The sequence below is a fragment of the Pseudoalteromonas lipolytica genome (assembly GCF_900116435.1).
Taxonomy (GTDB): domain Bacteria; phylum Pseudomonadota; class Gammaproteobacteria; order Enterobacterales; family Alteromonadaceae; genus Pseudoalteromonas; species Pseudoalteromonas lipolytica.
Window position 1 is genome coordinate 91,045 of the sequence record NZ_FPAZ01000010.1, and the last position, 57,671, is coordinate 148,715.

Sequence of the window (57,671 nt, forward strand, 5' to 3'; positions counted from 1 at the left end):
CCTGAATAGCAAGTGCTTCTTCGGGTGGAATCGAAAATAAAATACTGTTGGTATCTTCATAGCTAAATGCGACGATATCAATATGCCTAACCCCCTTCGCTTTTTGTTTGGCGTGAAGTATCGAGGTTTTGGCATCGGCGATAGCGTCGATGATGACCAGTATTTTTTTATCCATGTGATCTACTCTGTTGTGTGTCGTGCATCACTTTTTGGGCATTCACCAAGTAGTGAAATTTCACCGGTTGAAGATTCTTGCTCCAGTTTTACCTTAAACCCCCATAACCTGTAAAGGTGTTTCAGCACTTCATCTTTTGAGCCAGCTAACGGAATGTTTTTATGAGGTACATAGCGTAAGGTTAGAGAACGATCTCCTCTAATATCAACATTATAGATTTGTATATTGGGTTCATGATTACTTAAGTTATATTGTGCAGATAACGTTTCACGTACTTGTTGATAGCCCACTTCGTCATGTATCGCGCCGACATTAAGGGTTGGCTCTTTTTCATGATCAATAATAGTAAATAGCTTGAAGTCACGGATAATTTTAGGTGATAAAAACTGGCTAATAAAGCTCTCATCTTTAAAGTTTTGCATGGCAAAATGCAGGGTTTCTAGCCAATCGGCTCCAGCATATTCAGGGAACCACTTTTTATCTTCATCAGTGGGATTTTCACAAATTCGGCGAATATCAACCATCATATTAAAGCCCAATGCATAGGGATTAATACCAGAATAATAATTGCTGTTATAAGGCGGCTGATAAACCACATTGGTATGGCTTTGTAAAAACTCGAGCATAAAGGCATCGGTGAGTTTTCCCTCATCATACAAGTGGTTTAAAATCGTATAATGCCAAAACGTTGCCCAACCCTCATTCATCACCTGCGTTTGCTTTTGGGGGTAAAAGTATTGTGAAATTTTTCGCACAATACGGATTACTTCACGTTGCCATGATTCAAGTAGCGGGGCATTTTTCTCTATAAAATACAGAATATTTTCTTGTGGTTCCTCAGGAAATCGACGCTCGTGTTTTTTCGACTCTTGTTGAGATGTTGGAATAGTTCGCCATAATTCATTCACCTGCGATTGCAGATAATCTTCGCGTTCTTGTTGACGCTTTTGCTCTTCATACAGCGAAATTCTTTGCGGGCGCTTATACCGGTCAACCCCATAGTTCATTAAGGCATGACAAGAGTCGATAAGGTTTTCTACCTCATTAATACCGTACTTCTCTTCACAGCGCGCAATATAATTTTTCGCAAATAATAAGTAGTCGATAATAGAACCTGCATCGGTCCAGGTTTTAAATAAGTAATTACCTTTAAAAAATGAGTTGTGGCCATAGCACGCGTGCGCCATCACGAGAGCCTGCATTGGCAAGGTGTTTTCTTCCATTAGGTAAGCAATGCAGGGGTCTGAATTTATAACAATTTCGTACGCTAACCCCATTTGCCCGCGTTTATAATTTTGCTCTGTTTGAATAAACTTTTTACCGTATGACCAATGACTATAACCGATAGGCATGCCTACGCTTGAGTAAGCATCCATCATTTGTTCAGCAGTGATCACTTCTATTTGATTCGGGTAAGTATCGAGCTTATAGATCTTTGCGACTCGCTCAATTTCACTTTGGTACTGTGCTAATAAATCAAACGTCCAATCAGGTCCGTCACTAATACGTTTATCGGCCATATTTTACCTCACTCGCAAGGCTATGCGGCGCCTTGCTGCTGACGATTCTTTTTAAATAATTCACGGAAAATAGGGTAAATGTCCTCTACACCACGAATATGTTGCATGGCAAAGTTGTCGTGTGTTTGTGCTATAGATTGATACTCACGCCATAAACTTTGATGCGCACGCGCCGTAATTTCGATGTACGCATAGTAACGTACTGCTTTGAGTAATTTATTGCGGAGTATTTCACCGCAATGAGGAGAGTCATCGGCCCAGTTATCACCATCAGATGCTTGTGCAGCATAAATATTCCATTCATCTGCATGGTAACGTTCAGCGATAATTTCATTCATTAATTTCAGCGCGCTCGACACTATAGTGCCACCGGTTTCTTGTGAGTAAAAAAACTCTTGCTCATCAACTTCTTTAGCTTGTGTATGGTGGCGAATGTACACGACTTCGATATCTTTGTAGCTGCGAGTCAAAAACTGATACAGCAAAATATAAAACCGTTTTGCCATATCTTTTGTTGCTTGATCCATCGAACCTGACACATCCATAAGGCAAAACATCACGGCTTTACTCGTCGGGTGGGGACGTTTTTCGTAATTGCGAAAACGTAAGTCGTAATTATCAATAAACGGCACGGCTTTTATGCGACTTTCAAGCTCTTCAATTTGACGCTCAAGCAGGGCAATAGCGGCTTTGTCGGGCTCTTCCTCTGCTTTCAAAAGCGCTAATTGTCCTTGAAGTTCGCTCAGATGTCGTTTTTTGCCCGCTGTCATTGCAACACGGCGAGCGAGCGAGCCTTGTAATGAGCGCACTATATCAATATTACTGGGCATACCATCGCTACAAAAACCAGCGCGATGCGTTTTCATTTGCACGAGTTTATCAAGTTGATTTTGCTGTAAGTTTGGCAGCTCTAAATCTTCAAATAATAAATCTAAATACTCGTCTTTAGAGATAGAAAAAACAAACTCATCTTGGCCTTCGCCCGAATCACTTGCGTCACCTTCGCCACTGCCACCCCCTTGACCGCCTCCTTGCGGGCGTTTAATTTTATCGCCCGTTGAGAATTGGTCATTTCCTGGATGTATTTGCTCCCGATCGCCCCCACGTCCTTGATGAAATACAGGCTCACTAATATCGCGCTGCGGAATAGAAATACTCTCGCCACTGCTCGTATCGGTTACGCTGCGTTTATTAATGGCATCAGATACAGCTTCTTTAATCTGTTTTTTATAACGCCTGATGAAACGCTGACGGTTCAACGTACTTTTGTTTTTTCCATTCAGGCGTCGGTCTATAAAATGCGCCATAACAACCCCCTTGAAACAAACGTTTTTTACTGCGATTTTCTAACGCGTAAATACCATTCAGAAAGTAAACGTACTTGTTTTTGGGTATAGCCTTTTTCAACCATACGGTTGACAAAGTCTTCGTGTTTTTTCTGATCTTCGGCAGAAGTTTTCGCATTGAAAGAAATAACCGGAAGCAGATCTTCGGTGTTCGAGAACATTTTTTTCTCAATCACTGTGCGAAGTTTTTCGTAACTGGTCCAAAGCGGGTTTTTGCCTTGGTTGTGCGCACGTGCGCGCAGTACGAAATTGACAATCTCGTTACGGAAATCTTTCGGGTTCGAAATACCTGCTGGCTTTTCAATTTTTTCGAGCTCTGCATTTAATGCTGCTCGATCAAAAAGTTGGCCTGTATCTGGGTCGCGATATTCTTGATCTTGAATCCAAAAATCAGCATAGGTTACGTAGCGATCAAAAATATTTTGTCCGTATTCAGAATAAGACTCTAAATAGGCAGTTTGTAGTTCTTTGCCAATAAACTCGACATACTGCGGGATTAGATAGCCCTTTAAGTGACTTAGGTAGCGTTCTTCCACATCGGCTGAGAACTGTTCGCGCTCAATTTGCTGCTCTAAAACATAAAACAAGTGAACAGGGTTTGCTGCGACTTCTGTGGTATCAAAGTTGAACACTCGCGATAAAATTTTAAAGGCAAAACGTGTAGAGAGCCCAGTCATGCCTTCGTCAACACCTGCATAATCACGGTATTCTTGGTATGACTTCGCTTTCGGGTCGGTGTCTTTTAAGCTTTCACCGTCGTAGACACGCATTTTTGAATAGATGCTTGAATTTTCTGGCTCCTTAATACGTGAAAGAGTGGTAAATTGTGCCAATGTTTTTAATGTGCCTGGTGCGCATGGCGCATCGTGAAGTTCACTGTTTTCAAGAAGTTTGTTGTAGATTTTCACTTCTTCAGAAACGCGTAAGCAGTAAGGTACCTTAACAATATAAACACGGTCCAAAAATGCTTCGTTGTTTTTGTTATTTTTAAATGTTTGCCACTCAGATTCATTCGAGTGAGCTAAAATCATGCCGTTGAAGGGAAGGGCACTAATACCTTCGGTGCCATTATAGTTACCTTCTTGGGTGGCCGTTAGTAGCGGGTGGAGTACCTTAATAGGTGCTTTAAACATTTCCACAAATTCCATCAACCCTTGGTTCGCTAAACAAAGTGCACCTGAATACGCGTAAGCATCAGGGTCATTTTGTGCAAAATGCTCAAGCTGACGAATATCGACTTTACCGACTAATGCCGAAATATCTTGATTGTTTTCATCGCCCGGCTCCGTTTTGGCGATCGCAATTTGATTCAAAATAGAAGGGTAGCGTTTTACCACTCTAAATTGGCTTATATCACCATTGAACTCACTTAAGCGCTTGGCTGCCCACGGTGACATCACTGTTTTTAAATAGCGAGGCTTAATGCCGTATTCTTTCTCGAGTAGTTCAGCATCTTCGTTTGGATCAAACAAAGCGAGAGGGTGATCATTGACAGGGGACCCTTTTATTGAATAAATAGGCACTTGTTGCATCAGGTATTTTAGTTTTTCGGCAATAGATGATTTACCCCCGCCCACAGGGCCAAGTAAATACAATACCTGCTTACATTCTTCTAAACCTTGCGCAGCATGCTTTAAGTAAGAAACGATTTGTTCAATGGCATCTTCCATACCATAAAAATCGTGAAATGCTGGGTAGCGCGCAACGACACGATTGGAGAATAATCGGCTGAGCCGCGCATCGGTCGATGTGTCAATAATTTCAGGCTCACCAATGGCCATTAACAGGCGCTCAGGTGCGCTTGCGTAAGCTGATTTGTCCTTCTTACAGATCTCGAGAAATTCCTCAATACTGTATTCTTCTTCTTGCGCTGCTTCGTATCGTGATTGGTAATGCTCAAAAATACTCATAGAGACCTCCGAAAACCCGCTAAAATGACGTGTAATTAGATTAAGAAAAAAGCAAAGGTTAATTAAAGCTTAGTCACGATTTTGAATTTTTGCGCAAGAAAATTAAGAATTTAATTGAAAAAAGATCATCTTGGTACGCATTTATTATGGCGCTTGGGCTGCGGCTGAACAGTGATATAAAAAAGGCAATAAAAAAGACGCCGGAGCGTCTTTTTTTAATTACTGCAAGTTAAACAGAATTAAGCGAAGTTAGCGTTCGCGAAATCCCAGTTAACAAGTGCCCAGAAACCTTTTAGGTAATCAGGACGAACATTACGGTAATCGATGTAGTAAGCGTGTTCCCACAGATCCACAGTTAGGATTGGTGTAACACCTTCATCAGTTAATGGTGTAGCAGCATTTGATGTGTTAACGATATCAAGTGTGCCGTCAGCTAGTTTAACTAACCAAGTCCAGCTTGAACCAAAGTTGTTTACAGCTTTGTCGTTTAACGCGTCTTTGAATGCTTCGAAAGAACCCCATTTAGCGTTGATAGCGTCTGCAATAGCGCCAGTTGGTTCGCCACCACCGTTTGGAGATAGGCTGTTCCAGTAGAATGTGTGGTTCCAGATTTGCGCAGCATTGTTAAATACACCACCTTCTGAAGAACAAACGATTTCTTCTAGAGATTTGTTTTCGAATTCAGTGCCTGGGATCAGACCGTTTAATTTTACAACGTATGTGTTGTGGTGTTTACCGTGGTGAAACTCTAGAGTCTCTTTTGAAATATGTGGCTCTAATGCATCGATTGCGTATGGTAGTGACGGTAGTTCAAATGCCATTTTTTATCTCCATCTTCTTGGTTGATAGTCCACTCAGTTATAGGTAATAGCGAGGTAAACAGCGTACTCACCTATACCAAATGGTATTATAGTGTTACTATAATTGTTGAGTATTTTACTCAAGTTTTAGCAAACAGCAATGCTATTGCTAAAGACTCTTTAAAATTGTGACTGTGATAGTCCATTTTAAGTTATATATCTGAGGCCACAGTGAATATTTTTCAAGGCCAGTGTAGTAAGTCAATGTCTTTTGAGGTTGTAAATGGAAACCATCGATAAAATTAAACAGCAAATTTCTGAAAACCCAATCCTTTTATACATGAAAGGATCACCAAAATTACCTAACTGTGGTTTTTCTTCTCAAGCATCACAAGCTTTAATGGCGTGTGGTGAACCGTTTGCTTACGTTGACATTCTTCTTAATCCAGATATTCGTGCAGAGTTACCTGCTTACGCTAATTGGCCAACATTCCCACAACTTTGGGTTGAAGGTGAATTAATTGGTGGCTGTGACATTATCATCGAAATGTTTCAACGTGGTGAATTACAACCATTAATCACAGAAACAGCTGCAAAGTACAAAGAACAAGACGCTGAGTAATCTTACTTAGTTTGCCGAGAAAGCCGCATAAGCGGCTTTTTTATTGCGCTAAAATCACATGCACACTTAAGCCACCTTGCTCGCGGTTGTGAAGGCTAATTTGCCCGTGATGTGCTTCAACTATTTCTCGGCACAATGCTAGCCCTAAACCACTGCCTGTCGATTTAGTGGAGTAAAAGGGGATCAGTGCATTCGCCATTACAGTTTCGCTCATGCCTTTGCCTCTGTCGCTCACAGTAATGTGGGTGCTGGCCATTTCTTGTTGAATACTCAGACTGATGTCTTCAGGTTTAGTACCCGATTCGTACGCATTTTTTAATAAATTAATCAGCAGTTGCTCAAGCTGAGTATGATCGGCTTGTGTGTTTACGTTATCGCCAAGAGTAATATTGACTTGCCATTGGCTTTTTAATTGCTCGACGATTGATGGCCAGTTAATCGCTGATAACTGAGGAGTGGGTAATTTGGCAAATTTACCATAGCCTTGAACAAATTCGTTAAGGTGTTTGATACGGTCTTCAATGGTGGTGAATACGCGTTTTAAACGAGGCTCGTCGACTTCTTTTGTTAATAACTGTGCGCTGTGGAGCATTGATGACATTGGGCCCAGCGAATTATTGAGTTCGTGGCTGATGATACGGATTACTTTTTTCCATACTTCAACCTCTTGGCGGCTGAGTTCCCGTGTGAGCTGTTTGAACACATACAGTTGGTGGTATTGATTATTAAGTAATAAGCGGCCCGTTGCCATATGCCAAGTTTGTGATTCTTGTTCCGTTTTATCGAGGGTAAATAAGCCATCAATCCCTTTGTTGATAGCACGTGTCAGTTGTTCAGAGCAGGTACTAATCACATTTTCTAGTTTAAGTCCTTCGATAGCTGATTTTGCTTCAAACAAGCTACGAGCACTGTGATTACTGTAAACAATAAAACCTTGATCGTTAATAAGTAGCACCGCTTGCTCAGAGCTTTGCAGTACTTTGTCGAGCATTAATTCACGTTGGTATATCCATTGCTTTTCTTGGCGAAGTTGCTTTGCTGTTTGGTTATAAAGTCGGCATAAGTCACCCAGTTCATCTTTGCTATCATAGGCCAAAAGGGTGGCCAGTTCACCGTCTTTAAAGTTAAGCAATCCAGATTCAAGAGATGCAATACCGTCAGCTAAATGGCGACTTAACTGGTACGCCAAAAGGCCAGCTAGCAAGGCGCAACCAATGACCGCAAGCAAAGTATATAACCCAGGAAGAGCAGCAAAATAGCTTACCAGTAATAGAGGGACTACCGCTGCAACAACACACAATAGAATAATCTTATTTCTTAACATTAGTAATCTATCTTAAATTTATCGAGTCTGCGATACAGCGCTTGTCGGCTAAGGCCAAAATGTCGCGCAACTTTAGCAATCACCCCTTGGTGTTCGCGCATTGCCAGTTCAATATCGTGCTTTGTCGGTTCACTTTTTATTGATGTGGCTTTAGTGGTATCGACGTTTAAGCCAAAGTCGGCAAGTTCAATAGTGCCAGTTGGTTTTAATACGGCAGCCCGTTTACACGCATTTTCAAGTTCACGTACATTACCCGGCCACGGATGGGCAAGCAGGGCTTTCTCGGTGCTTAGAGACACACTGCGATGTGGTAAAAAGTGTGCCACTAGGGCAAGAATATCATCGGGTCTGTCAGCTAGGCTAGGCAGGTTTAACTCAATAACATTGAGGCGATAATATAAATCTTCCCGAAAATGACCCGCTTTAATCGCGTGCGTTAAATCTTCGTTTGTTGCTGATATAACCCGCACATTTACTTTTCGAGTTTGCGTTGATCCTAAACGCTCAAATTCACCGGTTTGCAGAATACGTAATAGTTTCATTTGACCGGACAACGGTAGGTTGCCTATTTCGTCTAAAAATAATGTGCCCCCATCGGCGGCTTCAAAACGGCCAATGCGTTGCTTGGTGATACCTGTGTACGCGCCAGCTTCAGCGCCAAACAATTCAGCTTCAATGAGTTCATTTGGCAATGCACCGGCGTTAACAGTGATAAAAGGATGGTCTGCAAGCAGAGAGTTGGCTTGGATTATCTGTGCTATGCGCTCTTTGCCACTGCCATTTGGGCCAGTGATAAGCACTGATATGTCTGACTTTGCCACCTGAATAGCAAGATTAACAATATGCTCCATCGCTGTGCTTTTGTAAATAAGGCCGACAAGGTTGGCAGTTTTAATGGAATCTTCGCGTTCTTGCTGGTGGCGTGCGAAAGTTTCATTTTGTTGTTTCGCTTTACCAAGTTCGAGTAAATTATTGATACAAGTAAGCAGTTTTGTATCGTCCCACGGCTTTGGTAAATAGTCTGCGGCACCCGCCTTTACAAGTTCAACAGCTGTTGCAAGCTCGGTCCATGCGGTGATTAAGATAATAGGCAGTAATGGGTTTATATCGCGTAAGTCATAAAACAGCGCCTTGCCTTCTTCACCCGAGGTGGTGTCGGCGGTAAAGTTCATATCTTGAATAACTAATGAAATACGCTGGTACTGTACTGCTTGGATTGCTTCAAATGGGGTGCTTGCAGTAACCACGGTATAATTGTGGATCTCTAATAATAATGACAAGGCGTCTAATATCGCGGGGTTGTCATCAACAATAAGTATTTTTTCCATATTATTATTTTTTTGCTGTTTTCCTAAATATGTTAAGTAAGTCCGGTGCAAGAGCCAACTTAAGTGTGTACTTATAAATGCTACACTGTAAATCCAGTGTAGCATAGCTTGGGAGAACTAAATGGTGCGTGTTGCAATGCTGGGTGAAATGTTCGCAGCTCGTTTGGCTGGCGCAAGAACCGCAAGCAAACTCATAATAAACACAGCGCTTGCAGTGGCAATTACATAACGCACATCTAACTGAGCAATCGAGAAATGTTGCATCAGTAATTGGCCTAAATACATCGCTGCTATCATGCCTATTACTAAACCTACACTGCAAATCATGGCATTTTCGACTAAAAAGTAGCTAATAATGGCGGACTTTCTTGCTCCAAGAGCACGGCGAGTCCCAATTTGTTTCGTGCGTTTACTAATATTAAAGAGTGTAAGACCAAAGATACCCAGCGCAGTGACCAACACTAAAATTGTGATTAAAACAATTAACATACGCATCATAAGCGTGTCTTCAGCCATGTACTGCTCTTTATCTTCATCAAGGCCGCGAATGCGCGAGATAACGCGTTTGTTGTAGTTTTTAAGCATGGCTTCTTCAACACGGTTCATTACAGACTGGCGTTGCCCAGGCTCTGTTCTTACGACAAAGCGTGCATTGCTACCTGCTTTAATGAACGGAATTAATGCCACATTATCTGGGCGACTATCTTTAAGCCATGGGCCTTTCATTACATCGACAATACCAATAATTTTTAAAGGAATATCACCAAAGTAAATAGATTGACCTAAGCCATTACCATCAGGGAAAAGCTCATCAGATAGACTTTTACTCACCACGATGACCTTCGAAAGCTCATCGTAATTCTCTGTTACGATCACTTCGTCTTCGCTGTAATTACGCCCAGCAATTAAGTTAACACCGTACGTGTTAATGCCGTGCTCGTCGATAAACATATATGAGCTACGTGCCGATTTACTCTCTTGTGGCGCCGGTTTTAAACTAAAGTCAGATGATGAACCACTGCCCGAAAGAGGTGTGGTACTAGAGTAAGCAGCATCAACCACCCCAGGAATTTGACGTAACATAGCTTCATCAAGCTCGTATTGTTGGCTTGGCGAGGTGTCTTGTCCGAACATCATCACATTGAAAATAAAAATGTCTTGTTCTGGGTAGCCTGTTTCTTGGCTTAAATAGCTAATTCTATCTTGAATAATAAACGCGGCGTTACTGACGATTGCTGTGGTAATGGCAATTTGAATTAGTAACAGAATAGCCCCAACCTTTGAGCGGCATAAGGCATGAAATATAGGTTTAATTTCTAACATAACACAGTTCCTTATTGGCTCTTAAGGTAAATAGCAGGGTTGGTTTTACACACCAGCCACGCAGGGTAAAGACCTGCGATTACACAGGTACTAATTGCTATCACAGGGGCGCTAAGTAACATGGTTAAATCCATGGTGGCTAAGCTTTGATAGTAGCTGTAGCTTTGGCGCACACCTAAAAGTCCCACTTGGGCTAAAATAACCCCGAAAATACCGCCTAAAAATCCGAGCATAGCCACTTCGACAATGTGTTGAAAGAAAATTTGGCGTTTGCTTGCGCCTAAAGCTCTGCGTACGCCAACCTCTGGCGCACGGCGAAGAAATTTAGCCAGTAATAAGCCTAGAATATTTGCCAAACATACCGCTAAAAACATAAAGCTTAGGCCAACGAGAATTTCGTTATCTTCACTTACTACATTGTTGTATTCCATCCACTCGTTTACATCACGCAATTTCGCTTCAAGCTTTTCGCGGTTAAAGCGACCACGCTTTTGCTGTTCTTGCATATAAGCCATTAAGAAATCTTCATACGCTTGCTTTTCTGCGGGTGTTTTTAGTTCGACCCAAAATTGCAGCCAAACTAATTCAGAATTAAGCTTGTCGTTAAACGTATTGGTTTTTTCGTGCTTCCAGCCGTTTGTATTGCCCCAGTTTTCAAGCTCACGTGCTTTTAATAAGCTAAAAGGCAGGTAGAGTTGCTCGGTTTTATTAAATGCGCCGTTATTTAAATCGTAATATTTGGTCGTAATATTCCAGTCATCCATAACCCCAACCACTTCATAGCTTGCATCATCAAGGTAGATAATTTTGCCAACAGAGTTTTCTCCTGCAAATAGTTTGTCGTTGAGCTTTTTACTGATAACGACTACAGGTGCAGCAGTTGCTTCTTGTTGCTGACTCCACACGCCACCGTATAAAAATGATAAGTTAAACATGTCGAAGAAGTCGGGGGTTGTTAAACGCGCCTGACCAATAAATGGTTTTACGGTATCGGAGTCTAAATAAACAGAAAACCCAGTGCGCACCATCGTGACGCGCTTACCTCCGGCTTCTGCCTTATTTAAATTAACCGCGTCTTGATAGGTTAATTGCATTGGTAAATTATCTTTTGTCCACCAAGTTGAACCCTCGTCCATTATTTGCAATTGCACACTGTATAGTTGGCTACTCTTTTGCGGGATCGGATCGGCAGACATCATGTGATACACCGACAAGCTTGTCATCGTTACACCAATGCCAATGGCAATCGCTAATACCATTAAAAAACTCACTAAGGGCGTGCGCTTAAAGCTTCGCCAACTTAAATCTAGATAATGAAGGAACATGACTATACTCCTGCCGCTTTGAGGTTTTGCGTGCCTTGGTAAAGCGTGAAATCGGCAAGTTGACCGTCCACCACTTGGATATTTCGCGGGGCTCTTCGGGCAAGTTCAGGGTCGTGAGTAACCATGACAATGGTGGCGCCATCACGATTAATTTGTTCGAGCAATTCCATTACTTGGCGCGCCATTAAGCTGTCTAAATTACCCGTTGGCTCATCGGCAAGTAAAAAACGGGGTTCACCCGCAAGTGCTCTGGCAATGGCCACGCGTTGCTGTTGCCCACCTGAAAGTTGTTGCGGTAAATGCTTAGCACGTGACGCTAAACCTACTTGCTCTAAACATTGTTCAATACGACGTTTACGCTCAGCAGCTTTAATTCCTCGATATCGCAGAGGTACTTCAATATTTTCGTATAGATTTAAATCAGGTATCAGATTAAATCCCTGGAAGATAAAGCCTATTTTTTGGTTCCGTAAATCAGCACGCTGATTATCGTTAAGACCACCTACATCAATACCATCTAAAAGATACTGGCCTTCTGAAAACGGTTCTAGCATACCGGCAATATTTAAAAAGGTCGTTTTGCCTGAACCACTCGGGCCAGTAACAGCAATAAATTCACCTTCTTCTACATGGAGATTGAAATCACGTAATGCATGAGTTTGTACCATGTCTGTTTGATACACTTTGCTGATGTTGTTCATTGTAAGCATAATAATTATTCCTTGTTGCTGTTAGCGTAATACGAGAGTCGGTGCTTGTTTATAACGGTCGTAGTTAGAGATGATTAGCTTGTCGCCTGGTTTTACCCCTTCTAACAGTTCAACGGCATTGATACTGCTAGCACCTGTTTTTATATCGATTAAATAGGCCATGTCGCCGTCTACTTTATAGGCGCGGGTACCGCCTTGTTGTAAAAACGCACCACGTTTAACTTGTAAAACATTGTCGCGGTTCTCCAAAAGAATGCGTGCGGTTAAACGTTGATTTTGGCGGATGCCGGTAATTTCTTTATCGAAGCGAACACGTGTTGTGACTTCACGGTTATTCACCTCCGGCGAGATTGCTGATAATGTCCCCATGACTTGGCGGGCACCGAGAGTTAATTCTACTTGCATGCCAAGGCCTAGCTCATTGGCATAGCTTTCAGGTACTTGCAACTGTGCTTCAAAATTACTTAAGTCAACCAGTGTCATTAATGGTTGGCTTTGTGTAACCGCTTCTTTAGGTTGCACGAGTAAATTACCGACAATGCCACTGACGCTGGCTTTAATTGTTAACTCATTAACTTGGCGTAATAAGTCATCCACAATGAGTTGTTGACGAGCAAGGTCTCGCTCTGCAGCTTTTAGCTCGAATGCCAGTGTGTCTTTAGCAAGGCTGACTTCTTGTTCTGCATGCTTGAAGGAGAGTTTCGCGCGAGCTAAATCGTCAACGGCTTTTTCTAAATCGATCTGACTTATAAGGTGCTTCTCGATAGATAATTGCGCGCGGCGGTTTTCTCTATCAGCGGCATTTAGCTCTACCTGTGCCAAATCAAGTGCTTTTGTTAAGCTTAATTTTTGTCTACGTGCTTCAAGTTGCTTTCGTTGTAATTCGCCATCTAAACGCGCCAACACAGATTGTTGTTGTTTTAATTCATTGGTAAGCTCTGGGCTTTTAACCACAGCAATAATTTCGTTTGCTTCAACACTGTCGCCAGCCTTTACGTTAAGATCGACAAAGCCGCGCTCGGGGCTGTAAACTTTAGGTGCATTAGCCGCGACAATTTTCCCGCTTGCTGCCACATCTCTAATTAAGGTTTGCTGAGTCACTTCACTTATTTGTAAGCTGGCTTTATCAACAGACACACTCCCATCGTTGCTCGCAAAGAGTGCTTGAAAGCCAAGGGCACTCACAATAAGAACACTCACAGTGAACAACAGTGGTTTTTTAATGTTTCTTTTTTTAGCCACGGTTATATCTTGGGCACTGGTATCTTTAATCATCATACTTCCTTACGATTCTCAAAAAATATAATCATGAAGCCAATGGCAATCATGGTAAGTGGTGATGTCATAAACAAACTCATAGTGAACATGTTTCGATCCTCTAATTCGATAATGTCCTATCTATACCAATAGTGTGCCAATATTTAACTTTCTGATTTTTAATGTTTTTATTTTTATTTGAGGTTTTTATTCTGTCCGCGGACAGAAAAAGTGTCCGCAGCGGACACTATTTAAAGTGCATTGGTTGACGCAGAGGTAAACACCTAAAGGTAAGTAAGACTAAGGTCGGCTGCTAAAAAGTGCTATTTGTAACTAAGCTTAATGTATTGGTAAATATTTAAGCAGCTAACAGCTGAGAGAGCGCAAAATAACTGCATTACTATGCATGATTTGAATATTTATGCAAAATGAGTTTTCAGTTTACGTTAACGTAAACTATCCGTTTTTAGGATGGTTTTTTACAAACTGTTAAAATTGACACCAGTGTCATAAAAAAATAATGGTTAAATAGCGTCTAAATGTAAAAAAATAGCATAGACTTTAAAGTGCGTCCTCAAGTGAGAAATATTCATAAATATGAATATGTATTCAAAACTCTATTGACTCATGGTTTATTTGGCGATAGTTTTGTTCGTCTGCTAGCACTGTCACAAAAGACTGAACCGCTAGTCGTTGTAGCAAGGGGAGGGGTCTATGTTATACGACTCAAAATTAGAAAAAGATAATTGTGGCTTTGGCTTAATCGCCCAGGTCAATGGTCAGGCGAGTCATCGCTTGATTCGAACCGCAATCACAGGCCTAGATCGCATGGAACACCGTGGTGGTATTTCTGCTGATGGTAAAACAGGTGATGGCTGTGGTTTATTAATGCAAAAACCCGATAGTTTCTTTCGTGCAATTGCCAGTGAACACGATTGGCATTTAGGGAAGAACTACGCAGTCGGCATGGTGTTTTTAAATGCCGATCCCGTGCTTGCACAGACTGCTAAAGATGTTTTGAGTGAAGAGCTCGAAAAAGAAACCTTAAATATTCAAGGATGGCGAGTCGTTCCGACAGACGCATCTTGTTTAGGGCCAATTGCAAAAAAACAACTACCTGGCTTTGAACAAATTTTTGTCAGCGCACCTGAGGGCTGGCGTCCAAAAGATTTAGAGCGTCGTTTGTATGTTGCGCGTCGCCGTGCAGAAAAGCGCCTAGAAAATGATGAGCATTTCTATATTGCGAGCTTGTCTGGCTTGGTAACGGTTTACAAAGGCTTGATGATGCCTGTGGATTTACCGAACTTTTACCTCGATTTAGCTGACATGCGCATGACGAGTGCGATTTGTGTATTTCATCAGCGTTTTTCTACCAATACGCAACCTCGTTGGCCATTGGCGCAGCCGTTCCGCTATTTAGCGCACAACGGCGAAATTAATACCATTCAAGGTAACCGCCAGTGGGCACGTGCCCGTGCTTATAAATTTGCATCTCCACTGATCCCTGATTTGCAATCAGCAGCCCCATTTGTCAACGAAAGTGGCTCTGATTCATCAAGCTTAGATAACATGCTTGAATTGTTCTTAGCGGGTGGTATGGATTTATTCCGTGCGATGCGTATGCTTGTTCCGCCTGCATGGCAGAAAAACCGAGCCATGGATGACGATTTACGTGCTTTCTACGACTTTAACTCTATGCATATGGAACCATGGGATGGCCCTGCTGGTATTGTTATGTCTGATGGTCGTTTTGCGGCCTGTAACCTTGACCGAAATGGCCTTCGTCCAGCGCGTTATGTCATTACGCAAGATGGATTTATTACGCTTGCTTCTGAGGTGGGTATTTGGGATTACGCGCCAGACGAAGTGGTTGAAAAAGGACGAGTTGGTCCGGGTGAATTATTAGTAATTGATACTCACCAAGGTAAAATTTGGCACTCTGACGAAATTGACCAAGATCTTAAATCACGTCACCCGTATAAAGCGTGGCTTGAAGCTAACGTTAAGCGTTTGACTCCGTTCGAAAAACTGGCTGAAAAAGATGCAGGTAATCGCTCGTTTGATGACGAAACACTGCTGAAATATCAAAAAATGTTTGGCTTTACTAACGAAGAACTCGACAGTGTTGTTCGTGTCATGGGCGAAAACGGTCAAGAAGCAACGGGCTCAATGGGTGATGACACCCCATTTGCCGTGCTGTCTGAAGGGCACCGTTCATTATTTGATTACTTCCGTCAAAAGTTTGCACAAGTAACCAATCCACCGATTGATCCTCTGCGTGAGAATCATGTTATGTCACTTGCCACGTGTATTGGTAGTGAGCAAAACGTGTTCAATGAAACCACGGGTCATGCGAAACGTCTGCAATTTGAAACACCGATTTTGATGTACGCAGACATGAAACAGCTGTTAAGTGCTGACCAAGCGCATTACAGCTACTGCAAAATTGATATTACTTACACAGCCGAAGAAGGCCTTGAAAAAGCGATCACACGTATTTGTGACGAAGCGCAAGAAAAAGCCGCATCAGGGTGTGTGATGTTAGTCTTGAGTGACCGTAACTTTAGTGAAACGCACCTACCCATTCCTGCTGCAATGGCGGTAGGCTCAATTCAAAAACGATTAGTTGATAATAACTTACGTTGTGAATCAAACATCATTATTGAATCAGGTAGCGTGCGAGATGCTCATCAATTTGCTGTGTTATTAGGCTTTGGTGCGACGGCGATTTACCCTTATTTGGCCTATGAATCGCTGGTTGCAATGAGCGATAAAAAGATTATCAACAAGAGCTATTGTGAAGTCACGTTGGCGTATCGTAATGCGATCAACAAAGGCCTTTACAAAATCATGTCGAAAATGGGGATCAGTACAGTTGCCTCATATCGTTGCTCGATGCTGTTTGAAGCGGTTGGTTTGTCAGAAGCGGTTATTGAAACCTGTTTCAATGGTGTAGCAAGCCGTATTAAAGGTGCGTGTTTTACTGACTTTGATGATGATCAACGTAAGCTTCATAAGCTCGCATTTAGTAAGCGCAAGTTATTAAGCCATGGTGGTTTATTAAAGTATGTTCACGGTGGTGAATATCATGCTTACAACCCTGATGTGATCCAAACTCTGCAAAAAGCAGTGCGCTCGGGTGAGTACAGTGATTACGTTGCTTACGCTGATTTAGTTAATAACCGCCCAATCACAAATTTACGTGACATGTTGGCGCTTAAAATTCCTGATGCCGGAATCAGTATCGATGATGTTGAACCAGCAACAGAGCTTTATAAGCGTTTTGACTCGGCAGCAATGAGTATTGGTGCACTATCACCTGAAGCACATGAAGCATTGGCTATTGCCATGAACCGCTTAGGTGGGTGTTCTAACTCAGGTGAAGGGGGTGAAGATAAACTTCGCTATGGCACCGAGAAAAATTCACGTATTAAGCAGGTTGCCTCAGGCCGATTTGGTGTAACACCGCATTATTTACGCAGTGCTGATGTGATTCAAATTAAAGTAGCACAAGGTGCAAAGCCCGGTGAAGGAGGTCAGTTACCGGGTGAAAAAGTAACGCCTTATATCGCTAAACTGCGTTACTCAGTACCGGGTGTAACGTTGATTTCACCGCCACCGCATCATGACATTTACTCTATTGAAGATTTAGCCCAGCTAATTTTTGATTTGAAACAAGTGAATCCTGAAGCACTAATTTCGGTGAAATTAGTGTCTGAACCCGGTGTCGGTACGATTGCAACGGGTGTAGCAAAAGCCTATGCAGACCTCATTACGATTGCGGGTTATGACGGTGGTACAGGTGCAAGCCCGCTTACTTCTGTTAAATATGCAGGCAGTCCTTGGGAGTTAGGCCTAGCTGAGACACAACAAGCTTTGGTTGAAAATGGCTTACGCCACCGTATTCGATTACAAACGGATGGTGGTTTGAAAACCGGTCTCGATATTATTAAAGCCGCTATTTTAGGTGCTGAAAGCTTTGGCTTTGGTACGGGTCCTATGGTGGCACTGGGTTGTAAATACTTGCGTATATGTCATTTAAATAACTGTGCGACCGGTGTAGCAACGCAGGACGATACACTTCGTCAGAAGCACTACCATGGCTTACCAGAAATGGCGATGAACTACTTTAAGTTTATTGCACAAGAAGCGCGTCTAATCATGGCAAGCTTAGGGGTAACCCATTTAACCGATTTAATTGGTCGCTTAGATTTACTTGAGGCGATTGAAGGCAAAACGCCGAAGCAAAAGAAAATTGATTTATCGTCAGTTGTGGCTGTGCCGAACAACCCAACCGGTGAAACCTTGTTTTGCAGTGCGCCAAACAGCTCGCACTATTTAGGTCAGCTTAATGAAACCTTGCTTGATAAAGCCAAGCAAGCAATTGATGAAAAATCGGGTATTTCATTAGTGAGCCGCGTGTGTAATACAGACCGCTCTGTGGGGGCGATGCTATCAGGATACATTGCATCTAAGCACGGTAACCAAGGTATGGCTGCCGATCCTGTATCTATTGAGTTACACGGCACTGCAGGTCAGTCGTTTGGTGTATGGAATGCTGGAGGCCTAGAAATGACGTTAGTGGGTGACGCTAACGATTATGTTGGTAAAGGCATGGCAGGAGGCAAACTTGTCATTCGCCCACCGATGGGATCATCATTTGAAAGCCACAAAGCAACCATTGCAGGTAATACGTGCTTGTACGGTGCTACTGGCGGCAAATTGTTTGCAGCAGGGTGTGCGGGTGAGCGTTTTGCTGTTCGTAACTCAGGTGTGCAAGCGGTTGTAGAAGGTGTGGGCGATAACGGCTGTGAATACATGACAGGCGGTGTTGTGTGTGTCCTTGGCAAAGTTGGTATTAACTTTGGTGCGGGGATGACGGGCGGTTTTGCTTATATTCTTGATGAAAGCAATGACTTTGAAAAACGCATTAACCCTGAGCTTGTTGAAATTGTTACGCTGGAAGATTTAGCGTCTCATCAAGAGCATCTTCGTGGTCTTATTGCAGAGCATTTAGAGCTAACGGGGTCTAACCGCGCTGAGCAGATTTTAGCGAACTTTGATTTATACATTCCGATGTTTAAATTGGTGAAGCCAAAATCAAGTGATGTAAAAAGTTTACTCGGACACCGAGCACGCAGTAGTGCAGAGCTTCGTGTTCAGGCTCAGTAAGGGGGTAGTATGAGCGAAAATGTATACCAGTTTATCGATGTACAACGTGTTGATCCGCGTAAAAAACCGATTTCGGCACGTAAGCAATCATTCGTGGAAATTTACGAGCCGTTTTCTGAGACGCAAGTAAATTCACAAGCGGACCGTTGCTTAGACTGTGGTAACCCGTATTGTGAATGGAAATGCCCAGTACATAACTATATACCGCAATGGTTAAAGCTAATTCGTACAGGCCGTATATTAGAAGCGGCTGAGCTGTCACATCGTACAAATAGTTTACCTGAGGTGTGCGGTCGAGTGTGTCCACAAGACCGCTTATGCGAAGGCTCATGTACACTTGACGAAGAGTTTGGTGCTGTAACAATTGGTAATATTGAAAAATATATTACAGACACTGCTTTTAAAATTGGCTGGAAACCAGATATGTCTTATGTGGTTTGGTCTGATAAAAAAGTGGCGATTATTGGTGCAGGTCCAGCCGGGTTAGGTTGTGCTGATATTCTAGTGCGTAATGGTGTTAAACCGGTGGTATTTGACCGTCACCCTGAGATAGGGGGGTTACTTACTTTTGGTATTCCTTCATTTAAGCTTGAAAAAGAAGTGATGCAGAAGCGTCGTGAAATTTTCACTGAAATGGGGGTTGAGTTTAAACTAAACACGGAAGTCGGTGTTGATATTACCTTGGATGAAATTCTTGCTGAATATGACGCAGTCTTTTTAGGCGTAGGGACCTATCAAAGTATGCGCGCAGGATTTGAAAATGAAGATGCCGATGGCGTACATGATGCTTTACCGTTCTTAATTGGTAACACAAATCGTGTTATGGGCTACGCTGAAGACAAGCAAGCTTATATTGATATGGCCAACGAAAAAGTGGTTGTATTGGGCGGGGGTGACACCGCAATGGACTGCGTAAGAACGTCAATTCGTCAAGGTGCAAGCAAAGTAACATGTGCTTATCGCCGTGATGAAGAAAACATGCCAGGCTCTAAACGTGAAGTTAAAAATGCCCGCGAAGAAGGGGTTGAGTTTACTTTTAACGTGCAACCTAAAGGCATTGTAGTTGACGAGCAAGGTAAAGTTGCAGGCGTAAGAATGGTCAAAACGCAACTGGGTGAACCAGATGAAAATGGTCGCCGTCGTGCTGAAGAAGTGGCTGGTTCAGAGCATGTGATAGAAGCCACTAAAGTGTTAATGGCATTTGGTTTTAAACCGCACAAAATGGATTGGCTTGAACCATATGGCGTTGAAATTAACCATTGGGGTGGTATTAATGCACCTGAACAAGGTGAATTTACCCATCAGACAACGAACCCTAAAATCTTCGCTGGTGGCGATATTGTTCGCGGCTCAGATTTGGTGGTAACGGCTATTTTTGAAGGTCGCAATGCGGCAGAAGGAATTATGGATTACCTAGAGGTGTAATAGCTATCTGCAATACTCCCCATTCATAATTTTGTATAGATACTAAAGCAAGCCTGCGGGCTTGCTTTTTTTGTGCCTGTAAAATATTGATTGCGTACGCAGGGGCTATTCCTAAAGCCTTATGAGGGTTTTCCCCTATATCGGTGAGTGTCACTCGCTGCGAGTATATGTTCTGTAGTTACAAAAAAGTAACAAACTAATCCAGGAGATAAACCAATGCGAACTAAACTTTCTAGTATACTCATCGGTCTTGGCATGGTTGGCAGCTTTGCCACCCAAGCACAAGCCTTACTAGGCCCAGAATTAGCAGAAAAATTATCAACAACAAGCCTAACTCAAAGCCTTACTGAACCAAGTATCAAAGTCATTATAAGCTTTAAAGATAAACAGCAGGTTTATAATGTAATGCAGTCACTCGGTGTGCCGTACTTAGCCTTAAAAGAATTACCCATGGTTGGCGCTACGCTGACTCCTTCACTCGTCACACAGTTACAAAATAACCCTGCCATTGAAAGTATTTATTATGATGCGCCACTGCGCTATTACAACTATAACTCGGGTGAGATCACTGGCGGTCATTTTGTACATGATAACTATTTATTTACAGGCAAAGGTGGCGTTGTGGCTGTACTCGATTCAGGAGTCGATGCGACACATCCCGATTTAGCTTACGGTGATAAAACCATTCAAAATGTAAAACTAATAAACGATCTTGATTTATACGGTTTGACCGCCGATATCGAAGGGTTACCAAACACCGATACATCATCAGGACATGGCACCCATGTTGCTGGCACTGTTGCGGGCAGTGGCGCTGCTTCTGCGAATGATCCTACACGTGCTAATTTGCATGATGGCATTGCCCCAGATGCAAAGATTGTCGGTATTTCTGCTGGTGAAGCCATTTCAATTTTACATTCTTTAAAAGGCTTTGATTATGCATTAGCTAACCAGCACAAATACGATATTGATGTTATTACGAATAGTTGGGGAGGGGGAGCAGGAAGTAACTTCGACCCTAATAACCCTGTAAACAAAGCATCGTTTGAGGCATACAAACGCGGCATGATTGTCACTTTTGCTGCGGGTAACGATGGCGACGGTGATGATACCCTCAATGTGTATGCCGTCGCTCCTTGGGTTATTGACGTCGCAGCAGGCACGCCGAGTAGAATGCTGGCTGATTTTTCTAGCCGAGGTGTGCCAGGTGATGCGATTAAAACACCCGACATTACAGCACCTGGCTCAAGCATATATTCGACGCGAGCACTCAATACCCCTTTGCCCGCTTTAGGACCGGTCATCGATTTAGATAACCCTGATTATTATGTTTACTATGCAACGATGAGTGGCACGTCGATGGCAACCCCTTTTGTTGCAGGTGCTGCGACTGTGCTGCTTGAAGCAAACCCGCATTTATCGCCTGATCAAATTGACGAAATTCTAAAAGCCAGTGCCGATGACATGTTTGATGAAACTGGGCGACAGTACTTACCGCACGAAGTAGGGGCGGGTCATATTAATGTGAAAAAAGCAGTTGAGCTTGCATTACAAACTGAAGGTAATATGCGCCAGTTTTTAGCTGGAGACACTGAATTTTCGAGTCAAGGTGCTTGGCAGCAAGCAGACAACACTGCTGATAAAGTCTACTTTGCCGGCAAGTGGTCAGAAACAACGGATAGCAGTGCTTATAACGGCACACTGGCAAAAGCAAAAGGGCCTGGAAATATTGCTTATGTTGGCTTTAAAGGTGAGCGTGCGAAAATACACTTTGCGGCAACTAACCGAGGAGAGGTCAGTATATTAGTGGATGGAGTTGAGTATGAATCGTTGAGCGTCAGTGGTGAAAAAGGCGAAGCCATTACCGTGGCAATTAACCAATTAGACGACTCAGCACATACACTTGAAGTGCGCACTATATCAGGACAAGTTGCATTAGATCGATTCGAATTTGACGGTATTGTCACCCAGCCCGGTGTGTCATTTACTACACAGTTAATGCCAAGTATTGAGGGTACAATGGGACCATCAGTAAGTTTAGATCTTGCTGGGCTTGGTGTTGACCCAGCCTATAGCATTATTGAGCATTTAGTTTCAGTACCTGATAATGTTGTGGGCGTGACTGCGGTCTTAAGTTGGCAACCGTTTGCAGACCTTGATTTTTCAATAGCAAACAGTCAGGGAGAAGACCTCGCAAGCTCTGCGACACTTGATAACCCCGAAACAGCACAGTTATCGATTACAGAAGCTGGAGACTATATTTTCAAAGTAAAAGGATATACCAGCGTCGTGACTAATTATCGTATCGACTGGCAGATAGTCATTCAAGACTAATATAAACAGCGGGTAAACATTACGCTTACCCGCTAATTTCTTTAACTACGTTACCAATATTATAATTGCTTATTCTTATTAACCGACTCTGTTTAAAGCTATTTTGTAACGATGGCTAAAAATCAGTAGGTTTTTTTAAATGAGAGAAAAAGCCCGACAAGTTAAAACAGACTACCAGCAGCCTGATAACGTGTTTTTTACTTTATTGCTGTGTTGTTTTAATAAAAAGTAAGCAAGGCTTACCACGATAAAATGACAAATCATTACAACAACAGACCAAACAGAAATTGTCTCTGATTGCTGGCTCACTATTACAAACAGTATGAGCATCATTGCTGCAGAAGCATATAAATATGTTTGTAAACGTTGTTTAAACCTTAGGTGCTTCCATCGGCTCCATAGCACCAAAAGTAGCGCCACGATAGGAAACGCAAATAAAGTGCATTGTAGTAGAGCGAACATATAATTTTGTGACACGACAGGTGTATATGACACAGAGGCGTGCAGTAAAGGTGAGCTTAAGCTCAATAATAACCCGCTTGCTAACCCAAACTTACGTTGTTTATTCATTGTATAATCCGGTCGAAGGCTATGCACAATAGCCTTAATTACTTACTAAAACGTTAATGTCATTAAGTGCGAGAGTGGTTATGCATGCGCACTAATCAGCTCTTTCGCATTTGCTCTGGCCATTTTGCTAATATTATCGCCAGCGAGTAGACGGGCAATTTCATCAATTCGTCCATCTTTACTGAGCTTATTCATTTGTGTGTAGGTTTCACCATTTGCAATTTCTTTCGCAACAAAAAATTGCTGATGCCCAGAGCTAGCAACCTGTGGCAAGTGCGTAACACAAATAACTTGGGTTGATTTGCCAAGCTGGCGCAATAACTTGCCAACCGCTGAGGCCGTTGGGCCAGAAATACCCACATCGACTTCGTCGAATATGAGTGTTGGCGTTGTCACGCGCTGGGCGATAATGACTTGTATCGCTAAACTGATACGCGAAAGCTCGCCACCCGATGCAACTTTCGATAAAGCTTGCATTGGTTGCCCAGGGTTGGTCGATACCAAAAACGCCACGGTATCAAATCCCATTGCACTGGGGGCTTTATCACTCGTTTGTTGAATATCAATCGCAAACTGGCCATTTTCCATTGATAAGTTAGCCATGCTATCGCTGATCAATGTGTTGAGTGTTTCGGCATAACGCTGGCGGCTATCACTTAAAACCTGTGCAGCGTCTTTATATTCATCAAGGGCTGTATTTATCTCGGTTTCTAACGATGCTAAGCGGTCACTATTGTAGCTAATTGAAGCAAGCTCTTTCGCAATTGATTGGTGAAATTCTACCAGCTCTTCCGGTTTTATATGGTGCTTGCGTGCTAAATCCATTGCCCCAGTTAAACGAGTTTCTACTTCGTCGAGGCGAGCAGGATCTAAATCTGTTATATCTACGTAGCTGCGAATTTCACGGCTTGCTTCTTCAACCTGAACAGCGGCTTCACTTAAAAGCGCTGCAATGCTAGATAGGCTATCATCGTAGCCAGCAAGTTCAGCAAATTGCTGTGCACTGTGTTGCAGCATTGAGCATGCACTTTGCTCATCACTTTCGTATAAGTGCTGAAGTTCACGCTGGCACGACTCTAAAATAGTTTGGCTGTGGCTTAACTTATGGTGCTCAGCTTCTATTTCTTCAAACTCACCGGGTTGTAAGGCAAACTCGTCTAATTCAGCAACTTGGTATTCAAGTAGCTGTTTTTGAGCCGCTTGTTGCGCTTGTTGTTGTTCTAAGTGGTTAAACTCTTTTACTAGCGCCTGATAGGCTTTAAAGCGTTCTTTAACATTGGAAAGCAGGTTTGTATGGCCAGCATATGCATCCAGTAAATGCAGCTGATGCTCGGCTTTTAATAAATGCTGATGCGCGTGTTGACCATGAATAGAAATGAGGTATTGCCCAAGCTCTTTAAGCTGCGCAGCAGTGACAGGGCTGCCATTAATATAGCTTTTACTCCGGCCATTTTTACAAATAACACGGCGCAGTAAGCATTCACCTTCTGCATTAGACAGTAAGTGATGTTCTAAAAACTGTTGAGCAAGGGGTAATTGGGTAATATCGAATTGCGCGCAGATTTCTGCACGCTCAGTTCCTGGACGAACAGCACCCGCATCGGCGCGTTCGCCTAAACACAACGATAGGGCATCAATAGCAATTGATTTCCCTGCACCTGTTTCACCTGTAATGGCTGTCATACCATTGTGCCACTCAGTACTCAAGTTACTTACAATGGCAAAGTTTTTAATTTCTAACCCGATTAACATACTGTTTATCCATCCAGCTAATTAACTGTTAATTTATACAGTGTTTTCGGGTTTTGCAAATTAAATTTTTATGCTTTTGTTAATTCTGATATCTGTTTTTCGTGATTTAATTCATCAGGCATTGATGGACTCTGGCTTTGCGCAGGGTCATCATGTTGATTAATAGGTGGCGCGTATTTAATAACTTCAATTAATGAGGGTAATACTTCTTGATAAAACGCTTTATTGTATTCAATGCCATTATAAGGAAGTTGTGCCATAAAGTATTGTAATCTATCGGCAAGTTGGTCATGTTCATGCGGGCTTTGTGCTTTGTTTGCTTCCATGATTATGGTGCTGATAAACAACTCACTAATAAACTCTAAATGCGTTAGATTTTCTTCGTTGTGAGCTTGAACGACAAAGTAATTACTGGTGATTTGGTTCAAACGTGCAACATTTTTAGGGCGAATGAGCTTTGCTTCACTAAATTCGATTAATTTAATTTTGAAGTCGTTATTGATCTCTTTTACACGTTGATTAAAGCGTTTTTTTTCGGCTTCTATCGCTTTGCGACGGTTGCTTTCGATGATCCAATAGCAGCCTAGTAGAGTGATCAACAATAAAAGAGCAAGAAAAACTATATAGCTCATTTTTGCTTAGGTTCCTTAAATGTGTACTACGGTAAAGTGAATTATTTTGCGCTAATAGATTTCACTTGGCAATTATTTAAGAAGAAAATTGCTGTTTAAAATAAGCGGCTACCCCAGTTCAGTTTTTTTCGCAGTACATTGTAATAAGAATATTCTTTTGGATGAATTAAGCGTAACCGTTTGTCAGCTTTTTTGATAACCACTTCATCGCCAGGTAAAACAGCCAAAACAACGTGGCTGTCACAGCTCACTTGTAAGCTGTCGGTATTTTCTAAGCTGAGTTTAAGGCGTACCTCGTTATCGGCATCAACGACTAAAGGGCGACTCGAAAGAGTATGAGGAAACATGGGTACTAACGAAATAGCATTCAGTTCTGGTGTCAAAATAGGCCCGCCACCAGAGAGAGAATAGGCCGTTGACCCCGTCGGTGTAGATACGATTAAACCATCAGAGCGTTGTGAAAATACAAAATCATTATTTATGAAGGCTTCGAACTCAATCATGTGAGCGACTTTATCGGCATGGAGTACCGCTTCATTAACCGCTGAATTTGCGCTTTTAAGTTCAGCATGTCGGTATACTTCTACTTCTAGCAGGAAGCGTTTTTCTTCAATGAATTGACCACTTAGAACCTGCTCTAAACTTGCTTCAAAACCTTCTGGGTTTAAGTCGGTTAAAAATCCGAGGTTACCACGGTTTACGCCAATCACTGCAACGTCAAAACGCGCTAAAACACGTGCAGCACCTAACATGTTGCCATCGCCACCGACAACGATGGCTAAATCAGCACGCTCGCCTAACTCAACGAGTTTAACGAGGTTGTTCGCAGGCACATCTTCTAATTGCCGGCCCGTTCGTTGCTCAACGAGCACCTCAAAACCTAACGCTCGTAAAAAGGTGTGTAATCGCTGTAGCGTTGTAGCCGCGGCGCTGTGGTTAGGTTTACCAATTAAACCTATGGTTTTAAACGGTGAGTCCATGGTACGTGCACTTAACTATTTCATAGGGATAGATTACATTAAAAATTAATGCTTTGAAAATAACTTGAAATAAACTTGCAGTGCCCAAATATCTTAGGGCAAGAGTCAAGATGTAAGAATTATGAAATTAAACCCCCGCGATCAACAAATTTTTTCAGCCGTAATGAGCCTATATTGTAATGGCGAGGGCCAACCAGTGGCTTCAACGCGTATAGCAAAGCAAAAGGGCATGGCTGTGTGCTCTGCCACAGTGCGAAATGCAATGGCAAGGCTTGAAAAAGAAGGGTTGCTTTATTCGCCACACACCTCGGCAGGCCGCGTGCCAACAAATGCTGGGTTTGACTATTGGTTAACCGAATTTTTCTCTTTGCCCGAAATTGCTACGTATTGGCAACCTCAACAAGCACAACTTGTTGAGCTGGCTCACGGCTTGAGCCAACGTTATAAAGTATGTTGTTGTGTTGGTTTACCGCAAGTGAGTTCGCAATTGGTTTTTAGGGTTGAAGTGCTTGACTTTGATGGCAGTGATTGGCTTATTTTACTGATTGATAGAGCAGGGCAAAGTCACAATATTTGTATTAGTAAACCTGAGGACGCCAGTGATTCGGTTCGCTATCAGTTTGCAACGTGGCTTAATACGGTGTTCAGTCAACAAACTCTGATGGAAGGTCTTTACCGTATGCAGGCAATGGCGAATACTGCACCGCGCAACTGCCATGACTCGTTGACCCAATGGACTCGCCAATTGAGCCAGAAACTGGGATCTGATAACAGTATTGTGGTAGGTGAAAACTATTTATATAAGCAAGTAGACTGTCAAACGAGCTTAAATATAGGCGTCTCTTTTTTAAATTTTGTTGAAGATAAGCTCGCATTTAGAAACGGTTTGTCGGTATTAAACACAGAACAACTTCCATTTACCGATTGTGATGAGTTAATGGTGTTCAGCCTTCCTTACTTTAATAACCTCGAATATCAGAGTCGTTTTTGTGTTATTTGTCCAAAATCAGCACAAATTGAAGCAATCATCCAAGAATTTGAGTTAATCGGGTCATCAACCTCTTGAATCTTTTTATTCAATCCCCATAATTACCGCAGTTGTAAAGAATTGGAGCATTTAAGCTATGTCTGAGCAGACAAAATCACCAGAGCAAGAAGTTGAACTAAACGAAGAATTTGAACAAATGCAAGCGGATGTTGACGCAGCCGTTGAAGCAGCAGAGCAAGTTGAAGGCGAAGAACTAAGCCCTGAAGCTGAAATTGCACTACTTTATAGTGAACTAGAAGCTGCAAAGCAAACTATAAATGATCAAAAAGACAGTGTTGTACGTGCCGCAGCAGATGTTGAAAACATGCGTCGCCGTGCCGCACAAGATGTTGAAAAAGCTCACAAGTTTGCACTTGAGAAGTTTGCTAACGAATTATTACCCGTGATTGACAATTTAGAGCGTGCGATTGAGTTTTCTGACAAAGAAAATGAGCAGCTTAAGCCTGTACTTGAAGGTATCGAGATGACGGTAAAAAGCTTCAACGATGCCGTGTCTAAGTTTGGTGTAGAAATTGTTAACCCACAAGGTGAGCAGTTTAATCCAGAATTCCATCAAGCAATGTCAATTCAACCAAGCAATGATGTAGCACCTAATACGGTACTTGCAGTTATGCAAAAAGGGTACACGTTAAACGGTCGTTTACTGCGTCCTGCTATGGTAATGGTATCGAAAGAAGCTGAATAAACGCTTTTTAGAGAAAAATGCCTGTCATAGACAGGCATTTTTTTTGTCTAATTTTCGATGCCAAAGCTGCACAAGTAGTATAAGGATAAGCGCACTGAACATCATGGCTGAAAATGGCACCGCACTTTGTGGGTGAATAAACGCGAGGATAGGTCCTACGAGTGCGCCACTGCCAAAACGTAACGTACCAATTACCGCCGTTGCAGTCCCTGATTTTTCCTCGAATTGCATTAAAATCAATGAGTCGGCATTACTTGCCACAATCCCCAAACTCATCATTAAAGGCGCTATGCTTGCGACGATAAAATACAGCGACAAATGCATTAAACTAAACAGCAGTAATGCTGAGCCCGATGCAAAGCCAATACCTAAGCCTATAAACAGTAATTTGCGCGATCCTAAGCGTGGTACAAGTCGGGTATTCATAAAGTTACCGAACATCAAGGCAAGTACGTTAAAGGCAAATAAAATACCGAAGAGTTGTTCATCTACTTTAAAAAAGTCCAAATAAACGTAAGGCACAGACGTTAAAAAGCAGAAAAATGCGAACGAGGCAAACATAGAGCTAGCGATGTCGGCACGCGCACTTTGACGTGAAAAGACGGTTTTATAGCTGTTAAAAAATAACGCTAAACCACGTTGCTGACTTTTGAAAATAGGGATATCAATTAAGTAAAGTTGCACAAGTGCTAAAATCGCAAAGCTATACGCAGCTAACACTAAAAATATAACCTGCCATGTCGAAATGCCCATAATTAAAGAGCCAAGCGTGGGGGCGATAAGGGGCGCTACCATCATGATCATCGATACATACGACATCCCCTTTGCCGTATTCTCACGGTAAATATGACGAATAATACCCGGTACAACCACGGTTGCCGCGGCACCAGTGAAAGCCTGTACTGCCCTAAGTGACCAAAAAAGCTCTATGTTATGGCAAAATGCCAGTGCTAACGAACTTAAACCAAACAGCGCTAAGCCTACTTTAGCCAGTAATCGTCTACCAAGCTCATCGGCAATAGGGCCAAAAAATAGCATACCCAGTGCATAGCCAGCTAAATAGATACTCAATGAAATTTGTACATTTGGCATGGTTGTTTGTAAGTCATTGGCAATGACCAACATCGCAGGTAGATACAAATCAATTGCCAGCGGAGTAATGGCGACAATACTTGCCAGTAACGGCAATAAAATGCGTTTATTTAATGTGTCGGGGGAAGGCATTGGAAACTCATTTATCAATCAATAGACCCCTATTGTAGCAGCGAGTGGTTCGTTGGTGAACTTAGTTTGCCTGCTAACTAAAAGATTTAACTGAAAAATCACATTTGCACGGTGGGAAATGTATTTTCATATAAAATTAATGAATGCTTTGCTATATTAGCAACAATTGCACTAATAGTATTTGTAAGGATTCACATGAAAAAGTTAATGATGGTCGTGTTAGCCACCGCTGTTTTAGCAGGGTGTAAAACGTCTCCAACGGGACGTACACAGATCGCGCTCTACTCAGATCAACAAATGAGTCAAATGGGCCAAGCAAGCTTTGCTGAAATGAAGAAAACACAGCCGATTAACTCCGACCCAAAAGTTAATGCGTATGTAAAATGCATCGCAGACGATGTGATTTCTGTTTTGCCGCGTGAATATGCTCAACAAGCATGGGAAGTGGTGGTGTTCGAAGAAGATTCTGCGAATGCGTTTGCATTACCAGGCGGCTACATTGGCGTACATACCGGATTATTAAAAGTAGCGGTTAACAGGGATCAACTAGCGACCGTGTTAGGCCATGAAGTTGCACACGTTATTGCTGAGCACTCGAATGAACGTGTATCGCAAAACTCCTTGATTCAAACAGGTTTACAAGTCGGTGGTGCTGCGCTTGATATGGGTAATGTGCAATATCGCGGTGAAATTATGCAAGCACTTGGACTCGGCGCACAATTTGGTGTGGTGTTACCTTTTAGCCGCTCACATGAATCTGAAGCTGATATTGTAGGTTTAGACTTAATGGCAAAGGCCGGCTTTAACCCAGAGCAGTCAGTGTCATTATGGCAAAACATGAGTGCAGCTGGCAGCAGCGGCACACCCGAATTCATGTCGACTCACCCAGCACCGGGTAATCGAATTAAAGAGCTACAAAAACACATGCCAACGGCTTTAAAAGCACAACAAGCGGCAAAAGCGCAGGGCAGAAACCCACAGTGTAAACTGTAAATTAGGACTATTTTCTTAGCTTTATACTTTAAACATAAGCCTAATCAATATATGGTTAGTCTTATGTTTTCAAAATAAGTACAGAGCATTTAGGGATGAAAAAAAAAGCTTTATCAGTAATTGTTTTAGCTACCGTTGTAACAACGTTAATATTTTATGTAACCAATACTGAAACTTCACACACGAACGAATCAAAAGAAACCGTCAATACAACAAATGACATTAGCTCATTAGATAAAAATACCGAAGCGACTTCAGAAAAAAAAACCTACAAAAAACGCCCTTTTCCAAATGAAGTTCCAGACGAACAACTGTGCAGAGATTTAAATCTTAAGCAAAGCAATTTACACTATGATTTTTCAGATGAGATAGAACTTAAAGCACTGCACGCTTTCAAAAATGGTTATTCAGCAAAGCAGGTTGCGGATGCAATTTGGTTTGTTAGCAGTTGGTCACAAGCGCAAGATTGGTATGAAAGGGCTATGTTGCATGAATCCGTTTCTGAATTGATACCAGTTATAAAATCATTGCCGAATAATGAACGGTTTCTTAGTCAATATAATTTTGTTAATGGACCAAATTCATCGGCGACGGAAGTTTTGGATTATAAGGATTCATTAGACAGACTTTGGGCAGACTTACCACTTGAGGAGCTTAATCGGAAGATTACATCGACTAATATTTCATCGGTCGAAACTTTCAATGAAATTGAACGGGTTTTTTCAAATTTCCCATACGAAATACTTAATAGTGAATCTATTTCCCCTTTAAATTCCATTTTAGGTTTTTTAGTTGCTAAGAAACGCATTCCTACTGCCATAATGCTTTTACAGCGCTATCCTGGACTTGAGTTTTCAACGGCTAACTTTACTAACGAAGCAGCAACTCAACTCCTTATGATAATCGGTAATGAAGGTTATGAGATTGAAGACTCTGAAAGTTATCAGCAACTCTTTGATTTGTTGGGCTTGAGTGGAAAAGGTATTTACTATCAGGAAATTAATCATCCTTTGTTTAGTAATGTCGAGGTCAAAAATGCAGTAGAAAAGTTAAATCATGAAGGTATCGTTGTTAACTTAATCCCAGTAGAGGATTTAGAAAAGCCAGAACCTATTTTTGTATTGAATATTGATAAGAATGAATTAACTGATGACGAAAAACGTAGTTTAGATAAATGTAATTTAACAAGGGAGTGGCTTGAAGGACGTCAACTCAATTATTTGCAGCTTGATACATTCGAATCAACGCCTTTTATTGAATCAATTAAATCGTCACCTGAATTTTATTTTTGTAAAAATCAACAGCACCCAGATGATTTTCCCCTCATTAAAAGTCAGTTTACTGAAATGAGAAAACAGATCACTCAAACAATAGCGAATCAGAATACTTCACTAGAAAAACTTGATTTAACAACGTTAGATGTACCAGACACGATGTTACCAGAAGTTAAATCTATTTTAGGAATCATTCTTGCTCGCGATTATTTACAAGCAACATCACTCAATGAGCAAGAAATTATGATGAGATTGAGTAATGTTGGCTTAAAGCCGTCAAGCAAGCATATTGCAAGTTTTTCGGGATTGGCTAGTTTGAAAGGTTTCACAATGTGGCTTGAAACGCTTTCTTTCGACGAACCAAAGGACGCTAAAGCCCTTTTAAATGAGTTTGCCAGTAAAGGTGCATATAAAGCATTTTCTGATCTTAATAGTATGGTAGGGGCTGAGTTTGATTTAGAGACTGAGCTGGATCCATTTTATTTTTTTATAAAAAACTATTCTTCTATGACATTACACTTTGGTGATATTAATGCTTATGAACAGAAAGATAATGCGGCTTTCATAAACTATTTTAAGGTGAGTGGGGTAAAAATTAAGCCTCAGCATCGGCGAGCTATATTTAAACGTAAAATATCTGAGCAAGATGCTTATAAAGCACTAATTAGTCATTTCCCAGAGTTAAAGGTCGAAAATGTAGATGAGTTCTTCTCTTTAAGTTGCTTATGAGTACTTTTAAGAAAAGTATTGCTATAAATTCTAAAACTGCGAAATAAATAACTATTTCGCAGTTTTATTGATAACGTTTAGAACGTCCACTCAACATGAAGTTGTGGGACTGATTCAGTGGTATCTGTGCCTAGTTTGTTATGCCAGTATTGCCACTCAAGGCCAAGTAACAGGGTATTCTCTTTCATGCTGATTGCATGACCTAAATCCCATGTAATAATAGGCTGTGCTAAAATCCATGCTTTAACGTCTTGACCGAATTCGTTTTCACGCTCTGCAATGTACTCAACATGGCCTGTCACATTAAATTTTTGTGAGCCAATAGTGAATGGGTAGCCCCATGCTACATCAATCATCCAGCTGTTTGTTTCAGTAGGAGCACCACCACGAGCAACACCTTCACTGTCATCAATGTAGGCTGTAAACAACGTTGATAAAAAGCTAAAACCTGGTGCTTGCCAGCTTAGTTTTACACCGGGTAAATATTTTAGAACCTTTGAGTCTCCAGCAGCGTTAAAGCCCGCAGTTAAACCTACGTCAGCAATCGCACCATATGAAAAATCGTTGCCTGAGATTTTTGACAGGCTAAAGGTTGAATACCATTCACCATAAAAGTCTTTATCTTGATATCCATCTTGTAAATCATCATCACTGTAGTCAATAAAAAAGAAGTTATCGCCATAGTCATAACCAGATGCATGCTGTAATGACACAACCGTTGTGTTTGATTTAGCCAAAGAAAACGGATTTTTGTGCTCACCGTTATTGATGTGTAATTGCGTTGAGCTCCAATTAGCCGCATAGCTCGAAGTACTCGCTGCACATAGCGCAGCAATAGAAAGGATCTTTTTCAAGTTCATATCTCAATATTGATGTAGTCATAACAATTCACTTGATTAAGCGAATTAGTATATAAAGGGGGATACAAAGTGAGGATTATAGCAGATACGTCCTTAAAATGACGTATCTGCTCAAAAATATTTAACTTAGGCTTTATTACGGCGTAAGCATATTACCGCAATCGCAGTAAACGCGAGAATAAAACAATAATATGACGATGTAGATACTTGCCAAGGGCTGATTTTAAACGTTGCACCTAACAATAAGGCTTGTGCGCCGTAGGGCAAAGAGCCTTGTGTTACACAGGCAAAAATATCTAATAAACTGGCTGAGCGCTTGCCAGTGATTTCACCGTCATCGGCCAGTTTTTTCGCAATAGGGCCTGCAACAATAATAGACACCGTATTATTAGCAATACATACGTTACTCGTCATTACGAGTGCTGCAATACCTAATTGATCAGCAACTTTACGATGCCATTTAGCAATAATTTTCGTGATTGCCTGAATTTTGTTAGCAATGTAATCAAGGCCACCGTTTATACGAATAAATTCTGACAGGCCGCCAATAAACATAGATAACAAGAAAATTTCCTGCATATCGGTAAAGCCTTTGTAGATATCTTTTACAAAGCTTGCGCCTTCATAACTGCCTGTAAAGCCCATTAGTGCTGCGAAAATAATCCCGCTAAACAGCACCACAAATACATTAAATCCCATCACCGCTAGCACTAAAATAAAGGCATACGGAAGCACGAGTAAAATATCGTAATCCTGTGTTTCAACCGCTTCAGCTGCCGGTGTTAAAAAGAACAATAATGCAATGGTGAGTGCAGCAGCAGGCAGAGCAATCTTTAGATTCTCGCGAAATTTATCTTTCATTTCACAACCTTGTGTACGGGTAGCCGCAATAGTTGTGTCAGAAATGATTGATAGGTTATCGCCAAACATTGCACCCGATACAATTGTACCGGCCATCAATGCCGGATCGATACCCGTTTTTTGCGCTACGGCGTAGGCAATAGGGCCAATCGCGCCGATGGTGCCCATTGATGTGCCCATGGCAGTTGAAACCACGGCAGCGATTAAAAATAAGCCCGGAAGTAATAAAGCTGGGGGAATAAGAGATAAACCGGCATTCACGACGGCATCAACACCCCCCGTTGCGCCTGCGACGGCAGAAAACGCACCTGCAAGAAGGTAAATCAAGCACATAGTAATGATATTGCTATGACCTGCACCTTTTATAAACGTTTCAACACTGTGGTTAATCGTGTTTCTATTTAAAATAAAGGCCAACATAATGGCAGGTAAAATAGCGACCGGTGCCGGTAGTTGATAAAAGGCGTAATCAACACCTTGAGATTGTAAGTATAAGCCTGCGCCTAAAAATAAGCCGACAAACACCAAAAGCGGCAGCAAAGAAAGTTTTGCTTTTGTTTTATTAAATGATGGCTGCATCATATTCCTCGTTAGATAACCAAAAACACAGCCAAAAACTTCTTTTAGCTGTATTTAGTTGTTGTTTTATGAAAGTAAAAACAACAACAGCGCCCGCAAGCCAAAGACCAAATCGGCGCAAAGGAAGAAGTTTAAATGTATAGATGGCTAAATGCAAAGGCTATCTGTTATTATTGTTGTTATTTTATAAATCCAAAAAATTAGCGCTGTATTTTTTATAAGCTAACCTGACTATTACATGAGTTTTCGATAAAATCTAGCCAGCTAATAAGAATAGATAAGGTAAAAGTATGAACCGTATAGGTGTATTTGGTGCTAATGGCCGCATGGGTCTTGCACTATTAGAGGCTGTTACAAAAAATGAGCACTCTGTGTTAACGGGGGCGTATGTCCGTGAAAATTCACCGCTTATTAATTTAGCTGTTAATCAATTAAACAGTGCCGCTGATGCGGATGTGCAATTTAGCAAAGAAACTGATGTAAAAGAGACTGACGTACTTATTGATTTTACTTTACCCGCGGGGATGCGTAATCACCTCAAAACAGCGGTAGAAAAAAATATAGCCATGGTGATCGGCACGACAGGCTTAACCCACGACGACCTTGAAGCGTTAAACGATGCAGCAAAGCATATCCCGATTGTTTTTGCTCGTAACTATAGCGTAGGCGTTAATTTACTGCTTAACTTAGTGCAGACTGCAGCTGTGAAATTTGGCGATGACATGGACATAGAGATTTTTGAAGCGCACCATCGTCATAAAATTGATGCGCCCTCGGGCACTGCTTTGGCTATTGGTGAGGCTATTGCAGAGGCAAAAGGCTGGCAACATGATGACGTTGCACGTTTCGATAGAAGCCACGATGAACAAGCAAAATCGCAAAATGAAATCGGTTATTCGGTTATGCGAGGCGGAGATATAGTAGGTGAACACACCGCATATTTCGCAACTTCTGGCGAAAGACTAGAATTAACTCATAAAGCAAGTTCTAGAATGACCTTTGCCTTAGGTGCTGTAAGAGCTGCGGGCTGGTTGAAAAATAAGCCGGCTGGACTTTATGACATGCAAGATGTGCTTGACTTGAAGTAGTTTAGTTTCTTTTTTGGCAGTTTCAGTGAAAATTAAGTTAATAACGCTTATTTTTGCTATTTTATTAATTATGATTAGATCTGAAAAGCAAATTACTGTAAAATAGCGCCAATTTGCCAAAAATTCATAAATGCGTGTTTCCAATCGCTTTAAACGGGCAGTAGAGCAAATGACTTTACTCCCGTTTTTTACTGTTAGGAGGTTAACTTGACTAAATCCGCTCTGTTAGTCCTAGAAGACGGCACAGTGTTTCGCGGTACTGCAATCGGCGCTGACGGCATGTCAGTCGGTGAAGTAGTATTCAATACGTCTATGACTGGTTATCAAGAAATTTTGACTGACCCTTCATACGCGGAACAAATCGTAACTTTGACGTACCCACATATCGGTAATACGGGTACTAACAGCGAAGACGAAGAAGCGGGTCAAATCTGGGCTAAAGGCCTAGTGATCCGTGATTTGCCACTGCTAGCAAGTAATTTCCGTAACGAGCAATCGTTAAGTGATTACTTAAAAGAACGCAATATCCTAGGTATTGCTGACATCGACACTCGTAAATTAACACGTATCTTACGTGATAAAGGCGCTCAAAATGGTTGTATCATTGCAGGCGACGAGTTAGATGAGAATAAAGCGCTCGAAGCTGCGCAAGCCTTCCCAGGCTTAAAAGGCATGGATTTAGCAAAAGTTGTCTCAACCAAGGAAAATTTTGAGTGGCGTGAATCAAGCTGGACATTAGGTGAAGGCTTTAAAACGCTAGAAGCAGCAGACGAGAAATTTCACGTTGTTGCTTATGACTTCGGTGTTAAACGTAATATCTTACGCATGTTAGTTGACCGCGGTTGTAAATTAACCGTTGTGCCGGCACAAACATCTGCTGAAGACGTACTCGCACTTAACCCAGACGGTATTTTCTTATCGAACGGCCCTGGTGACCCTGAGCCATGTACCTACGCAATTGACGCAATTAAGACCTTTCTAGAAACAGATACGCCAATTTTTGGTATTTGTTTAGGTCATCAATTACTTGCGCTTGCCTCTGGTGCAAAAACAGTAAAAATGAAGTTTGGTCATCACGGTGGTAACCACCCAGTTAAAGACCTTGACCGCAATGTGGTTATGATCACTGCGCAAAACCATGGTTTCGCAGCGGATGAAGCGACATTACCAGCGAATTTACGTGCAACTCACGTTTCATTATTCGATGGTACGCTACAAGGTATTCACCGTACTGATAAGCCTGCATTTAGCTTCCAAGGTCACCCTGAAGCAAGCCCAGGTCCACACGATGCAGCACCTTTATTCGACCACTTCATCGACTTGATGCAAGCTCGTTCTAACTAATTTAACCGGAGTAACAATGCCAAAACGTACCGACATAAAAAGCATTCTTATCTTAGGCGCGGGCCCGATCGTTATCGGTCAAGCTTGTGAATTTGACTACTCTGGTGCACAAGCGTGTAAAGCACTACGAGAAGAAGGCTATCGAGTTATTCTTGTAAACTCGAACCCTGCAACTATCATGACTGACCCTGAAATGGCTGATGCGACGTACATCGAACCAATTCACTGGGAAGTGGTAGAAAAAATTATTGAAAAAGAAAAGCCAGATGCTGTACTCCCAACAATGGGTGGTCAAACAGCATTAAACTGTGCGCTTGACCTAGACAAGCACGGTGTGTTGGCTAAACACGGTGTTGAGCTAATCGGTGCAACTGCGGATGCCATCGATAAAGCAGAAAACCGTGAGCGTTTTGACGCTGCAATGAAAAATATTGGCCTTGAGTGTCCGCGTGCTGAAATCGCTCACTCAATGGACGAAGCACACGATGTACTTACTCGTATCGGCTTCCCATGTATTATCCGTCCATCATTCACCATGGGTGGTACCGGTGGCGGTGTTGCATACAACCAAGAAGAATTTGATGAAATTTGTGAGCGTGGTTTAGATTTATCACCAACAAATGAGCTTCTAATTGATGAATCATTAATCGGTTGGAAAGAGTACGAAATGGAAGTTGTTCGTGACAAAAACGACAACTGCATCATCGTATGTTCTATCGAAAACTTTGACCCAATGGGCGTTCACACGGGTGACTCAATCACCGTTGCACCAGCACAAACGTTGACGGATAAAGAATACCAAATCATGCGTAATGCATCGATGGCGGTACTTCGCGAAATCGGCGTTGAAACAGGTGGTTCAAACGTACAGTTTGGTGTGAATCCAGTTGATGGCCGTATGGTTATCATTGAAATGAACCCTCGTGTATCTCGTTCATCGGCTCTAGCGTCTAAAGCAACGGGTTTCCCAATTGCCAAAATCGCTGCGAAACTAGCTGTAGGTTATACGCTTGACGAGCTTCAAAATGATATCACGGGTGGTAAAACACCTGCTTCATTCGAGCCTTCAATCGATTACGTTGTGACTAAGATCCCACGTTTTAACTTCGAAAAATTCGCAGGTTCAAACGACCGTCTTACTACACAGATGAAATCTGTGGGTGAGGTTATGGCTATTGGTCGTAACCAACAAGAATCACTACACAAAGCATTACGTGGTCTTGAAGTGGGTGCAACAGGTTTTAACCCAATTGTTGCGCTTGATGACCCGAAAGCGAAAGAGAAAATCATTCGTGAATTGCGTGAGCCAGGTGCCGAGCGTATTTGGTATGTTGCTGATGCAATGCGTCATGGTATGAGCGTTGAAGATGTATTCGAATTGACTAAAATCGATCCATGGTACTTAGTACAAATCGAAGATATCTTAAAAGACGAAGAAACAATCAGCGAAGTAGGTATGGCTGGTTTAACTGCCGAGTTCTTACGCAAGCTTAAACGCAAAGGTTTTGCTGATGCACGTATCGCTGAAATTGCGGGTGTATCTGAAGCTGAAATTCGCAAAAAACGTCACCAATTAAATATCGTGCCAGTCTACAAACGCGTTGATACGTGTGCGGCAGAATTTAGTTCAGACACAGCTTACATGTACTCAACGTATGACGAAGAGTGTGAAGCGAACCCGTCTGACAAAGATAAAATCATGGTAATTGGTGGTGGTCCTAACCGAATTGGTCAAGGTATCGAATTCGATTACTGCTGTGTTCACGCGGCATTAGCGCTACGTGAAGACGGTTACGAAACAATCATGGTTAACTGTAACCCTGAAACTGTTTCTACAGACTACGACACATCTGACCGTCTATTCTTCGAGCCAATTACGCTTGAAGATGTATTAGAAATCGTTCGTGTTGAAAAACCAAAAGGCGTAATCGTTCAGTACGGTGGTCAAACTCCACTTAAACTGGCTCGTGCACTTGAAGCGAATGGCGTGCCAGTTATTGGTACGTCACCTGATGCAATCGACCGTGCTGAAGACCGTGAGCGTTTCCAACAACTTGTTGAGCGTTTAAACCTTCTTCAACCTGAAAATGCAACAGTAACGTCTCTAGAAGAAGCGATTGTAAAATCGGCTGAAATCGGTTTCCCTCTGGTTGTACGTCCTTCATATGTACTTGGTGGTCGTGCGATGGAAATCGTTTACGATGAAGATGACTTACGTCGTTACATGACTGAAGCGGTATCTGCATCAAATGAAGCCCCAGTATTGCTTGACCGTTTCTTAGATAACGCAATCGAAGTTGACGTTGATGCTATCTGTGACGGTGAGCAAGTGATTATCGGTGGTATCATGGAGCATATCGAGCAAGCAGGTGTTCACTCAGGTGACTCAGCATGTTCATTACCGGCTCATTCATTAACTGCTGAAGTACAAGACGTAATGCGCAAGCAAGTGACAGACATGGCACTTGAGCTTGGCGTAGTGGGTCTTATGAATACACAGTTTGCAGTGAAAGACGGCCAAGTTTACTTAATCGAAGTAAACCCTCGTGCAGCGCGTACAGTACCGTTTGTATCAAAAGCAACGGGTGTAGCACTTGCTAAAGTAGCAGCGCGTTGTATGGCAGGTCAGTCATTGGCAAGCCAAGGTATCACCAAAGAAGTGATTCCTCCTTACTACAGCGTTAAAGAAGTTGTATTACCGTTTGCTAAGTTCCAAGGTGTTGACCCAATGCGTGGCCCAGAAATGCGCTCAACGGGTGAGGTAATGGGTGTTGGTGAAACATTCGCCGAAGCGTTCGCTAAAGCACAATTAGGTGCAAGCAACACTTTACCACGCGGTGGTCGCGCGTTACTATCGGTACGCAACAGTGACAAACCACGTATTGTTGAACTTGCTAAAACTATGACTGAACTTGGTTTTGAGCTAGATGCAACAGGTGGTACTGCCAAAGCACTTGAAGACGCTGGTATTGCAGTTCGTCGCGTAAACAAAGTATTCGAAGGTCGTCCTCATATTCTTGATAGAATTAAAAATGGTGAATACAGCTACATTGTAAACACTACTGAAGGTCGCCAAGCGATTGAAGATTCGAAGGTGTTACGTCGTGGTGCGTTACAGCACAAGACTAACTACACAACGACACTGAACGCGGCATTTGCTAACTGTACTGCAAACCAAGCAGACGACCGTAGCAAAGTGACGTCAGTTCAGGAACTACACCAGCGAATGAACTAAGGAAATGTGCCAAGGGCGAGTGATTCGCCCTTGGGATTAAGTGAGAATAATATGCAATCAATTCCGATGACGGTTCGTGGTGCAGCATTACTGCGCGAAGAACTTAACGAATTAAAAACAGTTACCCGTCCAAAAATCATTGCTGATATCGCTGAAGCACGTGAGCATGGTGATTTGAAAGAAAACGCTGAATACCATGCTGCTCGCGAGCAACAAGGTTTTTGTGAAGGTCGTATTCAAGAAATTGAAGCGAAGCTTTCAAATGTACAAATCATCGATGTAACTAAGATGCCTAAGACAGGTAAAGTTATTTTTGGTACAACGGTGACTATCGTTAATGTTGAAACCGACGCTGAGGTTAAATACCAAATCGTGGGTGATGATGAAGCAGATATCAAAAATAACCTGATCTCTGTAAACTCGCCAATCGCGCGTGGTTTAATTGGTAAAGAGGTTGATGACGCCGTTACCATTAAAACACCTAATGGTGAAGTTGAATACGAAATCATTGAAGTTGAGTATATTTAATAGCTTAACCAAGCATTGATGAAGCCGCGGTTTTATACCGCGGTTTTTTTATGCCTGTTTACAGCCACCCAATTATTCGTTACGTTGGCGTTCTATTAACGATTATATAGAGGTGACAATGGCAAAAATTCACTACCCTAAAGCGCTTTCAAAAGGCGATAAAATAGCCATTTGCGCTTTTTCATCAGGGGTTGATCAAGCATATCACGCACGTTTAGATCTTGTGTTGGCGGGCTTAAAAGCAAAAGGCTTTCAAGTTATAGAAGGGGCATGCTTACGCGAAGCCCATAGTCCTGCGAAACAGCGTGCAGATGAATTAATGCAGTTTTTAACAGATGACTCAATTGCCGCTATCATGCCGCCATGGGGCGGCGATCTCACCATGGAAATTTTATCTTTACTTGATTTTAATGCGATAAGCCAAGCACAACCGAAGTGGTTAGTGGGATTTTCAGATATCAGTACATTTGCATGTGCTTTAACGACACGATGTGGTTGGGCAACACTGCACGCAGCAAATTTAATGCAAATTCACCCAGACGATCCTGATGAATACTTAGCAAACATTTTCAAAGCACTACAATTAGGTGAAAAAGGTCAATTAAATCAAGTGGCCTCACCTTATTACCAGCAGTCTGTTATAGATTATTCGCACCAGCCGCAGGCACAGTTTGATTTAACTGCACCGAGCCAATGGCGTTGTATAAACTACAAAGACACACGTAAAATTGAAGTGTCGGGGCGCTTGATAGGCGGCTGTTTGGATACGTTAGGTTTACTATTACCTTCTAATTACTACGCATTACATGAATTTAAAAAACAGTATGCACCTGAAGGACTTATTTTATATTTAGAAAATGCAGAGCTCAGCCCGATGGCACTTGCACGCTGTTTGTTATCGTTAAAATTGAATGATGTTTTTACCGATGTAAATGCCGTTGTGTTTGGTCGCAGCCCTGCAATAAATAACGACTGCTACTTTGATGAATCTCAAGCAATTGAGCTCGCATTTAAAGGCAACTTATTTCCGGTTATTGTCGATGCAGACATTGGACATGTTGCGCCAAATTTAGCGCTTATTAATGGTGGTTTTGCAACGATTACTGCTGACTTAAGTGAAGGTATGGCGCGTAATGTGAAGGTCAATACAACGTTAAATTAAATATTACGCCTACGAGAGTAGGCGTAATACACGGCATGTAGCGCTTAAATCACTGAAATAATAGTATCTTTATCTAAACGCGATTTTGGTAATGCAGCATTATAATCTTGCTCAGGCTCGTGATAGCCAATTGCCAAAGCAACTTCACAGACATACCCATCTAGCTCATCAGCGAAAAGCTCACCGAGTAAATCTTTATCAACCCCTTCCATCGGAGTAGAGTCAATGCCTAAACGAGCCACGGCATGCATGGTATTGCCTAACGCAATATACGTTTGTGACTTAGTCCACTGTGCATTATTACCTTGTTCATCGGTATTTAAATCAACAAAAGCAAAGGCACCAAAAGCGCTTTCTTTGTTTTCTGCTTTTGTACGGCCATTAGCAATGTCTGCCTCTATGACTTTTTCATAATCTTCACGTTTGTAGCGAGGGTTATAAGCAAATAATATAGTGTGTGAGGCGGCCTTCGCATGTAATTGATTAAACTGAAACTTGTTTGCAAAGCTGTCGTGTAAACGCTGTTTTGCTTGGTCTGATTCAATTACTACGAATTTCCATGGTTGCGAGTTAATCGATGAAGGAGTTAAGCGCAGTGCTTCTAAAATAACGGCCAAATCATCTTGGCTAATGCGTTTAGTTGCATCGTAGCGCTTGCTTGTATAACGGCGTTGTAAGTCTGAAATAATAGGGTGTGTCATGTAATTGCTCCCGCATGTATAACAATATGACTGAGTGTACGCCTTGCATACTTAGCGATAAAGCGCATAATTCAATAAACATTATCAAAAAATTTTAGTTAATATGTTGGTTGAAGATCTGAAATTAATCCTCAAGGTCGCTGAATTCCGCAGCATTACTACCGCTGCTGCAAAACTAGATATGCGCTCAGCAACAGCGAGTGCGGCAATAAAGCGTGTTGAGGCAGCTCTCGGTACTGAGTTATTTGTGCGAACAACGCGTCACTTGCGTTTATCAGCAGCTGGTGAGCGCTTTTTGCCTCAATGTCAGCAGGCAATTGCCATGCTTGAGCAAGCAACTCTTGCATTAAAAGGCGAGCATGATGAAATTGAAGGTGAGCTTAGAGTGGCGTTATCATCTGATCTGGGCCGTAATATGATTATTCCTTGGCTTGATGAATTATTAGATGAGTACCCCAAACTCAGTTTGAGACCGCATATCAGTGATAGTAATGTTGATTTTTACCGTGATTCAGTCGATTTTGCACTGCGCTATGGCTCGCCATCAGATTCCAATCTTTATGGTTTCAAAATTTGTAATGTGCCACGTATATTATGTGCAACCCCAGACTATTTAGCCAAGCATGGTATGCCTAAGCACCCAAATGATTTAAAACAACATCAGGGGCTTTTTTATCAACTGCAAGATATCATTAATAATGTCTGGGATTTTACTGACGGCACAGAACGTTTTAAGGTAAAAATGCAAGGTCGCCGTGCCTCGAATGATGGTGATTTAGTCAGACGATGGTGTGTTGCAGGGAAAGGCCTTGCAGTTAAATCATGCATTGATATCAGTGATGATTTGCTTAATGAACGTGTAATACCTGTTATGCAAGATTATCCGCATTTGTGTGCAGAGCTGTGGCTTATCTGTCCAAGTCGGCAATCAATTACACCTGCTGTTCGTTTAGTTCGGGATATATGCCGCGAAAAAACCAAAGCTATACTCAATCAACTGATTGAAAAGGGTATTTTAGATAAGCGGGTACTCGATAACTAATTATTTTAAGTATAGAATAACGAGGCTTTTTCATCTTTATGGCTAAGCAACATTCTCAGGGCAGGGTGAAATTCCCCTCAGGCTTTATACTTTAAATTAAAGTGAGCCCGCGAGCGCTTTAGTCATGCTAAAAGTAAAAAGAGGCCACGTGGCGTGGCTTCTTTTGTTATTGCAGTTTTTCAATCGCGTTGTGTGCGCTGTTACTTTCTGGGTCTAGCGTGAGCGCTTTTTTGTAACTTGCTAATGCTTTTTGTTTATCACCGGCTGCTAAATATGCTTCACCTAAACTATCAAACGTATTTGCGGAATCTGGATAAGATTGATTGTTGAGTTCAAACACCGTGATTGCGGCGTCTAGCTCACCCATCTGCATTAATTCATAGCCAAAGTAGTTTAGCGACCTTTCTCTTGGCGTATTACCATCACTCACCATTTGCTGATAGGTTTTCTTTAGCCCTTCAATACCTTCACGTTTAAATACGTTATAAAGTTTGCTATCTATATGCTCTGTCGCTTTTTCGTAGGGTTTGCCATAGTAGATTGCAAGTAGGCCATTAGTCATGGGGGTGAGTGGCGCACCACCGGTATTATTTAAAATGATAACCAGTAATTTGTCTTCGATGATCCTACTTATAAATGCATTAAAACCATTGATGCCACCGCCATGTTGAATACGTGTCAGGGGTTTTCCATAGGTGCTTTTATCAAGGTTAGTTACTTCCCAACCAAGCGCATAATTTCTTTGCTCAGACACGTGATACATCTGCTGTTTATATTCTTTGTTCAATAACTTATCTGAGTAAAGGGCTTGATCCCATTTTAGTAAATCTCGTGCTGTTGAATACATAGACCCTGCAGCATACGGGATAGACATATCTAAGTAGTCTGTATTGCTGTAGCCAGTTAGGCCATTGTCGTAACCCGATACGCGAAATTTAATGATTTTATTGTGAGAATCATAGCCTGTGTCGTTCATTCCGAGTGGATCTAAAATATTTTTCTGTAATACGTCTTTGTATTTTTGACCCGTTACCTTTTCAATTACTGCACCTAAAATAAAGTAGCCTGAGTTGCTATAACGAAATTCAGTGCCGGGTTCGAACAATAGATCATCACTGCACAATAAGCGGATAAATTCATCAACGCTGTAGTTGTTTTTACTATATTCGTCGCGAAATGTTTTTAATTGAGTGTAATTACTAAGCCCAGAAGTATGGTTGAGTATTTGTCGAAGAGTAATTTTTGCTGCGATATCTTGCCTGTAATCAGGAAGGTACGTTGCCAGAGGTTCATCAAGTTTGAGCTTACCTTGTTGCGCAAGTTGTAAAATGAGCATGGCAGTAAATTGTTTTGTAATCGAACCTATTCTAAATTTACTTTTCTCGCTGTGCTCAATATCCCATTCAAAGTTTGCGTAGCCATAACTTTTTTCAAACAGTACTTTTCCATCTTTAGCGACTAGTACATTGCCATTGAACTGCTTGTAGTCATGAAAACCTTGAATAAAGTGAGCCATCTCAGTTTGCATATCTTGGCTGCGGGCAAGGCTTGTAAAAATAATTATTGAAATGATAAAGAGTAGTTTTATGTAATTTATAAATGTTTTCATTGCTGTCCTTATGATGAATCTAATCCATTCTAATTCCAAAAGAGGCAGTCTCGTTTTAGCCGTGACACTATGTGAGCGATGGATTTTCTATTTAGTGTGATTTTTGTACTAATTCACAATAGCTTAGTCTTTATCTTATTGGAATATAATAGAAACATTCTATTACAATTCATTTATTAATAGAGTGTCTTACCACCTTGCGGTAAAGCCACGGTTGTCTATGTGTACAAAACCACCATGATGAGCCGCAGGTTTATAGCGGCCAATACCGCCAGTGTAGCGGCTTTGCTTTTGAAATTTTTCGAACAGTTTATAAAGTACATCGACATCGGCAATGGTGAGCTTGCCATCACCGTTTAAATCGTCCATGCGGCCATCGCCGTTTTCATCGATGTATAAATCAAATGCATCACCATATTGATGACGACTGTGTCGTCCATTACCAATAGAGCGGTTGTAATGAGGCGTACGGTAGCCACTGATAAAGGCAAATTTAGTTACTTTAATTCCTTCACGTTGCACAAATTTAAGTAAATCTTCGAGCATCATTAACCCATCGTTATTAACATAAAGGTATTTTGGGAAACCACTCACTTGTTTACAAATCACATTTCTAACTTGCACATGAGGTGTTAATTGGCGTGTTAAATCCTGCTCTGTTATTTCAATAAGCCCTGATGGGGCACTGTACTGTGGGTTGTTTTTGTATGGAGCAGGGTACGTGCCAATTTGGTAATTATTCAGTACTTTGTTTTTGGCGTTAAACGGCTTTTTTACAATAACCATTAAGGTGCGTTCAGCGTGTGAATTTGCCAGTACTAAAGAATAAAACCCTGCTTTTTCAGGAGCATAAACGGCGAGGCTTGTAGGGCCTAACCGTTCTGTTTTTACATCTGACACATCGGTAGCAGAAAAGTCGGCCGTGTTATCAAGGGTGAGCACTTCATTCGCATCCATTACAATACTGTGCAGCGATTTGTTGAGCTCAAGTGCACTGATAGGCAGCGTTATGCATGCAAACAACGTACTGATAACCACTAGGCTAAATTTCATAGATACCTCTAGATTGAATCATTTGAAAGTGGCTTAGTGAGTTTTTCTAGTAATACAGGATCGCGATTATACACATCAGAGTAAAAATGCAGTCCATCATCTGTATTTGCAGCCACGGTCCAATACATTAAAAAGACATCAAGCGGGTTTGACAGGGTTACTTTTTGTGTCTCTTGAGCAGAGATAGCGTCATCAATTTTACTGCGAGACCAACCATCCGAGGTTCCTAATATTTTTTCAGCGAGTGTGAGTGGCTCATCAACCCGCACACAACCATGACTGAATGCACGTTGGTCTTGCTGGAATAAACTTTTTGCAGGAGTGTCGTGCAAATAAATTGAGTATTTATTTGGGAACATGAATTTGATTTGTCCCAGTGAATTATTTTCTGAAGGTTGCTGTACAAACCAATACGGGAAGTTTTTGCGGCTCGCATTAGCCCAGTCAATGCTCTTGCTATCTACGGGGTTACGGCGGCTATCTACTACCACAAAGTCCTTTTCATTCAGATAGTTGGGGTTATCTTTCATTTTCTTAATAATCCCTCCAGAAATACTCCGTGGTACTGTCCAAGTCGGGTTCATTACTATGTAACTCATTTGCCCTTTGAATATGGGGGTTTTTGTGTAGTTTTGGCCTACAACTACATTGGTTTTCCATTGAAGTTTGTTATCTTCGAACAGATAAAGCATATACCCCGCAATATTAACGATTAAAAAACGCTCGGTAATGGTGTTGTCTACCCAGCGAATGCGCTCTAAATTAACTAAGATATCATTAACATATTCACTGTAATCTCTATTGAGCAGCTTTATGGTTTCATTTCCTATTACACCATCGTCAGCAACTTGATGTAAATATTGGAATTTTTTAACAGCCTCAACAAGTTCATTGTCGTAACTGGTTTCATCTGAAATTCCAGAAGAGTAGTAGTTTAAGCGTTGTAGTTTTTGTTTTAATAGTGGCACAGCGGGGTCTGATTGACCGGGTTTTAATACCTTATTTTGTAATGTGATATTCGCAAGCTCACCTTTGGTGTCAAGTTCGCGATAAAAAACCAATGCATCTTTCAAGGTTTTATAGTGGGGCAGAGTGGGTTTTAAATCATTAAGGCCTTTTTCGAGGCTTTTTGATTTTACATGTTTAAGCAGCGCTTTTGCAGCGGCATCTGGGGTGACATCAGACTGCTCGTAATTCCATGTGTCGGATAGTAGTTTAGGGTTCACTTTACCGCGAATCAGGTGTTTTGCGTAAGTCATGATGGCATCGGTCATCAGCACATCGAATTGTGCTTCGACGGCTTGCGTGCCGCGCTTGTCAATTTCTTTTGCCAATGCCATCAGCGTGTCAAAGTGGTAATCGTTAGGGAAAAGTCCTTCAAGCTCAGCTTGTGCAATTAAATTAAGAGCTTGTTTTGTGTACGCAAAATCAGACCAAACACGTTCAAAGTTATTTGCTTTGTAGGTGGCAACAGTCATTTCAGGGGAGTGGATTAGTTCGCTTTCTACAGAATGAGATTCGCCAATTAAAATAGGTTCAAGCTGTTGTTGTAAATATGGGTTTTCAGCCAGCGCAGGAATACAAAAAGATAAACAACTAACCAAGGCAGTGTAGCGAATAAATTTCATAGCTATGTCCTTATAACGTGTTTGTAAGAGTGACACTAATTAGCATTAATACTTAATTATTCAGAGGGGTAAAACCTGATGCTGACAGCGTTAAAAATTTCTGATTTTGAACAACGAAATTTTGCAGTGCTCGCGACGAGGGTTTTCGCCTAAAAATAACTCTTAGAATAAGCAAATTAGTATTCTTTGAATTTGTTTCTTTTTTACACACTTAAGCTTAGCAAAGTTATGAAAATTTTAGGAACATATTTGTTTATTTTTTAACAAAAAACGCTTGGTAAGAAAGCTTACCAAGCGCTTGGTTGGGATAAGGAGAGGGCTTAGTTACTCGATGTCTGTAGTGGGGCATCAGGCGTTGTTTTTTTGCCTCTTAGTTTAGCAATTAAACGCTTGAAGTCTTCTAATGCCACGTACTGACATGGAATTAAAATTAATGTAATCACGGTCGCAAATAACACACCAAACGCCAGCGATACAGCCATTGGGATAACTATTTTGGCTTGTAAACTGGTTTCCATAATTATTGGCAATACACCTATAAATGTAGTGATCGACGTTAATAAAATGGCTCTAAAGCGGCGTGCCCCTGCTTGCATTACTGCCTCTTTAATTGCGACTCCTTCTGCTCGGGCTTTATTAACAAAATCGACCATTACGAGTGAATCATTCACAACTACACCTGCAACCGCAATAATGCCGAACACCGACAGGCTGCTCATGGTCATCCCTAAAATCATGTGACCAAACATGGCACCAATCACACCAAATGGAATAACCGACATGATAATAAATGGCTGAGAATATGAGCGAAGTGGAATCGCTAATAATGCAAAAATAATCATCATCGACAGAGCAAAATCACGTACTTGCTCAGCCACACTGTCCATTTCTTCTTGAATACGTCCTGCTACATTACTTTCTACACCTGGGTAGTTTTTAAGTAGGCTGGGTAAATACTCATCACGAATTTCTTTTGCGATTGCAAATGGTTCTGCTTGCTCGGTATTAACCGCAGCCCACACATTAACAGTACGCTTTGCATTTTCTCGGCGAATACGGTTAACCCCATCTACGATATTTACTTTAGCAACTTCTGCCAGCGGCACTTCAACACCCGTTGGCGTAATGATACGTGCATCGGTAATGTCGCTCACAGCATTGCGTGATTCTCGTGGATAGCGAATCATGACTTTGATCTCTTCACCTTCGCGAAGAATACGTTGTGCCTCTAATCCGTAGTAACTAAAACTCACTTGTGAAGCAACATCAGACAGTGTAAGACCTAAGCTATACGCAAGAGGTTTAAGCTCTAACTGTACTTCATCAGTCGCCGATTGTAGTGAGTCATTAACGTCACCAACACCTTCCATGCTGTTAAGTTTCTCTTTAAGTTTTGCTGCGACTTCTTTTAGTTTGTTAATGTCTTTGCCTTCTAAGCGAAAACTTACATCGCCATCATCACGGCCGCCATTCATTATGCTGTCTTGAATGTTAAGTGTTTTTACACCAGGCAGTGGCGGCATTTGTTCACGCCATAACGCACTTAACTGAAATGTATCGATAGGGCGTAAGTCAGGCTCAACTAAAATAGCCATAATATTGGCATTGGTGCGACCTCGTAAGCTGACTGATAAGTCACGGATCATCGATTGACCATACTGCTCTTGCAGTTGCTTATCGACATTTAATATGACGTTTTCAATTGTTTTTGCTGTCTCAAGCGTTGCTTGCTCAGATGACGATAAGTTCATTTCGACTGAGATGCGCGGAAAGTCATGCGGAATTTTAGGGTTCGCAACAAACTTCACTAAACCACCTGCAAACATACCACCGCTCACAATAAGGACACAAATAAAGCCAACAATAACGGTATATCGATAGTGGATACAGTGACCAATAAATGGCGTGTAATAATTATCGACAAAGTTTTTCAAACCGTTATCCATACCTAAACGCAAACGATGTAAAGGGTTTTTAGGGTTGGCAGGCTTATTTTTCATTGCCGCTAGGTGAGCTGGTAAAATAAGTTTCGATTCAATTAAAGAGAAAATTAAACATAAAATAATTACCCCACCAATGGCTTTAGAGAACGCAGAACCAGGTCCCGACGCCAGTGTTTGCGGTAAGAATGCAGCAATGGTTGTTAGTACACCAAATGTAGCAGGAATGGCAACGCGTTTTACACCACGCACAACGTTATCAAGGCTATGGCCGTGTTTTTCAATTTCAGCACTGGCCGACTCACCGACCACAATGGCATCATCAACGACGATCCCCAGAACTAATATGAAGGCAAACAAGGATGCAAGGTTAACGGTGATATCTAAAAAGCCCATTGGCATCATTAAAAAAGCACCTAGGAAAGACACAGGCAACCCCATCATGACCCAAAATGCTAATCGCAATGGCAAGAATAGGGCGAGTACCACCATCACTAAAATACCCCCCCAAATCATATTATCGATCATCATATTTAGACGACCTTCAAGGTAGTAAGTTAAATCGACAATAGGCGATAATTTTACACCCTCTGGTAAGAGTGGGGCTTTATCAGCAAGGTACTGTTTAAGAACCGCTGCAACTTTGGTGATATCTTGATCTTTAGAGGCATTAACTTCAAACGTTAATGAGTTTTTGCCATTGTATTTTGAGTATTGCAGACCCTCTTCAAAGCCATCGTTCACGGTGGCTACATCGCCAAGTAGCACTTGTGCGCCATCGGGTAGGTGCAATAACGGGAGGTTCTCAAACTCTTTACCACGGTAAGCTTGGTTTTCAACACGCATTGAAATATAACCATTTTCAGAGCGAATTTGACCCGCCGACATATTTGCCGAAAAGCTACGCACGGCAGTCGCAATATCCCGGAAGGTTAAACCATACTCGCGCAGTTTATCAGGGCTTATTTCAATACCAATTTCATAATTTAGGCCACTGTGAAATTCAACTAAGTTGATTTGTGGTAACGCTTGAAGTTCATCTTTTATGTCGTTACCCAGCTCTTTTAATTGGTAATTGCTCATATCGCCATAAAGCGCCAAGATCATGACTTCTTGCTCGTACTTATCACGGCGAACAATAGGCCGTTCCATCTCTGCAGGAAAGGTATTAATTGAGTCAACTTGCATCTTGATTTCGTCAAGCACTGCTTGCGGATCGTATTGTTCTTCAATTTCGATCCAGGCTTGTGAAAACCCGCGGTTCGAATAGGTAATTAAGCGTTTAATACCTTCGAGTCCTTCAAGTGACTCTTCGACTTTTATTGTGATGCCTTCTTCGACTTCTTGTGGAGCAGCACCCGGATAAACAGCTTGAATGCTGATCCAGTTACTTTCAAACTGTGGGAACATCTGTTTACGAACAGACATAGCTGTTAGTAAACCGCCCACTAAAATAAAGATCATGAGGAGATTTGCTGCAACAGGGTTGCGAGCAAACCACGCGATTAAACCTTTTTCTCTTTGCGTGGTCATGGCTTAGTCCTCTTTTAACGCGAGTTGCGTGGTTGGCGCGCTTAACTCAGCGTTATCTAACTTTACTGCCATCCCCTCAGTGGGGTACTCAAGGGCTGAGGTAATGAGTTTTTCGCCATTCGCAAGGCCGTTATCCGCGATCACCATACCATTTTGTTCACGCACGATATGAAGGGTTTTAAATGTCAGTGTTTCGCCTTCTTGTAAAACGGCAATTTTGTTGTCTTTTACTAAGTGGTGTGGCACAACAATGGCATTATCTAAAGCGCGACCTTGAATAGTCGCGTTGATGTATGAGCCAAAACGTAATGGATTTTTTTGCTGGTAGGGCGTAGCAACTTGGGCAACTAAATAATTCATTCGACTGCGTTGGTCTACCACACCTTCAGTGCGAACAATGGTAGCTTGCCACGTGGTTTGTTTACCAGCAAACTCAGCGCTAATAGAAACGTTTGCACCAATACCTTGATTATCCAGATACTGTAAGTCTTTATCGGCAACGGGTAAGCGGATTTCAGCAAGTGAGGTAGAACTTAAACTGCCAAAGCTGTTACCCGGGTTAACAACACTGCCTAAACTAATTAAGCGTTCTTCGATAATGGCATCGTAAGGGGCTTTAATATAAGTACGTTCTAAGTTGCGTTTAGCACGCTTAACGCTTGCTTGCGCTGCACGGTAATTAGCAAGTTTTTCAGCGAGTTGTGGTTTACGTAGGTAAAGTTCAGAGGGAATAACTTGATGAGAGTCGCCTTTGATACGATCCCACTCAGCTTGCGCAACAGAAACTTGTGCACGTTCAATCTCCAGTGCAGAACTTGCTTGTGCAAGCCCAGCTTCGGCTTCGATAAGTGCTGCTTCGTAATCATTTGGGTCAATTCGTGCTAGAATATCGCCTTGCTTAACAAAACCGCCTTGTACAAACTGATCAGAAAGCGATACAACTTGGCCGCTAACTTGCGCTACAAGCTCGGTGTGATTCTTTGGCTTAACAATGCCGTACGATTTTACATCGAGAGTAATCGTATCAAAGCTCAATGGTTTAATCGATACAAGCGGACGCGTATCTTGTTCTGGTTTTTCGACAGGGGCTTGCTTCATTGAGGCAAACGCAAAAGCCATTCCTAAGCCGCCGACTAAAACGGCAATAGGGAGAATGATTTGTTTTTTACTAGCCACGGGATATTCCCTCACGGTTGACGGTAATGATTAAATTTAAAATTTGTTAGGCTAAGCATACGCAATAAAGTGTTTACAAGGCGTTTGAAGATGTAACAAACCATTACACATATTACAAAGACGCGATAAAGGTTCTTAAAGAGGTACGTGATGACAGATAAAATGGCATGTAGATTAGGCTGTGGCGCCTGTTGTATTGCACCTAGTATTAGCTCACCCATTCCAGGGATGCCAAACGGCAAAGCGGCCGGAGAGCGCTGTATTCAGCTTGATGAGAATAATTTGTGTAAATTATTTGGTGACGAATCAAGACCCAAAGTATGCAGTGATTTTTCTGCCACGATAGATGTGTGTGGCACGACTAACGAACAAGCATTGTATTTAATTACCGAACTTGAACAGATGACATAAATTTGGCTGTTGTTTCTGAAAAGCTTTAAACAATATTTATCATAAAACATTTAGCAAGCTGGTTCTATTTTAGTTACGATACACTGATTTTGTAATTAAGGAAGAATATGAGACACACATCCAATGAAGCATGGTTATTTTTGTTGTTAGTTGTATTAGCTATCGTCATGCCATTCATTATCGGTTTAGTGGTGGTAAAAACTTACCGAAGATTTAAACCCATAGAACAGGCTGATACGGATTCTGTATCGATTATGAGTTCGATTGAAAGCAAAGATAGTTTTTTTAAAATATTATTTGTGGGTTTTTTAGTTAGCTCTCCGATATTTTATGGCTTATATCATTCATTTTTAGCCTAAGAATATAACCAAAAATGCCAGTCTTATTGACTGGCATTTTTGGTTTGCGATCAGTAGAAAAGGCTTCTTTGAATGATTTATAAAAATTAAACAGATACTTTGAAATAACTACATTTCAGTTCGCAATAAAAATACTCAACTCATATCTATTCGACTTATCTATTAACTGGAGAGTGAGCTATTTAGGCTAATCTAGTTTTGAAAGTGAGCTTATTTAATTAAGGGATTAAATGAAAAAATCAAAAATTATCCTTGCAAATTGTCCTGATATAGAAAGTTTTGAGGTTGTTTTCTCTAATTCGAGTTTGAACTTATCTGCTTACGAAAATACCTTAACAGGTTATTGGAATGACGTAATTGAGGACTCAAATAAAGCAGGTATCGAGGTATGGGATGGACTGTATTATCGGCTAGAGAATATTGATGAGTTGATAAATGGTGCAATGCAATTGCAATTAAGTACTGTGCCATATTCAACGGTTCGCTCGCTTATAAAGTTAAAGCAAAGCCATAATACCCTAGATAGTAGCTACTTTTCTTATCATATAAATACAGGGGCTTTGATATCGACAAGTGATGACTTGTTTGTATTTGGTCAAAAAACAAGACAGTCAGGAACTCAATTTATTGATCTTATTGGAGGTGGACTTCAAAAGGATGAGTTAACAGTAAAGCAGGTTGCTGATATCAAAAATAATATTTTAAAAGAAGCATTTGAAGAGGCGAATATTTCGAGCTCAATGATTGATTGGGTAAACCTTAATTCATTTGTTCTAACTAATACAATGAGTGTTATCATTTTATTCAATATCAAACTCAACGTAGATAAAAGCCAATTATTAAAAGCATTTGAGAGTAGAGTAGAAAATGAGCTATCAGGTTTAGAATTTTTCGATAAGCTAGATGTCGGTGAATTTAGTCGTCGAGAAAATGCGCTTTCTTATTTGAGTTTAATACCGCAGTTAGTAAAGAATTATTCAGTCAGATGATGTTTATATCTAAATTATGCTTAATGCCAGTCTTATTGACTGGCATTTTTGGTTTGTGAACTACCAGCTATACGTAGCGCTTAGTGTATATTGCTCGCCACGTCCTGGAGTGCCGGGGACTTCTTCGAATGATTCATCCCATATGTTGTCTGCTGCTAAAGTAATAAACACATTTTCAAGCTGAGCCGGAGTGAATTTTAGCGTCAGTTGCGTAAAGAAGGCTTCATCGCTTGAGCGTCTCAGGCGATTGCTGTGCTGTTTACGCCATTCATTATCAATACGCAGTTCAAGTACGTCCATTGGTTGCCAAACTGCACCGAGTGTTACACGGTGATCTGGATAGTTTAGGGCGTAAAAACTCGCATCAATATCCGCTGCGCCATAATCTTCGGACTTTTCTAAATAGGTGTAGCTGGCAATAAGCTCGGTGGTGTCAAACGACTTATTAGCTAGGAACTCAACCCCTAAAGTATCAATATCAACAGGGTTGGCAAAACGCGCTGAGGTTGCATCAAAGCGGTAGGTCCAGTCAGTGAGGTTTTTATCTTTACGATAAAATATCGCTGAATCTAAGCGCCATGTTTGCTCTTCAATTAGCAAGCCTAACTCGAGGTTGTCGGTCGTTTCGCGCTCAAGGTTGTAGTTACTTCTGAATAAACCACCTGTTTCGCTGCCACCAATCGCTGTATAACCTGGTACTTGAGTTGCCTCTGCGTATGACGCATACCACGTGTGTTCACTGCCATTTTGATTGACAACTTTAAGGCTCGCATCAGCAATGAAGGAGGTATCTGAACTATCACGATTTGTGTTATCAAATGCTGCACCTGCACGCACGGTAAGCTGTTTGTCAGTAGCAAGTGCCGTTGTGTATTCTGGCAATACGCTTAACTTCGTGTAATTGCGTGAAGTAAAGTTGTTTTCAAGAGAAGTAGACTCAATAGAATCTGCAATAAATTGCCCTGAGTAGTTAATTGCATATGCCGTGTTGAGTGCGTGGCGGCCCGATAACCCCAGTGATTTTACCGTTGTTTCGTGAAAAGCTTCAAAAATAGCGGGGTTTTCACGTGATAATACATAGTGATCGTTATGTTTACGATAATAACCGGTCACTTCAAATGTATTGCTCGCACCGTACAAGTGTTTGTGATTTAACATTACCAATGTGGTTTCAAGATCTTCGGTTTCATTAAAATTAAACGGCGTGTATAAGTTGGGCCAACCAAAAAACTTTGCTTGTTTACCGAACATTAAATCAGTTTGTGAAGTGTCACTTGCCAGTTGAATGCGTGCCGATGCGCGTTCAAAATCATGGTCACCATTCTTAATAGAACCATCACTTTTTGAATGAGAATACTCACCTTCTAAGCCTAAGCGCCAATCAGGCATGCTCTCAAGCTTTTGGCTGTGCGCTGCATGAATACTCTGTAAGTTAAAGCCATTGCTACCAACCCCTAACGAAGCACTCCCCGTGCTTGTAATAGGTCGCCAGCCAAATGAAACGGTCCCTACAGAGCTATTCATGCCATATAGAGCGTTATCAGCACCGGTTAGAACAGCTGGGCCTGCTAGCATCTGCGGTGCAATAGGAATTTCTGCAAAGTAATGCCCTGACTGTGGATCGAATAAGGTGCTGCTGCCAACACGAAAGCCGGTATTTTCAAAAATACCCCCCCGTATCGTCACATCGGCTTGTGCCTCAGCCATATTACGTGATTGTAAGTCGACACGTGGGTCGTATTCTAAATTTGAAACGGGCGCATCAAAGGTGCCAACAGGTTCTTTATTGGCTGTTGCTGATACTTCAACGGTGATTTGTTCAATGTTGTTTGCTTCTTTTGCAAACAGTGAGCAAGTGACGAATAATGCAGGAAGTGTGAAGTGTACCGCTCGTACCATCTAAAACTCTCTTATGATTACTGTGTTGAGAGCAGTGGGGTTAATTACCGTATAAACATGGCAAACCACTGCAAAATTGCGGCTATTGTATCTGAATCACTGAGTTATACCACTCCAACCAGCATTGATTTAGGCATAAAAAAACCGCGAATTAATCGCGGTCTTTTATCGAAACATGTAATTATTGCTTCACTGACTGTGGCGGAAAGTTACTTAAAATATTCGCGACAGTTTCTTTGATCACTTCAGTACGTTTTTCTGGTGACTGGTTCTTTTGTAAACGACCTTCTTTAGCTCCACGCCAAACAAGTTGGTTAGAAGCGCGGTCGACAACATCTAAAATTAATGTGCCTACTTCGTACTCACGCGTTGTTGTTTGCGTGTTGTAGCCCATGCCCCAATAATTCCAGCGTGCGCCATAACCAACATTAAACGTATCTACATCGATTTTAGTATCAACTGATGCATGGTAGTTAATAAGTACATCAGCTTGTGCAACGTCAACTAGTTGCATACCACTTTTTTCAAGTTCAGCATTTACCGCTTCGCGGACACGCTTTTCCATTAATGGACTGATTTGGTAGTTTGCAACATTCTTTGTTAGGCTCGCGTTAGGAACCCACGAGAAAGTTTTATAGTTGCTAAAGTCAGCTGATTTATCGTAATCCCAATCAGGGGTTTTAGCACAAGCCGCTAAAAATAAAACAGCCGTTGCGATTAATAAGTTCTTCATACTGTTTGCTCCTTGGCAAAAATTTCCACTACTTGATTGATAACATAACACAAAAATAATTCAACTGAATGATTATTTAGTTACTATGGCACATTTCAAAAAAAGTAATGTAATAGAATGTAAATATAGTCATCCTTGACTGAATCATTTATTAATTTATGTGATTAGGCGCTGTGTTCGACCTCAATCCAGTCTTTTTCATCGACCCAGTTTTGTGCCCCATCTTTTACTGTCCGAATAGGTACGATGTAGTCACAACTCACTTGTGGCTTAACAGATGCAAAAATTGGCACAAAGCCAAAACTCAATGCGGTTTCTATTATTGCTTTTTGGTTTTGTGGGTCGATATCCGCCGCTTCATCAATATAAATAGGGATACGGTATAAGTTTTGTTCTTGATCACTTAACAGGTAGCGAATAAACAGCATGCCACATAGTAACTTAATTGTTATACGTGTGCCGTTAGAGCCCGCGGAGTCAATT

44 protein-coding genes (2 of these 44 only partly in view) are annotated in these 57,671 nt (G+C 41.6%); 17 read left to right on the top strand and 27 right to left on the bottom strand.

All coding sequences use genetic code 11. The annotated features are described in order from the left end of the window. From BM378_RS12220 to BM378_RS12240, 5 genes are all read right to left on the bottom strand, one after another. A protein-coding gene (locus BM378_RS12220; protein WP_036967600.1) for a universal stress protein crosses the window boundary here: on the bottom strand, nt 1–175 show its start. Its footprint begins 707 nt before the window's first position; the window shows 175 of its 882 coding nt (coding positions 1–175); the start codon lies at nt 173–175; its stop codon lies beyond the left edge, outside the window. 5 nt (nt 176–180) lie between these two features. After that, nucleotides 181–1,695, bottom strand: coding sequence for a SpoVR family protein (locus tag BM378_RS12225; RefSeq protein ID WP_036967604.1), 1,515 nt, complete (start codon nt 1,693–1,695; stop codon nt 181–183). A 20-nt stretch (nt 1,696–1,715) separates the two neighbouring features. Continuing rightward, entirely contained in the window at nt 1,716–3,002 is a 1,287-nt protein-coding gene (locus BM378_RS12230) for a YeaH/YhbH family protein (protein WP_036967607.1), read from the bottom strand. Between the two features lie 26 nt (nt 3,003–3,028). Next, entirely contained in the window at nt 3,029–4,951 is a 1,923-nt protein-coding gene (locus tag BM378_RS12235; RefSeq protein WP_036967610.1) for a PrkA family serine protein kinase, read from the bottom strand. Between the two features lie 239 nt (nt 4,952–5,190). Continuing rightward, entirely contained in the window at nt 5,191–5,772 is a 582-nt protein-coding gene (locus BM378_RS12240; RefSeq protein WP_036967613.1) for a superoxide dismutase, read from the bottom strand. 262 nt (nt 5,773–6,034) lie between these two features. On the opposite strand from BM378_RS12240, the gene BM378_RS12245 reads away from it, so the two are divergent. After that, nucleotides 6,035–6,373: a Grx4 family monothiol glutaredoxin gene (locus BM378_RS12245; protein WP_036967616.1), complete on the top strand. Its 339-nt coding sequence runs from the start codon at nt 6,035–6,037 to the stop codon at nt 6,371–6,373. Between the two features lie 40 nt (nt 6,374–6,413). Here BM378_RS12245 and BM378_RS12250 read toward each other — a convergent pair whose 3' ends face one another. The 6 genes from BM378_RS12250 to BM378_RS12275 form a co-directional block, all read right to left on the bottom strand. Next, complete coding sequence (locus BM378_RS12250) at nt 6,414–7,697, bottom strand: sensor histidine kinase (protein ID WP_036967618.1); 1,284 nt, start codon at nt 7,695–7,697, stop codon at nt 6,414–6,416. Beyond that, nucleotides 7,697–9,025 (bottom strand): sigma-54-dependent transcriptional regulator, encoded by a 1,329-nt coding sequence (locus BM378_RS12255; protein WP_036967620.1) that lies wholly within the window; start codon nt 9,023–9,025, stop codon nt 7,697–7,699. Before BM378_RS12255 ends, BM378_RS12250 begins: the two co-directional genes overlap by 1 nt. A gap of 117 nt (nt 9,026–9,142) precedes the next feature. Further along, nucleotides 9,143–10,348 carry an ABC transporter permease gene (locus BM378_RS12260; RefSeq protein WP_036967624.1) on the bottom strand — a complete coding sequence of 402 codons (1,206 nt, stop codon included), beginning with the start codon at nt 10,346–10,348 and terminating at the stop codon, nt 9,143–9,145. 11 nt (nt 10,349–10,359) lie between these two features. Next, nucleotides 10,360–11,673, bottom strand: coding sequence for an ABC transporter permease (locus BM378_RS12265; RefSeq protein WP_036967626.1), 1,314 nt, complete (start codon nt 11,671–11,673; stop codon nt 10,360–10,362). A 2-nt stretch (nt 11,674–11,675) separates the two neighbouring features. Then, a complete protein-coding gene (locus BM378_RS12270) occupies nt 11,676–12,383 on the bottom strand; it encodes an ABC transporter ATP-binding protein (protein ID WP_036967628.1) in 708 nt (235 codons plus the stop codon). A 21-nt stretch (nt 12,384–12,404) separates the two neighbouring features. Next, nucleotides 12,405–13,658, bottom strand: a complete 1,254-nt coding sequence (locus BM378_RS12275) for an efflux RND transporter periplasmic adaptor subunit (RefSeq protein ID WP_074989286.1) — start codon at nt 13,656–13,658, stop codon at nt 12,405–12,407. A 696-nt stretch (nt 13,659–14,354) separates the two neighbouring features. Here BM378_RS12275 and gltB point away from each other — a divergent pair. The 3 genes from gltB (at nt 14,355) to BM378_RS12290 (ending at nt 22,571) form a co-directional block, all read left to right on the top strand. Further along, the gene (gene gltB / locus BM378_RS12280; RefSeq protein ID WP_074989287.1) at nt 14,355–18,812 is read left to right on the top strand and encodes a glutamate synthase large subunit; all 4,458 of its coding nucleotides are present in this window, start codon (nt 14,355–14,357) and stop codon (nt 18,810–18,812) included. A gap of 9 nt (nt 18,813–18,821) precedes the next feature. Beyond that, nucleotides 18,822–20,237, top strand: a complete 1,416-nt coding sequence (locus tag BM378_RS12285) for an FAD-dependent oxidoreductase (protein WP_074989288.1) — start codon at nt 18,822–18,824, stop codon at nt 20,235–20,237. A gap of 216 nt (nt 20,238–20,453) precedes the next feature. Continuing rightward, complete coding sequence (locus BM378_RS12290; RefSeq protein WP_074989290.1) at nt 20,454–22,571, top strand: S8 family serine peptidase; 2,118 nt, start codon at nt 20,454–20,456, stop codon at nt 22,569–22,571. A gap of 171 nt (nt 22,572–22,742) precedes the next feature. On the opposite strand, the gene BM378_RS12295 is transcribed toward BM378_RS12290, so the two are convergent. From BM378_RS12295 to nadK, 4 genes are all read right to left on the bottom strand, one after another. Then, entirely contained in the window at nt 22,743–23,141 is a 399-nt protein-coding gene (locus BM378_RS12295) for a hypothetical protein (RefSeq protein WP_036967641.1), read from the bottom strand. Nucleotides 23,142–23,219: 78 nt separating this feature from the next. Beyond that, nucleotides 23,220–24,893, bottom strand: a complete 1,674-nt coding sequence (recN, locus tag BM378_RS12300) for a DNA repair protein RecN (RefSeq protein ID WP_036967644.1) — start codon at nt 24,891–24,893, stop codon at nt 23,220–23,222. A 68-nt stretch (nt 24,894–24,961) separates the two neighbouring features. Continuing rightward, nucleotides 24,962–25,525 (bottom strand): hypothetical protein, encoded by a 564-nt coding sequence (locus BM378_RS12305; RefSeq protein ID WP_074989291.1) that lies wholly within the window; start codon nt 25,523–25,525, stop codon nt 24,962–24,964. Nucleotides 25,526–25,620: 95 nt separating this feature from the next. After that, entirely contained in the window at nt 25,621–26,505 is an 885-nt protein-coding gene (gene nadK, locus BM378_RS12310; RefSeq protein ID WP_036967648.1) for an NAD(+) kinase, read from the bottom strand. Between the two features lie 121 nt (nt 26,506–26,626). Here nadK and BM378_RS12315 point away from each other — a divergent pair, with 121 nt between their 5' ends. Continuing rightward, nucleotides 26,627–27,571, top strand: coding sequence for an HrcA family transcriptional regulator (locus tag BM378_RS12315; protein WP_074989292.1), 945 nt, complete (start codon nt 26,627–26,629; stop codon nt 27,569–27,571). 58 nt (nt 27,572–27,629) lie between these two features. Continuing rightward, nucleotides 27,630–28,238, top strand: a complete 609-nt coding sequence (gene grpE / locus BM378_RS12320; RefSeq protein ID WP_036967654.1) for a nucleotide exchange factor GrpE — start codon at nt 27,630–27,632, stop codon at nt 28,236–28,238. 24 nt (nt 28,239–28,262) lie between these two features. Here grpE and BM378_RS12325 read toward each other — a convergent pair whose 3' ends face one another. Continuing rightward, on the bottom strand, nt 28,263–29,462 hold the full coding sequence (locus BM378_RS12325; protein ID WP_036967656.1) for a multidrug effflux MFS transporter: 1,200 nt from the start codon (nt 29,460–29,462) through the stop codon (nt 28,263–28,265). Nucleotides 29,463–29,657: 195 nt separating this feature from the next. Here BM378_RS12325 and BM378_RS12330 point away from each other — a divergent pair, with 195 nt between their 5' ends. Then, entirely contained in the window at nt 29,658–30,455 is a 798-nt protein-coding gene (locus BM378_RS12330) for a M48 family metallopeptidase (protein ID WP_065978701.1), read from the top strand. A 95-nt stretch (nt 30,456–30,550) separates the two neighbouring features. Next, the gene (locus tag BM378_RS12335; protein ID WP_074989294.1) at nt 30,551–32,458 is read left to right on the top strand and encodes a hypothetical protein; all 1,908 of its coding nucleotides are present in this window, start codon (nt 30,551–30,553) and stop codon (nt 32,456–32,458) included. A 77-nt stretch (nt 32,459–32,535) separates the two neighbouring features. On the opposite strand, the gene BM378_RS12340 is transcribed toward BM378_RS12335, so the two are convergent. Both BM378_RS12340 and BM378_RS12345 read right to left on the bottom strand, forming a co-directional pair. Next, nucleotides 32,536–33,318 (bottom strand): nucleoside-binding protein, encoded by a 783-nt coding sequence (locus BM378_RS12340; protein WP_065978699.1) that lies wholly within the window; start codon nt 33,316–33,318, stop codon nt 32,536–32,538. Nucleotides 33,319–33,444: 126 nt separating this feature from the next. After that, nucleotides 33,445–34,758: a Na+/H+ antiporter NhaC family protein gene (locus BM378_RS12345; RefSeq protein WP_036967666.1), complete on the bottom strand. Its 1,314-nt coding sequence runs from the start codon at nt 34,756–34,758 to the stop codon at nt 33,445–33,447. A 290-nt stretch (nt 34,759–35,048) separates the two neighbouring features. On the opposite strand from BM378_RS12345, the gene dapB reads away from it, so the two are divergent. From dapB to BM378_RS12370, 5 genes are all read left to right on the top strand, one after another. Next, nucleotides 35,049–35,846, top strand: coding sequence for a 4-hydroxy-tetrahydrodipicolinate reductase (gene dapB, locus BM378_RS12350; protein WP_036967669.1), 798 nt, complete (start codon nt 35,049–35,051; stop codon nt 35,844–35,846). 207 nt (nt 35,847–36,053) lie between these two features. Next, a complete protein-coding gene (gene carA, locus BM378_RS12355; protein ID WP_036967672.1) occupies nt 36,054–37,190 on the top strand; it encodes a glutamine-hydrolyzing carbamoyl-phosphate synthase small subunit in 1,137 nt (378 codons plus the stop codon). A 16-nt stretch (nt 37,191–37,206) separates the two neighbouring features. Next, the gene (gene carB, locus BM378_RS12360; RefSeq protein ID WP_074989295.1) at nt 37,207–40,425 is read left to right on the top strand and encodes a carbamoyl-phosphate synthase large subunit; all 3,219 of its coding nucleotides are present in this window, start codon (nt 37,207–37,209) and stop codon (nt 40,423–40,425) included. A gap of 51 nt (nt 40,426–40,476) precedes the next feature. Further along, nucleotides 40,477–40,953, top strand: a complete 477-nt coding sequence (gene greA / locus BM378_RS12365; RefSeq protein WP_074989297.1) for a transcription elongation factor GreA — start codon at nt 40,477–40,479, stop codon at nt 40,951–40,953. A 118-nt stretch (nt 40,954–41,071) separates the two neighbouring features. Continuing rightward, nucleotides 41,072–42,115 carry a S66 family peptidase gene (locus BM378_RS12370; protein ID WP_074989298.1) on the top strand — a complete coding sequence of 348 codons (1,044 nt, stop codon included), beginning with the start codon at nt 41,072–41,074 and terminating at the stop codon, nt 42,113–42,115. 44 nt (nt 42,116–42,159) lie between these two features. Here BM378_RS12370 and BM378_RS12375 read toward each other — a convergent pair whose 3' ends face one another. Continuing rightward, the gene (locus BM378_RS12375) at nt 42,160–42,816 is read right to left on the bottom strand and encodes a nitroreductase family protein (RefSeq protein ID WP_074989299.1); all 657 of its coding nucleotides are present in this window, start codon (nt 42,814–42,816) and stop codon (nt 42,160–42,162) included. A 103-nt stretch (nt 42,817–42,919) separates the two neighbouring features. On the opposite strand from BM378_RS12375, the gene BM378_RS12380 reads away from it, so the two are divergent. Continuing rightward, nucleotides 42,920–43,858 (top strand): LysR family transcriptional regulator, encoded by a 939-nt coding sequence (locus tag BM378_RS12380; RefSeq protein WP_036967684.1) that lies wholly within the window; start codon nt 42,920–42,922, stop codon nt 43,856–43,858. A gap of 166 nt (nt 43,859–44,024) precedes the next feature. On the opposite strand, the gene BM378_RS12385 is transcribed toward BM378_RS12380, so the two are convergent. The 5 genes from BM378_RS12385 to BM378_RS12405 form a co-directional block, all read right to left on the bottom strand. Next, on the bottom strand, nt 44,025–45,467 hold the full coding sequence (locus tag BM378_RS12385; protein WP_074989301.1) for a serine hydrolase domain-containing protein: 1,443 nt from the start codon (nt 45,465–45,467) through the stop codon (nt 44,025–44,027). 189 nt (nt 45,468–45,656) lie between these two features. After that, complete coding sequence (locus BM378_RS12390; RefSeq protein ID WP_074989302.1) at nt 45,657–46,520, bottom strand: D-Ala-D-Ala carboxypeptidase family metallohydrolase; 864 nt, start codon at nt 46,518–46,520, stop codon at nt 45,657–45,659. Between the two features lie 8 nt (nt 46,521–46,528). Further along, the gene (locus BM378_RS12395) at nt 46,529–48,148 is read right to left on the bottom strand and encodes a L,D-transpeptidase family protein (protein WP_074989304.1); all 1,620 of its coding nucleotides are present in this window, start codon (nt 48,146–48,148) and stop codon (nt 46,529–46,531) included. 320 nt (nt 48,149–48,468) lie between these two features. Beyond that, nucleotides 48,469–51,621, bottom strand: coding sequence for an efflux RND transporter permease subunit (locus BM378_RS12400; protein ID WP_074989306.1), 3,153 nt, complete (start codon nt 51,619–51,621; stop codon nt 48,469–48,471). 3 nt (nt 51,622–51,624) lie between these two features. Further along, nucleotides 51,625–52,797 (bottom strand): efflux RND transporter periplasmic adaptor subunit, encoded by a 1,173-nt coding sequence (locus BM378_RS12405; RefSeq protein WP_036967700.1) that lies wholly within the window; start codon nt 52,795–52,797, stop codon nt 51,625–51,627. A gap of 162 nt (nt 52,798–52,959) precedes the next feature. Between BM378_RS12405 and BM378_RS12410 the strand changes: the two genes are divergently transcribed. From BM378_RS12410 to BM378_RS12420, 3 genes are all read left to right on the top strand, one after another. Then, entirely contained in the window at nt 52,960–53,208 is a 249-nt protein-coding gene (locus BM378_RS12410) for a YkgJ family cysteine cluster protein (RefSeq protein WP_174403858.1), read from the top strand. Nucleotides 53,209–53,315: 107 nt separating this feature from the next. Then, nucleotides 53,316–53,567: a hypothetical protein gene (locus BM378_RS12415; protein WP_065978689.1), complete on the top strand. Its 252-nt coding sequence runs from the start codon at nt 53,316–53,318 to the stop codon at nt 53,565–53,567. A gap of 230 nt (nt 53,568–53,797) precedes the next feature. Continuing rightward, a complete protein-coding gene (locus BM378_RS12420; RefSeq protein WP_065978688.1) occupies nt 53,798–54,556 on the top strand; it encodes a hypothetical protein in 759 nt (252 codons plus the stop codon). A gap of 60 nt (nt 54,557–54,616) precedes the next feature. Here the strand turns inward: BM378_RS12420 and BM378_RS12425 are convergent, their stop codons facing one another. From BM378_RS12425 to BM378_RS12435, 3 genes are all read right to left on the bottom strand, one after another. Next, nucleotides 54,617–56,455, bottom strand: a complete 1,839-nt coding sequence (locus BM378_RS12425) for a TonB-dependent receptor plug domain-containing protein (RefSeq protein WP_074989307.1) — start codon at nt 56,453–56,455, stop codon at nt 54,617–54,619. 181 nt (nt 56,456–56,636) lie between these two features. Then, nucleotides 56,637–57,188: a DUF4136 domain-containing protein gene (locus BM378_RS12430; protein ID WP_036967710.1), complete on the bottom strand. Its 552-nt coding sequence runs from the start codon at nt 57,186–57,188 to the stop codon at nt 56,637–56,639. Nucleotides 57,189–57,352: 164 nt separating this feature from the next. Beyond that, nucleotides 57,353–57,671, bottom strand: the 3' end of a protein-coding gene (locus BM378_RS12435; RefSeq protein ID WP_074989309.1) for an Mks condensin complex protein MksF. 2,468 nt of this gene lie beyond the right edge of the window; the window shows 319 of its 2,787 coding nt (coding positions 2,469–2,787); the start codon falls outside the window, past its right edge; it ends in the stop codon at nt 57,353–57,355.

Bases quoted from the DNA above. Each gene is read 5' to 3' on its own strand.
- BM378_RS12270 (WP_036967628.1), bottom strand. From the start codon at position 12,383: ATGCTTACAATGAACAACATCAGCAAAGTGTATCAAACAGACATGGTA.
- BM378_RS12400 (WP_074989306.1), bottom strand. From the start codon at position 51,621: ATGACCACGCAAAGAGAAAAAGGTTTAATCGCGTGGTTTGCTCGCAAC.
- BM378_RS12410 (WP_174403858.1), top strand. From the start codon at position 52,960: ATGGCATGTAGATTAGGCTGTGGCGCCTGTTGTATTGCACCTAGTATT.
- gltB (WP_074989287.1), top strand. From the start codon at position 14,355: ATGTTATACGACTCAAAATTAGAAAAAGATAATTGTGGCTTTGGCTTA.
- BM378_RS12375 (WP_074989299.1), bottom strand. From the start codon at position 42,816: ATGACACACCCTATTATTTCAGACTTACAACGCCGTTATACAAGCAAG.
- BM378_RS12325 (WP_036967656.1), bottom strand. From the start codon at position 29,462: ATGCCTTCCCCCGACACATTAAATAAACGCATTTTATTGCCGTTACTG.
- BM378_RS12255 (WP_036967620.1), bottom strand. From the start codon at position 9,025: ATGGAAAAAATACTTATTGTTGATGACAACCCCGCGATATTAGACGCC.
- nadK (WP_036967648.1), bottom strand. From the start codon at position 26,505: ATGGACTCACCGTTTAAAACCATAGGTTTAATTGGTAAACCTAACCAC.
- BM378_RS12415 (WP_065978689.1), top strand. From the start codon at position 53,316: ATGAGACACACATCCAATGAAGCATGGTTATTTTTGTTGTTAGTTGTA.
- BM378_RS12275 (WP_074989286.1), bottom strand. From the start codon at position 13,658: ATGATTAAAGATACCAGTGCCCAAGATATAACCGTGGCTAAAAAAAGA.
- BM378_RS12295 (WP_036967641.1), bottom strand. From the start codon at position 23,141: ATGAATAAACAACGTAAGTTTGGGTTAGCAAGCGGGTTATTATTGAGC.
- BM378_RS12395 (WP_074989304.1), bottom strand. From the start codon at position 48,148: ATGAAATTTATTCGCTACACTGCCTTGGTTAGTTGTTTATCTTTTTGT.
- BM378_RS12225 (WP_036967604.1), bottom strand. From the start codon at position 1,695: ATGGCCGATAAACGTATTAGTGACGGACCTGATTGGACGTTTGATTTA.
- greA (WP_074989297.1), top strand. From the start codon at position 40,477: ATGCAATCAATTCCGATGACGGTTCGTGGTGCAGCATTACTGCGCGAA.
- BM378_RS12340 (WP_065978699.1), bottom strand. From the start codon at position 33,318: ATGAACTTGAAAAAGATCCTTTCTATTGCTGCGCTATGTGCAGCGAGT.
- BM378_RS12335 (WP_074989294.1), top strand. From the start codon at position 30,551: ATGAAAAAAAAAGCTTTATCAGTAATTGTTTTAGCTACCGTTGTAACA.
- dapB (WP_036967669.1), top strand. From the start codon at position 35,049: ATGAACCGTATAGGTGTATTTGGTGCTAATGGCCGCATGGGTCTTGCA.
- BM378_RS12250 (WP_036967618.1), bottom strand. From the start codon at position 7,697: ATGTTAAGAAATAAGATTATTCTATTGTGTGTTGTTGCAGCGGTAGTC.
- BM378_RS12240 (WP_036967613.1), bottom strand. From the start codon at position 5,772: ATGGCATTTGAACTACCGTCACTACCATACGCAATCGATGCATTAGAG.
- BM378_RS12245 (WP_036967616.1), top strand. From the start codon at position 6,035: ATGGAAACCATCGATAAAATTAAACAGCAAATTTCTGAAAACCCAATC.
- BM378_RS12315 (WP_074989292.1), top strand. From the start codon at position 26,627: ATGAAATTAAACCCCCGCGATCAACAAATTTTTTCAGCCGTAATGAGC.
- BM378_RS12390 (WP_074989302.1), bottom strand. From the start codon at position 46,520: ATGAAATTTAGCCTAGTGGTTATCAGTACGTTGTTTGCATGCATAACG.
- BM378_RS12380 (WP_036967684.1), top strand. From the start codon at position 42,920: ATGTTGGTTGAAGATCTGAAATTAATCCTCAAGGTCGCTGAATTCCGC.
- BM378_RS12420 (WP_065978688.1), top strand. From the start codon at position 53,798: ATGAAAAAATCAAAAATTATCCTTGCAAATTGTCCTGATATAGAAAGT.
- BM378_RS12305 (WP_074989291.1), bottom strand. From the start codon at position 25,525: ATGAGCTATATAGTTTTTCTTGCTCTTTTATTGTTGATCACTCTACTA.
- BM378_RS12370 (WP_074989298.1), top strand. From the start codon at position 41,072: ATGGCAAAAATTCACTACCCTAAAGCGCTTTCAAAAGGCGATAAAATA.
- carB (WP_074989295.1), top strand. From the start codon at position 37,207: ATGCCAAAACGTACCGACATAAAAAGCATTCTTATCTTAGGCGCGGGC.
- BM378_RS12385 (WP_074989301.1), bottom strand. From the start codon at position 45,467: ATGAAAACATTTATAAATTACATAAAACTACTCTTTATCATTTCAATA.
- BM378_RS12230 (WP_036967607.1), bottom strand. From the start codon at position 3,002: ATGGCGCATTTTATAGACCGACGCCTGAATGGAAAAAACAAAAGTACG.
- BM378_RS12285 (WP_074989288.1), top strand. From the start codon at position 18,822: ATGAGCGAAAATGTATACCAGTTTATCGATGTACAACGTGTTGATCCG.
- BM378_RS12260 (WP_036967624.1), bottom strand. From the start codon at position 10,348: ATGTTAGAAATTAAACCTATATTTCATGCCTTATGCCGCTCAAAGGTT.
- BM378_RS12235 (WP_036967610.1), bottom strand. From the start codon at position 4,951: ATGAGTATTTTTGAGCATTACCAATCACGATACGAAGCAGCGCAAGAA.
- BM378_RS12265 (WP_036967626.1), bottom strand. From the start codon at position 11,673: ATGTTCCTTCATTATCTAGATTTAAGTTGGCGAAGCTTTAAGCGCACG.
- recN (WP_036967644.1), bottom strand. From the start codon at position 24,893: ATGTTAATCGGGTTAGAAATTAAAAACTTTGCCATTGTAAGTAACTTG.
- grpE (WP_036967654.1), top strand. From the start codon at position 27,630: ATGTCTGAGCAGACAAAATCACCAGAGCAAGAAGTTGAACTAAACGAA.
- BM378_RS12430 (WP_036967710.1), bottom strand. From the start codon at position 57,188: ATGAAGAACTTATTAATCGCAACGGCTGTTTTATTTTTAGCGGCTTGT.
- BM378_RS12345 (WP_036967666.1), bottom strand. From the start codon at position 34,758: ATGCAGCCATCATTTAATAAAACAAAAGCAAAACTTTCTTTGCTGCCG.
- BM378_RS12425 (WP_074989307.1), bottom strand. From the start codon at position 56,455: ATGGTACGAGCGGTACACTTCACACTTCCTGCATTATTCGTCACTTGC.
- BM378_RS12290 (WP_074989290.1), top strand. From the start codon at position 20,454: ATGCGAACTAAACTTTCTAGTATACTCATCGGTCTTGGCATGGTTGGC.
- BM378_RS12330 (WP_065978701.1), top strand. From the start codon at position 29,658: ATGAAAAAGTTAATGATGGTCGTGTTAGCCACCGCTGTTTTAGCAGGG.